This window comes from Psychrobacter sp. ASPA161_6, from assembly GCF_051970285.1.
In the GTDB taxonomy this organism is placed as follows: domain Bacteria; phylum Pseudomonadota; class Gammaproteobacteria; order Pseudomonadales; family Moraxellaceae; genus Psychrobacter; species Psychrobacter glaciei.
The window spans coordinates 173,014-230,684 of record NZ_JBEFNJ010000002.1 but is presented as its reverse complement, the minus strand read 5'-3'; the positions used below and the strand labels follow the sequence as shown (position 1 = coordinate 230,684).

Annotated in this window: 53 protein-coding genes, 2 tRNA genes and 1 riboswitch (2 of these 56 only partly in view); of the genes, 25 read left to right on the top strand and 30 right to left on the bottom strand. The window is 43.4% G+C overall.

Annotated elements, in window-relative coordinates; all coding sequences use genetic code 11:
- Both ACTQ9T_RS07080 and ACTQ9T_RS07075 read right to left on the bottom strand, forming a co-directional pair.
- Positions 1–181: the 5' end (the start) of a LytR/AlgR family response regulator transcription factor gene (locus ACTQ9T_RS07080; protein WP_010200781.1), read on the bottom strand. 557 nt of this gene lie to the left of the window's left edge; the window shows 181 of its 738 coding nt (coding positions 1–181); the start codon lies at positions 179–181; its stop codon lies off the left edge, out of view.
- A 180-nt stretch (positions 182–361) separates the two neighbouring features.
- Positions 362–1,513, bottom strand: coding sequence for a sensor histidine kinase (locus tag ACTQ9T_RS07075; protein ID WP_415195624.1), 1,152 nt, complete (start codon positions 1,511–1,513; stop codon positions 362–364).
- Positions 1,514–1,626: 113 nt separating this feature from the next.
- Between ACTQ9T_RS07075 and argH the strand changes: the two genes are divergently transcribed.
- The gene (gene argH, locus ACTQ9T_RS07070) at positions 1,627–3,000 is read left to right on the top strand and encodes an argininosuccinate lyase (RefSeq protein WP_440464864.1); all 1,374 of its coding nucleotides are present in this window, start codon (positions 1,627–1,629) and stop codon (positions 2,998–3,000) included.
- A 182-nt stretch (positions 3,001–3,182) separates the two neighbouring features.
- A complete protein-coding gene (locus tag ACTQ9T_RS07065) occupies positions 3,183–3,473 on the top strand; it encodes an oxidative damage protection protein (protein WP_010200774.1) in 291 nt (96 codons plus the stop codon).
- A gap of 240 nt (positions 3,474–3,713) precedes the next feature.
- Here the strand turns inward: ACTQ9T_RS07065 and phoU are convergent, their stop codons facing one another.
- The 5 genes from phoU to pstS all read right to left on the bottom strand — a co-directional run bounded on the left by phoU (position 3,714) and on the right by pstS (position 9,105).
- On the bottom strand, positions 3,714–4,496 hold the full coding sequence (phoU, locus tag ACTQ9T_RS07060; RefSeq protein ID WP_440464596.1) for a phosphate signaling complex protein PhoU: 783 nt from the start codon (positions 4,494–4,496) through the stop codon (positions 3,714–3,716).
- A gap of 283 nt (positions 4,497–4,779) precedes the next feature.
- Entirely contained in the window at positions 4,780–5,700 is a 921-nt protein-coding gene (gene pstB / locus ACTQ9T_RS07055; protein WP_194620605.1) for a phosphate ABC transporter ATP-binding protein PstB, read from the bottom strand.
- Between the two features lie 78 nt (positions 5,701–5,778).
- The gene (gene pstA, locus ACTQ9T_RS07050) at positions 5,779–6,687 is read right to left on the bottom strand and encodes a phosphate ABC transporter permease PstA (RefSeq protein ID WP_189583578.1); all 909 of its coding nucleotides are present in this window, start codon (positions 6,685–6,687) and stop codon (positions 5,779–5,781) included.
- An 89-nt stretch (positions 6,688–6,776) separates the two neighbouring features.
- Positions 6,777–7,730: a phosphate ABC transporter permease subunit PstC gene (gene pstC / locus ACTQ9T_RS07045; protein WP_010200767.1), complete on the bottom strand. Its 954-nt coding sequence runs from the start codon at positions 7,728–7,730 to the stop codon at positions 6,777–6,779.
- Positions 7,731–7,938: 208 nt separating this feature from the next.
- Positions 7,939–9,105: a phosphate ABC transporter substrate-binding protein PstS gene (gene pstS / locus ACTQ9T_RS07040; protein WP_440464595.1), complete on the bottom strand. Its 1,167-nt coding sequence runs from the start codon at positions 9,103–9,105 to the stop codon at positions 7,939–7,941.
- A gap of 303 nt (positions 9,106–9,408) precedes the next feature.
- Positions 9,409–9,555, top strand: a riboswitch (TPP riboswitch).
- Between the two features lie 248 nt (positions 9,556–9,803).
- On the opposite strand from pstS, the gene thiC reads away from it, so the two are divergent.
- Complete coding sequence (thiC, locus tag ACTQ9T_RS07035) at positions 9,804–11,735, top strand: phosphomethylpyrimidine synthase ThiC (RefSeq protein ID WP_440464594.1); 1,932 nt, start codon at positions 9,804–9,806, stop codon at positions 11,733–11,735.
- 62 nt (positions 11,736–11,797) lie between these two features.
- On the opposite strand, the gene ACTQ9T_RS07030 is transcribed toward thiC, so the two are convergent.
- From ACTQ9T_RS07030 to ACTQ9T_RS07015, 4 genes are all read right to left on the bottom strand, one after another.
- A complete protein-coding gene (locus ACTQ9T_RS07030; RefSeq protein WP_440464593.1) occupies positions 11,798–12,943 on the bottom strand; it encodes a hypothetical protein in 1,146 nt (381 codons plus the stop codon).
- 6 nt (positions 12,944–12,949) lie between these two features.
- Positions 12,950–14,017 (bottom strand): hypothetical protein, encoded by a 1,068-nt coding sequence (locus ACTQ9T_RS07025; RefSeq protein WP_440464592.1) that lies wholly within the window; start codon positions 14,015–14,017, stop codon positions 12,950–12,952.
- Between the two features lie 123 nt (positions 14,018–14,140).
- Complete coding sequence (locus tag ACTQ9T_RS07020) at positions 14,141–15,031, bottom strand: fructose bisphosphate aldolase (RefSeq protein ID WP_440464591.1); 891 nt, start codon at positions 15,029–15,031, stop codon at positions 14,141–14,143.
- A 195-nt stretch (positions 15,032–15,226) separates the two neighbouring features.
- Positions 15,227–16,075 (bottom strand): EamA/RhaT family transporter, encoded by an 849-nt coding sequence (locus ACTQ9T_RS07015; RefSeq protein ID WP_439292577.1) that lies wholly within the window; start codon positions 16,073–16,075, stop codon positions 15,227–15,229.
- Positions 16,076–16,432: 357 nt separating this feature from the next.
- Between ACTQ9T_RS07015 and ACTQ9T_RS07010 the strand changes: the two genes are divergently transcribed.
- Genes ACTQ9T_RS07010 through ACTQ9T_RS07000 form a run of 3 tightly spaced genes read left to right on the top strand, consistent with a single transcriptional unit; the run spans position 16,433 to position 19,905 of the window.
- Entirely contained in the window at positions 16,433–18,346 is a 1,914-nt protein-coding gene (locus tag ACTQ9T_RS07010) for an ABC transporter ATP-binding protein (RefSeq protein WP_440464863.1), read from the top strand.
- Positions 18,347–18,385: 39 nt separating this feature from the next.
- Entirely contained in the window at positions 18,386–19,276 is an 891-nt protein-coding gene (locus tag ACTQ9T_RS07005) for an alpha/beta hydrolase (protein WP_440464590.1), read from the top strand.
- 11 nt (positions 19,277–19,287) lie between these two features.
- Entirely contained in the window at positions 19,288–19,905 is a 618-nt protein-coding gene (locus ACTQ9T_RS07000) for an alpha-ketoglutarate-dependent dioxygenase AlkB family protein (protein WP_440464589.1), read from the top strand.
- Here ACTQ9T_RS07000 and ACTQ9T_RS06995 read toward each other — a convergent pair.
- The 3 genes from ACTQ9T_RS06995 to ACTQ9T_RS06985 all read right to left on the bottom strand — a co-directional run bounded on the left by ACTQ9T_RS06995 (position 19,902) and on the right by ACTQ9T_RS06985 (position 23,051).
- Positions 19,902–20,897 (bottom strand): NADP-dependent oxidoreductase, encoded by a 996-nt coding sequence (locus ACTQ9T_RS06995; RefSeq protein WP_440464588.1) that lies wholly within the window; start codon positions 20,895–20,897, stop codon positions 19,902–19,904. The genes ACTQ9T_RS07000 and ACTQ9T_RS06995 overlap by 4 nt on opposite strands.
- Positions 20,898–20,970: 73 nt before the next feature.
- The gene (locus ACTQ9T_RS06990; protein WP_010200741.1) at positions 20,971–21,726 is read right to left on the bottom strand and encodes an endonuclease/exonuclease/phosphatase family protein; all 756 of its coding nucleotides are present in this window, start codon (positions 21,724–21,726) and stop codon (positions 20,971–20,973) included.
- Positions 21,727–21,938: 212 nt separating this feature from the next.
- The gene (locus ACTQ9T_RS06985) at positions 21,939–23,051 is read right to left on the bottom strand and encodes an AOC03_06830 family ribosome hibernation factor (protein ID WP_440464587.1); all 1,113 of its coding nucleotides are present in this window, start codon (positions 23,049–23,051) and stop codon (positions 21,939–21,941) included.
- A gap of 454 nt (positions 23,052–23,505) precedes the next feature.
- Between ACTQ9T_RS06985 and ACTQ9T_RS06980 the strand changes: the two genes are divergently transcribed.
- The 6 genes from ACTQ9T_RS06980 to ACTQ9T_RS06955 all read left to right on the top strand — a co-directional run bounded on the left by ACTQ9T_RS06980 (position 23,506) and on the right by ACTQ9T_RS06955 (position 29,223).
- Positions 23,506–25,728, top strand: coding sequence for a M3 family metallopeptidase (locus ACTQ9T_RS06980; protein ID WP_440464586.1), 2,223 nt, complete (start codon positions 23,506–23,508; stop codon positions 25,726–25,728).
- The gene (locus ACTQ9T_RS06975) at positions 25,729–25,986 is read left to right on the top strand and encodes a YheV family putative metal-binding protein (RefSeq protein WP_010200725.1); all 258 of its coding nucleotides are present in this window, start codon (positions 25,729–25,731) and stop codon (positions 25,984–25,986) included. It abuts the gene before it with no gap.
- A gap of 170 nt (positions 25,987–26,156) precedes the next feature.
- Complete coding sequence (locus ACTQ9T_RS06970) at positions 26,157–26,726, top strand: hypothetical protein (protein ID WP_440464585.1); 570 nt, start codon at positions 26,157–26,159, stop codon at positions 26,724–26,726.
- 27 nt (positions 26,727–26,753) lie between these two features.
- Positions 26,754–27,326 carry a hypothetical protein gene (locus ACTQ9T_RS06965; protein WP_440464584.1) on the top strand — a complete coding sequence of 191 codons (573 nt, stop codon included), beginning with the start codon at positions 26,754–26,756 and terminating at the stop codon, positions 27,324–27,326.
- A 143-nt stretch (positions 27,327–27,469) separates the two neighbouring features.
- Complete coding sequence (locus tag ACTQ9T_RS06960; protein ID WP_440464583.1) at positions 27,470–28,390, top strand: haloalkane dehalogenase; 921 nt, start codon at positions 27,470–27,472, stop codon at positions 28,388–28,390.
- A 206-nt stretch (positions 28,391–28,596) separates the two neighbouring features.
- Positions 28,597–29,223, top strand: a complete 627-nt coding sequence (locus tag ACTQ9T_RS06955; protein WP_440464582.1) for a hypothetical protein — start codon at positions 28,597–28,599, stop codon at positions 29,221–29,223.
- 364 nt (positions 29,224–29,587) lie between these two features.
- Here ACTQ9T_RS06955 and pnp read toward each other — a convergent pair whose 3' ends face one another.
- The 14 genes from pnp to tpiA all read right to left on the bottom strand — a co-directional run bounded on the left by pnp (position 29,588) and on the right by tpiA (position 43,418).
- Positions 29,588–31,702 (bottom strand): polyribonucleotide nucleotidyltransferase, encoded by a 2,115-nt coding sequence (pnp, locus tag ACTQ9T_RS06950; RefSeq protein ID WP_440464862.1) that lies wholly within the window; start codon positions 31,700–31,702, stop codon positions 29,588–29,590.
- A gap of 670 nt (positions 31,703–32,372) precedes the next feature.
- On the bottom strand, positions 32,373–32,639 hold the full coding sequence (gene rpsO / locus ACTQ9T_RS06945) for a 30S ribosomal protein S15 (protein ID WP_010197757.1): 267 nt from the start codon (positions 32,637–32,639) through the stop codon (positions 32,373–32,375).
- Between the two features lie 404 nt (positions 32,640–33,043).
- Complete coding sequence (locus tag ACTQ9T_RS06940; RefSeq protein WP_201589250.1) at positions 33,044–33,220, bottom strand: hypothetical protein; 177 nt, start codon at positions 33,218–33,220, stop codon at positions 33,044–33,046.
- A 108-nt stretch (positions 33,221–33,328) separates the two neighbouring features.
- The gene (locus tag ACTQ9T_RS06935) at positions 33,329–33,490 is read right to left on the bottom strand and encodes a hypothetical protein (RefSeq protein ID WP_201589247.1); all 162 of its coding nucleotides are present in this window, start codon (positions 33,488–33,490) and stop codon (positions 33,329–33,331) included.
- Between the two features lie 81 nt (positions 33,491–33,571).
- Complete coding sequence (locus ACTQ9T_RS06930; RefSeq protein WP_440464581.1) at positions 33,572–34,096, bottom strand: type 1 glutamine amidotransferase domain-containing protein; 525 nt, start codon at positions 34,094–34,096, stop codon at positions 33,572–33,574.
- 436 nt (positions 34,097–34,532) lie between these two features.
- The gene (gene truB, locus ACTQ9T_RS06925) at positions 34,533–35,588 is read right to left on the bottom strand and encodes a tRNA pseudouridine(55) synthase TruB (RefSeq protein ID WP_440464580.1); all 1,056 of its coding nucleotides are present in this window, start codon (positions 35,586–35,588) and stop codon (positions 34,533–34,535) included.
- Positions 35,588–35,998: a ribosome-binding factor A gene (locus ACTQ9T_RS06920; protein WP_010197749.1), complete on the bottom strand. Its 411-nt coding sequence runs from the start codon at positions 35,996–35,998 to the stop codon at positions 35,588–35,590. Before ACTQ9T_RS06920 ends, truB begins: the two co-directional genes overlap by 1 nt.
- Positions 35,999–36,201: 203 nt before the next feature.
- The gene (gene infB / locus ACTQ9T_RS06915; protein WP_010197746.1) at positions 36,202–38,925 is read right to left on the bottom strand and encodes a translation initiation factor IF-2; all 2,724 of its coding nucleotides are present in this window, start codon (positions 38,923–38,925) and stop codon (positions 36,202–36,204) included.
- Positions 38,926–39,089: 164 nt separating this feature from the next.
- Positions 39,090–40,574 carry a transcription termination factor NusA gene (gene nusA, locus ACTQ9T_RS06910; RefSeq protein ID WP_010197744.1) on the bottom strand — a complete coding sequence of 495 codons (1,485 nt, stop codon included), beginning with the start codon at positions 40,572–40,574 and terminating at the stop codon, positions 39,090–39,092.
- 141 nt (positions 40,575–40,715) lie between these two features.
- Entirely contained in the window at positions 40,716–41,216 is a 501-nt protein-coding gene (gene rimP / locus ACTQ9T_RS06905; protein ID WP_010197742.1) for a ribosome maturation factor RimP, read from the bottom strand.
- Positions 41,217–41,665: 449 nt separating this feature from the next.
- Positions 41,666–41,742: transfer RNA gene (locus tag ACTQ9T_RS06900), tRNA-Met, on the bottom strand.
- A 126-nt stretch (positions 41,743–41,868) separates the two neighbouring features.
- Positions 41,869–41,952, bottom strand: a tRNA-Leu gene (locus tag ACTQ9T_RS06895).
- A 142-nt stretch (positions 41,953–42,094) separates the two neighbouring features.
- Positions 42,095–42,403, bottom strand: coding sequence for a preprotein translocase subunit SecG (gene secG, locus ACTQ9T_RS06890; RefSeq protein ID WP_010197739.1), 309 nt, complete (start codon positions 42,401–42,403; stop codon positions 42,095–42,097).
- A gap of 214 nt (positions 42,404–42,617) precedes the next feature.
- Positions 42,618–43,418: a triose-phosphate isomerase gene (gene tpiA, locus ACTQ9T_RS06885; protein WP_440464579.1), complete on the bottom strand. Its 801-nt coding sequence runs from the start codon at positions 43,416–43,418 to the stop codon at positions 42,618–42,620.
- Positions 43,419–43,881: 463 nt separating this feature from the next.
- On the opposite strand from tpiA, the gene pilB reads away from it, so the two are divergent.
- The 4 genes from pilB (at position 43,882) to coaE (ending at position 48,787) form a co-directional block, all read left to right on the top strand.
- Positions 43,882–45,588 carry a type IV-A pilus assembly ATPase PilB gene (gene pilB, locus ACTQ9T_RS06880; RefSeq protein WP_440464578.1) on the top strand — a complete coding sequence of 569 codons (1,707 nt, stop codon included), beginning with the start codon at positions 43,882–43,884 and terminating at the stop codon, positions 45,586–45,588.
- 236 nt (positions 45,589–45,824) lie between these two features.
- A complete protein-coding gene (locus ACTQ9T_RS06875) occupies positions 45,825–47,048 on the top strand; it encodes a type II secretion system F family protein (protein WP_440464577.1) in 1,224 nt (407 codons plus the stop codon).
- 25 nt (positions 47,049–47,073) lie between these two features.
- On the top strand, positions 47,074–47,976 hold the full coding sequence (locus ACTQ9T_RS06870) for a prepilin peptidase (protein WP_440464576.1): 903 nt from the start codon (positions 47,074–47,076) through the stop codon (positions 47,974–47,976).
- A 124-nt stretch (positions 47,977–48,100) separates the two neighbouring features.
- A complete protein-coding gene (gene coaE / locus ACTQ9T_RS06865; protein ID WP_440464575.1) occupies positions 48,101–48,787 on the top strand; it encodes a dephospho-CoA kinase in 687 nt (228 codons plus the stop codon).
- On the opposite strand, the gene rlmB is transcribed toward coaE, so the two are convergent.
- Positions 48,750–49,520, bottom strand: coding sequence for a 23S rRNA (guanosine(2251)-2'-O)-methyltransferase RlmB (gene rlmB / locus ACTQ9T_RS06860; RefSeq protein ID WP_010197727.1), 771 nt, complete (start codon positions 49,518–49,520; stop codon positions 48,750–48,752). The two genes, coaE and rlmB, sit on opposite strands and share 38 nt — an antisense overlap.
- 198 nt (positions 49,521–49,718) lie before the next feature.
- Positions 49,719–50,054 (bottom strand): pyrimidine/purine nucleoside phosphorylase, encoded by a 336-nt coding sequence (locus tag ACTQ9T_RS06855; RefSeq protein WP_010197725.1) that lies wholly within the window; start codon positions 50,052–50,054, stop codon positions 49,719–49,721.
- A 639-nt stretch (positions 50,055–50,693) separates the two neighbouring features.
- Between ACTQ9T_RS06855 and recN the strand changes: the two genes are divergently transcribed.
- From recN to ACTQ9T_RS06810, 9 genes are all read left to right on the top strand, one after another.
- Positions 50,694–52,373, top strand: coding sequence for a DNA repair protein RecN (gene recN / locus ACTQ9T_RS06850; RefSeq protein ID WP_440464574.1), 1,680 nt, complete (start codon positions 50,694–50,696; stop codon positions 52,371–52,373).
- 167 nt (positions 52,374–52,540) lie between these two features.
- A complete protein-coding gene (locus ACTQ9T_RS06845) occupies positions 52,541–53,104 on the top strand; it encodes a YqgE/AlgH family protein (RefSeq protein ID WP_010197721.1) in 564 nt (187 codons plus the stop codon).
- A gap of 172 nt (positions 53,105–53,276) precedes the next feature.
- On the top strand, positions 53,277–53,807 hold the full coding sequence (ruvX, locus tag ACTQ9T_RS06840; protein WP_439292856.1) for a Holliday junction resolvase RuvX: 531 nt from the start codon (positions 53,277–53,279) through the stop codon (positions 53,805–53,807).
- Positions 53,808–53,885: 78 nt separating this feature from the next.
- On the top strand, positions 53,886–54,365 hold the full coding sequence (locus ACTQ9T_RS06835; RefSeq protein ID WP_439292564.1) for a hypothetical protein: 480 nt from the start codon (positions 53,886–53,888) through the stop codon (positions 54,363–54,365).
- Positions 54,366–54,425: 60 nt separating this feature from the next.
- Positions 54,426–54,752, top strand: a complete 327-nt coding sequence (gene tusA, locus ACTQ9T_RS06830) for a sulfurtransferase TusA (protein WP_439292563.1) — start codon at positions 54,426–54,428, stop codon at positions 54,750–54,752.
- Positions 54,753–54,879: 127 nt separating this feature from the next.
- On the top strand, positions 54,880–56,094 hold the full coding sequence (locus ACTQ9T_RS06825) for a methyltransferase (protein WP_440464573.1): 1,215 nt from the start codon (positions 54,880–54,882) through the stop codon (positions 56,092–56,094).
- 38 nt (positions 56,095–56,132) lie between these two features.
- Positions 56,133–57,071 carry a site-specific tyrosine recombinase XerD gene (xerD, locus tag ACTQ9T_RS06820; protein ID WP_440464572.1) on the top strand — a complete coding sequence of 313 codons (939 nt, stop codon included), beginning with the start codon at positions 56,133–56,135 and terminating at the stop codon, positions 57,069–57,071.
- Between the two features lie 44 nt (positions 57,072–57,115).
- Positions 57,116–57,454, top strand: coding sequence for a DUF3817 domain-containing protein (locus ACTQ9T_RS06815; protein WP_440464571.1), 339 nt, complete (start codon positions 57,116–57,118; stop codon positions 57,452–57,454).
- Between the two features lie 62 nt (positions 57,455–57,516).
- Positions 57,517–57,671, top strand: the start of a protein-coding gene (locus ACTQ9T_RS06810; protein WP_440464570.1) for a YecA family protein. The gene runs 985 nt beyond the window's last position; 155 of the gene's 1,140 nt are visible here — the first part of the coding sequence; the start codon lies at positions 57,517–57,519; its stop codon lies beyond the right edge, outside the window.

Below are 57,671 nucleotides of genomic sequence, written 5' to 3'. Positions count from 1 at the left end.
CCCCATCCATTTCAGGCATGCGAATATCTAATAAAATGATGTCCGGTTGTTGAGTTTTCACTGCCACGATGGCTTCTGCGCCTGTCGTTGCTTGCGCAACCACTTGATGACCCGACTCCTGCACAATCCTAACCAAACGCTCACGTGCTAACGGCTCATCATCACAAACTACAATCCGCATGGAAACTCCTTTCTTACGGCGTACCTAGTATATTTCTTTAATCGTATCAGTAACATAATAACATTTATCCTTAAGCTGTTATCGCCATCCTTTAAAACTAATAACGAAAATAATAATAGTATAAATGCTGCAATAAATATGCCACGGTCAGTTACTAAAGAGAATATAACCAGATAAAAATCATAGACTGACGTCTTGAAGAGGGTAATCTATGACAGTAACGATTTGCTTACTAGTGACGGTACTTTGAATGTCGGCACTTTGGCCAAAGTAGGCGCGTAAACGTTCGGCTTGAATATAAAAATTCATGTGCTGACGTAAATCATAGTGAACCATTAAGGTTTTTTTGGGCAGTTGCACACTGATGGTAATCGTCACGCGATGCTGTTGCCACGTTACTTCAATATCGATATAAATGGTTTCGGTGGTCATTTCAACCACATTGAGTAGCATCTTTTCAATCACGCTTTGGAGCATCAAAGCAGTGATGACCATGTCATACATGACATCCTCGTCAGGTAGCCGCCAATTGATGATGAGCTTGTCCGCCAAACGAATAGATTCAATGGCAAGATAATGCTCGCAAAGCGCGATTTCTTCTTCAAAACTAATCTCTCGGGCACCTTCAAAACTGGCACGGAATAACGCGGAAACGTGTTGTAGTAAATCAGCTGCCCGAGGAGGGTTGGACTCAATAAGGGATACTAAAGTATTAATGGTATTAAAGAAGAAATGCGGGGCAAGGCGTGCTTTAATCACATCGTTTTGTGCAGTCAATTTATACTCAAACGATTTTTTGAGCGCACTAACCTCACGATAGCGACGTAAAAAATACAGTAGAAACACCAAGGTAAAGCCGCCACCAATGATGGTATCAAACAGAACATTGATAATAAAAGCTTGCAGATCGTATTCAAGCCAGCCCACATTGATCATAATAAGCATGACTAATGTCATTGATATTGCAGAAGCTAGCATGAGTAGCGCAAGAATATAAATGCTGACTTTGACGATGCTCATGCGTGTAAAGACAGGGCGTAAATAATCTACTAGGTATAATGATGGTATGATACTTACTGTGTTTTGTAAAAATCGGCTCATGAATTTAATCACAAATTCTGACCAAGTTGCCAAGTCATGACGATCAATCACCGTCACGAACAGCGACCAAAAAAAGATGTAAAGCAGCCACTGCCAAGGTCTCATGACGTCCATGAGCTTGGGAATAAAAAACTCTAAGCGCGCAGCTAGTAAGGCAACCTCATCATTTGCTATACTTGGGCTCTTATTCTCTTGATTTGTCTTAGACCGATATGAACGCCAATTCTTCACACCCTAGTAATCCTGATTCAAATAAAAATTCATCTGTCGCTGATTTTAGCACAGATGCTTCTATAACAAACGCTGCGGTACAAAACAGCCCGACCAGCAGTCAAGGTCAGCAGATGTGGGGCGGGCGCTTTAGTGAAGCAACCGATAGCTTCGTCGCTGCCTTTACTGCCTCCGTGGGCTTCGATCAACGCTTCGCGCGGCACGATATTCAAGGCTCGATTGCACACGCAACCATGCTTAAAGAATGTGACATCTTAAGTGCTGATGATGTTGCCACTATTATTGACGGTCTACAACAAGTGCTGCAAGAGATTGAAGCTGGTGAATTTAACTGGTCGATTGCGCTTGAAGACGTGCATATGAACGTTGAATCACGCCTGACAGATATCGTCGGTGCGGTGGGCAAAAAGCTACACACTGGTCGTAGCCGTAATGATCAGGTCGCCACCGATATCCGTTTATGGCTGCGCGAAGAGACTGATAATATCATTGCCTTGTTAGTGCGCTTGCAAAGTGGCTTATTAGATTTGGCTGAGCAGCATACTGATACCATCATGCCTGGTTTCACCCATTTGCAAACCGCGCAGCCAGTCAGCTTTGGTCATCACGTGATGGCATGGTTTGAGATGTTATATCGCGATACTGAACGTCTAGTCGATGCGCGTCGCCGTATCAATCAGATGCCGCTTGGTAGTGCCGCGCTTGCTGGCACGACGTTCCCAATCGATCGTACGATTACCGCTGAACTGTTGGGCTTTGAAGGCATTTGCCAAAACTCGCTTGATGCTGTCTCAGATCGCGACTTCGCTATTGAGTTCACATCAGCTGCTTCTATCTTGATGATGCACATGTCACGCATGAGCGAAGAGATTATCCTGTGGATGTCAGCGCAGTTTAACTTTGTGCAGATACCAGATCGCTTCTGTACCGGCTCATCTATCATGCCGCAAAAGAAAAACCCTGATGTGCCTGAATTGGTACGCGGTAAAGCAGCACGCGTCTTTGGTCAACTCATGACCTTGCTCAGCCTGATGAAGAGCCAACCCCTCGCCTACAATAAAGACAACCAAGAAGACAAAGAGCCACTCTTTGATTGCGTCGATACGCTTACCGGCTGTTTATTGGCCTTTGGTGACATGCTACCAAACATCACCCCAAATAAAGAAAACATGCGCGCTGCTACCATGAAAGGCTATGCGACAGCGACTGATTTGGCAGACTATTTAGTGCGTAACGGTGTCGCTTTCCGTGATGCCCATGAAGTGGTTGGTCATGCCGTCGCTTTAGGTATCAAAGAAGGCGTCGATTTGAGTGATTTATCCTTGGCACAGCTACAGCAGTTTAGCGATGCTATTGGTGACGATGTTTTTGACTTTTTAACACTAGAAGGCTCATTGGCAGCTCGTGATCATTTAGGTGGCACAGCACCCAATCAAGTGAAGCAAGCCGTCGTTAATGGTCGCGCGCGTTTAAAAGTATTTGCGTAAAACCTTTAATAAAACTAGCATCTATTAATAAAAAACCCGCTCTCTAGGCGGGTTTTTTATTAGCGTTAAAAACAAATGGATGGTTACCTTCTATACACCTGATAGGCTTGGCTAAATCCACCAAGACCGTTATCATAGGTGGATACTAATATTCGATTTAATAATACAATAAGGACTGCCTCATGACTGAGAGTTTTAATCCACAAGCCAATACGGTATTTTGCCGCAAATATCAGCAAGAATTGCCAAAAATGCCACATCCACCTTTTCCTAATAAAAAAGGTCAAGAGCTGCAAGAAACGGTCTCTGACAAAGCATGGAAAGAATGGATTGAGCACCAAACCATGCTGATTAACGAAAACCATCTAAGCATGATGGATCCTAAAGCCAAGCAGTTTTTAACCGAGCAACGTGATAAGTTTTTAGACAATGAAGATTATGAGCGCGCGCAAGGTTGGACGCCAGAAAGCTAATTATTTTTAATTTTCTGCTATAAAAAAACGCGCTATATAAATAATATAGCGCGTTTTTTATTTATATATTATAGTCAGTTGAAAATAAAACTGTTATATAAATTTAAACGTGCTACTGGGATAAATTTGACTTGCGTGCTGCGTTCTCAGAGGCTGCGCACCCTACATTTGAAGACAGCACCCCAGTAGCGCTATGTTCTTTTTAGAGTACATCGACTATGAAGCGTGTTAAATACCCTATCAATCCTCAGTCTTTTTTGCTGCACCAGCATCGGTAACGGATGTTGCGCTTGCTTGGCGTGCAGCCATTCGATCGTTAGCTTCTTGCACCGCTTTTTCGACCTCAGCATAGTCTGAATGACGCACGTCCTGACCGCTGATGTAGTTAATAACCAGCTCTGCCACGTTCTGCGCATGATCACCGATACGCTCAAGTGCACGCAGCACCCACATAATATTCATGACTTTTGAGACATAGCGCGAGTCCTCCATGATATAAGTCATCAAGGCGCGAATGGCCGACTGATACTCATCATTGACCACTTTATCATTACGCATGACTTCAAAGGCTTGCTCAGCGTTCGATTGGCTAAAAGCTTCCAGCGCATTATGTACCATCAGCCGAACTTGGTTACTCAAATGCTGAACTTCCGCATACCCATATTCAGTCTTACCTTGCGCGATAATTTTGATTGCCATCTGGGCAATTTTCACCGCTTCATCACCGATGCGCTCTAAATCGACCACGCCTTTGCTGATGGCCATGACCAAACGCAAATCACTGGCAGCTGGCTGACGTTTGGCAACCAATAATAAAATATGTTCGTCCAAATCGACTTCCATACGATTGATATCAAAATCCATATCAATCACTTCTTGTGCCAGCGCTTGGTTTTTATCAGTTAATGCATGGATTGCCTTGGCGACTTGATTGGCCGCGCTATCACCCATATGCAGAAACAGTCGAATCGCTTCATCAAGATCTTGGTCAAAACTTTTGGAGATATGCTTGTCATTTTGCATAGAACGTATTCCCTGAAATCTGGGTTTCGATGACACTGTGTGCCTATTAAAGGGCACATTGTTTGAGTGCTCAAAACCGATCTGCCGATATACCTCGGTCAATGTCAAAAACTTCGAATGATTGCTCACAATAAGTGCTCATCCTATTTGCTTGTTATCAGCGTCTTATTATCAGTGCTTGATGGTCAGTACATAACCATCAGCGTAATGACTGACATTATCACTCAATGAAAAGCGACTGACGGCTGACGCTAAGCGTCGCCCAACTTAATCATCAATGCGCTTAGCCATAACGACCCGTAATATAATCTTCCGTCGCTTTTTGCGCCGGTTTGGTAAATATCTGATCCGTCTCACCCATCTCGATCATATCACCCAAATACATATAGACCGTATAGTCCGACACCCTTGCCGCTTGCTGCATATTATGCGTCACAATAGCGATGGTATAGTCGTTTTTGAGATCTTCAATCAGCGCTTCAATAGCACCGGTAGAGATAGGATCAAGCGCGGAAGTTGGCTCATCAAGCAACAATACCTCTGGCTTGGTGGCGACACTACGCGCTATACATAAGCGTTGCTGCTGTCCACCGGATAATGACAGTCCAGAGGCTTTCAGTTTGTCTTTAACCTCAGGCCATAATGCTGATTTTTTCAGTGCCCATTCCACTCGATTATCCAGCTCAGCTTTGCTTAATTTTTCATAAAGACGCACACCAAACGCCACATTGTCGTAAATCGACATTGGGAATGGCGTCGGTTTTTGAAAAACCATACCGACTCGTGCGCGTAGCAAATTAACATCGACGTCTTTGTCTAAAATATTTGCACCGTCAATATTGATATTACCTTCTGCCCGCATGCCTGGATACAGATCATACATACGATTAAAGGTACGCAGCAGCGTTGATTTTCCGCAACCTGATGGGCCAATAAACGCGGTCACTTTTTTATCAGGGATATCAATATTGATATTTTTTAATGCTTGGAAATCATCGTAATAAAAATTCAGATCTCGAACTTCCAATTTTGCAGGCGGCATATTTTGTGGAATATCATGCAGTGTTTGCTTGTTAAAGCTTGCGGCATCTGGCTGAGCCATTTGTGCACTGGTCGATAAAGGGTTGGTTAATAGATTGTCTTCGGTGATATGAGACTTTTTAACCGCCGTTTTTTTAGGCGCTTTATTGATGACATCATTCATAATATTATCCAACCTAACTCAATGAAAAGTGATATAAATTTAAGTAAAAATCGACGAGGCCTGATTTTTTAGTAGCTGTTATTTGCTGTGACCACGGTTGCCAATAAACCGCGCCAAAATATTCAGTATCAATACAGACAAGGTAATCAGTAATGCCGCTGACCATGCCAAGGTATGCCAATTGTCATAAGGACTCATGGCAAACTGATAAATGGTGTTGGGCAAGTTGGCAATGGGCTTACCCATATCGGTACTGAAGTATTGGTTATTCAGCGCAGTGAATAGTAACGGTGCAGTCTCACCAGTGATTCTGGCAAAGGCTAACAATACGCCTGTGGTCAGTCCGGCTTTGGCAGCTTTGATCGTGACTTTGGTTACCAGTTGCCACTTTGGTGTGCCCAAGGCATAGGCCGCTTCACGAATGCTATTGGGCACTAAGTTGAGCATATTTTCTGTGGTACGTACGACGACAGGAATAACGATTAACGCCAACGCCAACGCGCCTGCCCAACCAGAAAAGTTATTGCCTTTGACCATCAATGCATAAATAAAGAGACCTATCACAATCGAGGGTGCTGATAGCAAAATATCGTTTAAAAAACGAGTTACCTTGCCTAGCATACTGCCTTGAGAAAATTCTGACAAATAAATACCGGTCATCAGCCCAATCGGTGCCCCGATAAACAAGCCTGAAAACGCCAACATGATTGAGCCGACAATGGCGTTGCGTAGGCCACCTGCGCTCATCGGTGGCGGGGTATCAGCCGTAAATACTGGCAACTGTACCAATCCTTGAAAACCTTCAACGAACAGGGTCAGTAAAATCCATAATAGCCAAAATAAACCAAACGCCATCGCCGACAACGCAAAGCCCAATCCAAGCTTATTCAGACGACGACGCTTGTTATAAAGGCTTTTGTTATAACGTGCCTCAAAGCTTGTCTTCGTCGGTAATGCGGTAGTAGCTCTGATAGCTTGATTAGGCATAACATTCGTTTCCCGTATCTTTTTAGATAGCCTTTTTAGATAATCTTTTTAGACAACATTAATCTCTATCGTGCTGATACAACGTTGGCTTAGCGATTGCCTGCTTTATGATCCATGCGCATGAGCATGAGCTTCGCTATGGACAGCACAATGAAAGTAATCACAAATAAGATTAAGCCTAAATGTAATAAAGATGCCAGATGCAGCTCACTAGACGCTTCGGCAAACTCATTGGCCAGCGCTGAGGTAATCGTAACCCCAGAGGTAAACAGGCTTGGACTGATATTAAAGGCATTACCAATCAAGAAAGTCACCGCCATGGTCTCGCCCAATGCGCGACCCAGCCCTAAAATAACACCACCAACCACACCAGCTTTGGTATACGGCAAAATAATCTTGAACATGACTTCCCAAGTCGTCGCGCCCATGCCATAGGCTGATTCTTTTAATAAGTCTGGCACGACGGAAAAAACATCGCGCATGGTGGCAGCGATAAAGGGAATAATCATGATGGCAAGCACCAAGGAAGCGGTAAACATCCCTAGTCCCATCGGTGCGCCTTCAAACAGCTTACCAATAATCGGTAAAGGCCCGACGTGTTCAATAAACCATGGCTGGATGTGATCGCCAAAAAACGGCGCGAAGACGAACAAGCCCCACATACCATAAATGATAGAGGGGATACCAGCCAATAGCTCAATGGCGATACCAAGCGGTTTTTTTAGAAAAGCAGGACACATTTCGGTCAAAAATATGGCAATGCCAAAGCTCACTGGCACGGCTATCAGAATGGCGATAAAGGAGGTCACTAAGGTGCCATAGATGGGTGCAAGTGCGCCGTATTCATTGGCGACCGTATCCCAGTTATTGCTGGTATAAAAACCTAGACCAAACTCTTGAATACTTGGCCAAGCCCCGACAATTAACGACACTAAAATACCACCTAGAGACATCAATACCAGTATGGCAAATGCTTTGGTGGAGTTAACGAATAAAGCATCGTAACGTTTTTGTTTAGCCAGTTGGGACCTTAAGTCTGTCATAAGTGTCTCAGCATTCAATAGAATAAGATTAAAAAATGAGCGTGTTTATCAAGTTTTATCACAACAAACTCAGCAGATATGAGTATCAGAAGCTATAAATATCATTGGCTTTGCGATTAAATTCGCTGTGATAAAACCTTTCAAACAACTACCGGAGAATAGTTGTTTGAAAGGGTAATTCGATCGTTATTAAATAATGACTATCGAATTACTGAGCAGGTTTATAGACAGGCTGTCCATCGCTACCTTTTACGTCGTTCCATTTTGCTTTGAACAAGGCCACTGCCGTGTCAGAGAATGGTACGTAGTCTAGTGCCATAGCGTCATCATCACCTTGGCTATAAGCCCAGTCAAAGAAGTTCAACACGCCAGCGACTTGCTGAGGATTCTCTGGTTGCTTATGGACTAAGATAAAGGTGGCAGCAGCGATAGGCCATGCTTGGTCAGTCTCAGAGTTGGTGATGACTTTATAAAAGCCTTCTTGTTGTGACCAATCAATATCACCTGCCGCAGCAAAGGTCTCAGCTGATGGTTGCACGATGTTGCCAGCTGCATTTTTCAATGCTGTATGTGACATCTTGTTTTGCTTAGCGTAAGCATACTCAACATAGCCGATAGAGTTTTTCATACGGTTAACGTAACTTGAAACCCCTTCATTACCTTTACCGCCTGCACCAGTCGCAGAGGTCGGCCATTTGACTGTTTTATCAACACCAACCGTGTCTTTCCAATCTGGTGATACTTTGGCCAGATAGTCCGTAAAGTTAAAAGTCGTACCTGAACCATCTGAGCGGAATACCGTCGTGATTGCCGCGTCTGGCAAGGTCAAATCTGGGTTCATGGCTTTGATAGCTGGGTCATTCCATTTACTGATTTTACCCAAATAAATATCTGCTAAGGTTGTACCGTCTAGCTTCAATGCGCCCGGCTCTATACCGTCGATGTTAACGATTGGCACGACGCCACCGATAACTGTCGGAAACTGAATAAGGCCAGACTCTTCAAGCTCTTCAGGCGTCATCGGTGCATCAGAGGCACCAAAATCAACGGTTTTTGACTGAATTTGTTTGATACCACCAGATGAGCCAATCGATTGATAGTTGACTTGGCCACCAGTTGCCCCATTGTAGTCATAAGACCATTTGGCATAGATAGGCTGCGGGAATGACGCACCTGCACCCGTGATATTCATGGCGATATTTTCAGCAGATTTAAAACCTGTGGTAGCAGAAGAGGCTGTTTGAGAGGTTGACTCAGCCGTGGTAACAGCGCTACTGCTAGTATCAGCAGTGGGCTCTGCCGGGTCGGTTGATTTATTACATGCCGTGAGCATTAATGTACAACTAACGGCTACTGCTAATAACGAATAACGCATGTAGGACTCCTGAAGTTTAACAACGATATGAAAAAGCATTGTTTGTGATATGCGTGCTATCTTGCCAAATCTTTATGACAGTTTGATGACAGTTGTCACAATCTTTCATTCGCTTTACATAATATTCAGGCAGCACTGCTATATTTTCAATAAATACAAATGATATCAATAATTTATAGATAACAACCTGATACAACCATACTCATAGAAAGCATCAGACGCCATCTTAAGTTGTTATATGATTAGCCAAATACTATTAGCCGTTGGTGCAGAATTTTGTTAGTATGAATAAGATTCACAACACTGACAGACTCGGGGTGCGGTGTATTAAAGATTGGCTTTATTAAATTCGCTTTATTAAAGTAACCGCCTTTTAATACATTCGCTGAGAGATCACCCGCCGAACCTGATGCGGTTAGTACCGACGCAGGGAAGTCTTAAGCCTATGTTATACAAGTACAAAGGGCGTGCAGAAATGCCTTTTTATTATCGCCAACCTCTACCAGTATTTTTTGTGCTGATGGATAGCGTTAATAATCAGTTCCGTCCCTCAATCAGCGAAAGATCACTGACTACGTTTAGGTTTGATAGCGCTAGCAGGTTTTTTTACGATTGAATTTGTCCGTATCATGTATGCTTACCCCCGCAGATTCTGGCGGTGTTGCCTATACTATTAGACCAACACGCTAGGACAGCATATGACTATTTCAGACATTACCTCGAACACAAAAGCTGCTCAAACTCATATCCCAGCCGATGCTTCGCTCAATGCGACTGCCAGCAAAGCGGATAAAAAAGCAGATGCCCTAAAAACCCCTGCCCATCGCCATCAAACAGACGCGCGCTTTGAAGAAGATGCCCGCGACTTACACCGTATTTTGCCCGCCTCTCGTAAAATTTATATCGAAGGCTCAAGACCCGATATTCAAGTACCGATGCGCGAAATAACGCTTGATCCTACCCCTGTGCAAGGCGTTTCTGAGAACGAATGGGAACAGAACCCACCGTTTTATGTCTATGACACCTCAGGTGTTTATACTGACCCCAATGCCACCATTGACCTCACCAAAGGTCTGCCAAAACTACGTGAAGGCTGGATAAACGAGCGCGGAGATACCGAGCAGTTAACAGGTCTATCAAGTCAGTATGGACAAACGCGCGCGCGTGATATCAGCACTGCCAACTTACGATTTGCTCACATTGATAAACCGCGCCGTGCCAAAGATGTTGATGGTAAAACAGGCAATGTCACCCAAATGTACTACGCACGTCGCGGCATTATTACGCCTGAAATGGAATATATCGCCATTCGCGAAACCCAAAAGCAGCATGACTTGACGGACATACGCCAACATGACGGAGAGAGCTTTGGTGCTAATACGCCGACGGTTATCACGCCTGAATTTGTGCGTAGTGAAGTGGCTGCTGGACGTGCCATCATTCCCAACAACATCAATCACCCTGAATCTGAGCCGATGATTATCGGGCGCAATTTTTTGGTCAAAATCAACGCCAATATCGGTAACTCAGCGCTCGGCTCCTCTATCGATGAAGAAGTCTCAAAAATGACGTGGGCCACACGTTGGGGCGCGGATAACATCATGGATTTGTCCACCGGCAATCATATTCACGAAACCCGCGAGTGGCTGATTCGTAACTCACCAGTGCCGATTGGTACGGTCCCTATTTATCAAGCGCTAGAAAAAGTCGATGGCGTGGCTGAAGATTTAACGTGGGAGATATTCCGCGACACCCTAATTGAACAAGCAGAGCAAGGCGTTGATTACTTCACCATTCACGCAGGTGTACTGCTGGATTATGTGCCAATGACTGCCGGACGCCTGACGGGCATTGTCTCGCGCGGCGGCTCTATCATGGCGCAGTGGTGCATGGTGCACCAACAAGAGAGCTTTTTATACACGCACTTTGAAGATATCTGCGAGATTATGAAAGCCTATGATGTCGCCTTTAGTTTGGGTGATGGCCTACGTCCGGGTTGTTTACAAGATGCCAATGACGAAGCGCAATTTAGCGAACTCAAAACCTTGGGTGAGCTGACCAAAGTGGCATGGGAGCATGATGTGCAGGTGATGGTTGAAGGACCGGGTCACGTCGCGATGAACCGTATTAAAGAAAATATGGATTTGCAGCTTGAGCTGTGTGCGGACGCGCCATTTTATACTTTAGGGCCATTAACGACTGATATTGCACCGGGTTATGACCATATTACTAGTGCCATAGGGGCGGCGATGATTGGTTGGTTCGGCACCGCCATGCTTTGTTATGTCACGCCAAAAGAACACTTGGGTCTACCAAACAAAAAAGATGTTAAAGATGGCATCATTACTTACAAAATTGCTGCCCATGCTGCTGATTTGGCCAAAGGTCATCCAGGTGCACAAGCACGTGACAATGCGTTATCTAAAGCGCGTTTTGAATTCCGCTGGGATGATCAGTTCAATCTAGCACTCGATCCAGATACAGCGCGTGAATATCACGACGAAACGCTGCCGAAAGACGCGCATAAGACAGCGCACTTTTGCTCGATGTGTGGGCCAAAATTCTGTTCGATGAAAATCACTCAGAACGTGCGAGATTATGCGGCAGGACTTAAGAGTAAAGAGGCATAGGCTGAGTTAATTAGCTCACCTTTATTTTTGCATAAAAAAGCTTGAACTCAGTTATTCTGGGTTTAAGCTTTTTTTGTACCTACTCGTGAGGATTGTAAAAAAACCCGTTTCAAATAAGAATCACATATTTTCATTATTAACATATAAAAAGGCAAAACCAATGGATAGCCGAAGACAACAATCAAAAGTGTATATCCATGATACCCGCTGGCATGCTCGCCTAGTAACCAGTCTATAAAGTAAATTTTATAGAAAACTATCATTAATGCTATGAGAGGCACAATGAACACTCCCGACCAAAGGATTGCTTTTGCTTGTTTAGAGTGCTTTTTGTGACTCGAACGCAACGATCTATAATGCATAAAACCAAATAACATTATTGATACTAAAAACACTACTCTTCCATCTAAATCAATCAGCCATTGAGCCAAAGAACTTGGTGGCTGTCGGTAAGATATTTCTAAAACATCGTTAGGAATATGATCAAAGACCCACTTCGAATCAGCTTGTAGTGCTCCACCTAAAGGCTTACCAAGATTAGTCTTTAAGTATTGCGACTCATCAGCAATCTTTAGAGTAACGGTTAAATTACCAAAGCTTTTCCAAGTTTTGGCAGGTTTTAATGAATAGTTATAAATATACTGATTGGTCCAATTACTACGGTCTATTGTAGGATGAGCAGAATATTTAACATTAATGACATGATTGCCTTCGCTTAAGTTTATCTCAAAGTATTTAGCGTCATTATTGAACTGTACAGCCGTATCCGTTTCTGGATCATGATAAGCAGGCAATGATTTTGACTGACTTTCATAATCATAATTGATAAGTACTGGTACCGCTTGCCCATCGACTTCGACTATAAAGCTTTTGTCTGTATCATTACCTATGTTATCGAACACCTCAAAAACCAAAGGTATTCGATCGCCTTCTTTAGCGCTATAAATTTCGTAAGTGACATCATAGTCAGCTTGATTAAAACCTTCAGCAATATTGATATCTATGTTTTCAGACAATATATCGATATCTTTGCTTGAATATGCCGTACTGGCATTAGTACCTTCGATAATGGGAGACGCCATATTGGCATAGCTAAACATGCTAGTACTTAATAAAAGCAATCCTAAAATGATCCTACGCATTAATATTCTCTCAAATGGCTCGTCAGCTAGCTGTTCGCGAATCACAAAGCTATTTACAGCCTTCAACTATAATTACTTTACTGTTTTAGTAACCGTCTGTTTAACCATCATAAAAGCCACAAAACTGATGACCAGATAAACGGGTGTCAATACTATATAGCCTAACGGCAAAACCCATATAAAGAACAAATCACGACTCTCTCCTGTTGCGCCTTGACCAATGATCATATCCGTCATCAGTAGATAGAGGTAATAAATTATCAGGCTAAGCAGAGGTACTAGGAAACCACCCACGAGCATGACTGTCCAAAGGGTTTCGGGCTGGGATTGCTGTCTACGTTTCATCATACGTAAATGCAGTCCACCCAATACAAATAGCGCGAAACTTATAGTTATGAATGGCGAAACAGCCGTCAAAACTTTTGCCACAGGATTCAGAGGTGCTTGAATAATAAAATCAATCTCTTTTGTTAGATTATCTTTGAAATGCCATTGGTTATTAGAAGTTAAAGTATTCTTCGTGCCATCGATACCCATACTGATATAGTCTAAACTACCATTGAAATTTAGCTTAACAAATGACCCTTTAAACTGCTTATCATCACTGACGCTCTCCTTCATCGGTACTAACGAATAAGAGTAAGTGCTTATCCCAGTCCAATCACTGCCATAATAATGCGGCTGGACGTCATAAGTAGCTGTAATAGTATGCAACCCTGACGACAAATCCAGATTGATATACTTTGAATCTGCTCTGAATTGCTCTAAATCAGTATTGGCTGGTATATAGAAGTCAGAGGTCTCAAGCCCGTTATTATCTTCAGTAACCGTTACAACAGGCACCGATTGACCATCAACAGTAATTTCGAACTCATCACTTTGTTCAAATTCATCAAATACTTCAAAAACTAATGGGTATTGCAGCCCTTCACGATTGCTATACAGCTTATAGCTCACTCTATAGCTATCACTATTAGCATCATCTGTAATATCGATATCAACTGTCTCTGATATAACATCGATGGCATTATTAAAATAAGCAGCACTTGCCCAAGTGCCTGAATAGCCTACAGGCTCCATAGCCTGAACGACTGCACTACAGCTTAGTATTAGTAAACTTAAAACCACAAAACGAGGCACAACTGCTCCAATAACTTTATGACAAACATAAGTTTAATTTTTTTCTATTGTAAATGCTATAAAAAAATCCCAGCAAACATAAAGTTTACTGGGATTATAAATTTTATTTTGAATAGCTATTGCTTAAACTTTCGACGCCTCAAAGATATCTTCAATTGAGTTGTTAATGGTTTCAGAAAATTCCTCATCGCTTTGTTGCTTACTTAAACCTTCAGTAAAGGCACGTGAGAAGCTCGCAATCATACCTGGGTTTTGTTTTAGCTTAGCACAAGCATCGCTCCGGCTATAGCCACCAGATAAAGCCACCACTTTTAGCACTTTTGGATGATTAATCAGTTCTTGATAAAAACCCGCTTCCTCTGGCAAAGTCAATTTTAGCATGACTTGATGATCACCACTTAAACGATCCAGATTATGCAATAGACTGGTTTTAAGTATCAGCTCACAGTCATGTTTTTTAGTGCCATCAATATTTACTTCTGGCTCGACGATTGGCATCAGGCCTTTTGAGATGATTTGCTTGGCGACATCAAATTGCTGCTGCACGACTAGCTCGATACCATCGACATTGGGCTCATAAATCACTGAACGCATCTTGGTACCAAATACTGGATAGTTTTTGGCTTTGTCCAATAACGCATCTAAATCAGGTATCGGGCGCATGACTTGCACGCCGTTCATTTGTTCAGCCAGACCTTTATCAACCTTAAGAAATGGCACGATATTTTTGTTTTCCCACAGGTAGTTAGCCGTCGACTTACCCTCAACCTCACGCTCCATAGTATCTTCGAATAAAATCGCCCCAAGCACGCGCTCATTATCAAAAGACTCACACGTGATGATACGCGCACGCATCTCATGTACGAGATCGAACATGGTGTCATCATTGTCATAATCGTCGCTGCTCACGCCATAATTTTCGAGTGCTTTTGGCGTACTGCCCCCACTTTGGTCAAGCGCCGCGATGAAGCCTGAACCATTTTTTATACGCTGTAATTGCTTCTGGTATTCCATTGAGTGTACATCCTATTGTTATTCATTGAGGTCAAGTGTCTCAAAGCAAATCGCTTTTTGTCAGCTTATATCAGTCTTGCTGTTTTTAAGCAACCTTATCATAGGATGCCCTGCGTGCCTATATCTGATAAGTTACCGATTTTATAAATCGTAACGACGTTGATGGATTTGGGCTAAACGGTTATGCTAAATAATTTATGCTAAAAACAGTACTGCCACACAGCCAACTGCCAATAACAGCCCTACTATATTAATACGATTGAGGCGCTCTTTAAATACCCCAACGCCGATGATAGTTGCCACTGCGATGACACCTACATTCATACCAGTAAACACAATGCTTGGTGACTCAGACAATACTTGATGCGCTCGTACATAAGCGTAAATATTGCCCATATTCAGCGCACCCAGCAGTACTCCTGCCATGAGGGCATTGCCCTGCCAGCGCACACGAGTGATTAGCAAATAAATAAACAGTAACAGCCCTGCCAGCCCGAAACTTATAAATAAGGTTAGCGGAAAGGCGGACCCTTGCTTGGCAACTTGCTTGAATAGAATATCAATAATGCCATAGCCTGCCCAGACGCCAAATAACCAAAGCGGCGTTTGGCGCGCCTGTTTGTCCATGCCGCCCTGCTGTGGACGATAAACCAAAGCACCGAGAGCTAAAAACCCTAATACCAAACCAAATATACGAGTACCCGTCAGCATCTCACCGAATAATAAAAAAGCAGCAACGATAGGAATGATGAGTGATAAACGTTGGGCAGCATCGGTTGCCACCATGCCGACCGCTGCAATCGCGCGCCCAAGAATGATAAATACGGCAGGCAGCAATACGCCAAGCGCTATGATAATCCCCCACGCGCTTCCTAACAGACTAAGTCCGCTGATGTCTGGCTTCAATAAAAACCAAGTGAGTAAGAACGCTACTGGGTAACCGGCGACGATAGTCTGACGGATATCGATATTTCGTTGACGTAATATTTTTAAAAGTACTGACACAGCGACACTACATAGTACCGCGATGGTTAAATACATCATGAACGTCTACCTTTTAAGCTGCAATTTTGTGTATTTATTATTCGTTTACTCAAACACGCCCTAAACGGAAGCGACTAAATTAGCCAAAAATGAGAACAGTCCCTAAGCCATGTTTTCTGCTCAACAAAACCATAGAATGTAACAAAATATGTTTTATACAGCAATCTATTTATAGTGCTTTTGCTAACAGGTAGTAAACATAGGCAGCTATTGATTGTCAATTTACAATTAGCATGCAGGCGTGATTACGAAGTTTTGTTAAAATAGCGTAACTTCCTATTCACACAAATAAATGTTCAAGACAATGCTTGCCAGCGTTTGTCTTGGCGTATTGCTATTGATGTTCTCCCCTTGCCTATGAATGCTCTATTTCGCTTTTTTGAAAACCGTCTACCCGCGTTTCCTGATACGCCTATGCCATTGCCCTCACCTCGTGACGGGCTGATGAAGTTTTTATGGGCGTGTACTAAAGGTTTGCGTGGCTGGCTACTCTTTTTTATGATTTTGTCGGCGGGTATCGGCATTTATGAAGCGATGCTGTTTGCTTGGATTGGTAATATCGTCGACTGGTTGGGTATCTATACACCGCAAACGCTGTGGGCTGAAAAAGGTGATATGCTCCTTTTGATGCTAGCGGTCATGCTATTGAGTCCCTTTTGGATTGCCTTATCTTCGTTTATTCATTTTCAGTCGATTCAAGGCGTGTTTCCGATGCAAATGCGCTGGCGTTTTCATCAGCACATGCTCGGACAGTCGATGCAGTTTTATCAAGATGAGTTCTCTGGTCGCGTTTCTGCTAAGGTGATGCAGACGGCTCTAGCCGTACGCGATACGGTGATGACGGTCACTGACATGTTCATGTACGTGATCGTGTATTTTATTACGACTGGTGTTATCTTATTTAACTTAGACAGCTTATTGCTCATCCCATTTGTTATTTGGTTTGTCCTAGTTGGCATTGCGTTGCGCTTCTTTATTCCCAAGCTTAAACGGACGGCTATCGTCCAAGCTGATGCCCGTGCGTTGATGGTTGGCCGAATCACTGACGCTTACGCTAATATCATGACTGTCAAATTGTTCAGTCATTCACGCCGTGAGCTGGGTTATGCCAAGAACGCCATGGGTCAGTTCTTAGGAACGGTTCATGCACAAATGCGCTGGGTCAGCTATTTAGAGGTCTCAACCCATCTGATCAGTGTCATTTTAGTGAGTAGTACGGCTGGGATTGGCATCTATTTATGGCAGCAAGGCGACATCGGCGTTGGTGCTGTTGCCGCAGCCACAGCGATGGCCTTGCGACTCAATGGTCTAACGCAGTGGATTATGTGGCAAACAGCCAGCTTATTTGAAAGCATTGGTACCGCTCAGGACGGTATGCGTACACTATCTGCACCGCAGACTATCGTTGATACACCTAACGCTGCTACGCTAAAAGTGACTAATGGCCATATCGTCTTTGATCATGTTGACTTTAGTTATGAAAGTGAAAACGATGATATCGAAGGCGAGCGCATTGACGAGGTTAATACTGCCGGAGCAGCCCTTACCCATTCACAAGTCAAACTACTTGATGGCTTCCATCTAGATATCAAACCGGGTGAAAAGATTGGTTTGGTGGGCCGATCAGGTGCTGGTAAATCAACCTTAGTGAATTTATTATTGCGCTTTTTTGATGTGGATAAAGGTAAAATCTACATTGATGGACAAGCGATTGACGAAGTCACTCAAGAGTCCTTGCGTCAACAAATCGGCATGGTCACGCAAGATACCTCGCTGCTCCATCGCACTGTCCGTGAAAACATCGCCTATGGTCGCCCTGATGCCAGCGATGAAGAAATCATCCTTGCCACTGAGCAAGCACAGGCTTGGGAATTTATCAAAGATTTATATGATGATAAAGGCAATACTGGTCTGGATACACAAGTGGGCGAGCGTGGGGTTAAACTATCTGGCGGCCAGCGTCAGCGTATCGCCATCTCACGTGTCATGCTAAAAAATGCGCCGATTTTACTCTTAGATGAAGCGACCAGTGCGCTCGACTCCGAGATTGAATTTGCCATTACTGAAAGTTTGAATGATATTATGACGGGCAAAACAGTTATTGCCATTGCCCATCGTCTCTCTACGATTGCCGCACTCGATAGACTGGTGGTCATGGATAAAGGTCAGATTATCGAGCAAGGCAGCCACGATGAACTATTGGCATTAAATGGGGTGTATGCTGGCTTATGGCAGCGTCAAAGTGGCGGCTTCTTAGGCGAAAACAATTAATTATTGATGAATAATAAATCATAAGGCAGTGTTACTTTTATGGAAGCATTCACAAACAGTATCGATATCGGTGGTCAAAAGGCACGCTATTATGATTTAAGCTCATTGAATCCATCGGCTGATAATAAAACCAAACGCCCTAGAGCGCATTTTTATGGTGGCAATGGTTTTACAGTAGGTAACTACAAGCCCCTGTTGACAGAGCTTTCTGCTGGTTTTGACATCAGCTCTCTCGCGATGCGCGGCTATTGGTATGACGAGCCAAAAGCCCGTGTATTAACGCGTGAGCAAGATGCCGATCTGCTTATTCAGTTTTTAGAGCAGACTCAAGATGGTCCTGTTATAGGCATTGGACATTCACAAGGCGCTACCGCTACTGCTATGGCAGCGGCCAAACGCCCTGATCTATTCTCTGAGTTGTATTTGATTGAGCCGGTAACTTTTACCAAATCGCAAGCGCTGTTGTATAAGCTGATACCTCGTTCCGTTAAGCTTAAACGTCAACCTTTTAAAAGCGCTTTAACCAAGCAAAAGGTTTGGGCAAATATAGATAAGTTCTATAAAAACCTACGAGAAAAAAGCGCTTATCGACGCATCTCTGATGAGCACTTGTACCTGTTTGCCGAACAAAGTTTAATACAGCAAGACGATGGACGTTATGCATTTATATTCACTCCCGAACAAGAGATAGCGAATTATTTTGGCATCCCTTATATCGACGGTGCATTAAAGAAGCTGGCGAAAACCAAGGTGCCTTACCAACTCATCATTGGCAAGCCGACTATTTTTATTAACGATAAAGTTCGTAATAATTGGCAAAAATTTGTGCCCGCTAACCAGCTTAATATCATGCCTGAGAACGGACATCTATTGCCTATAGAAGCACCGAAGCAATGCGCCACTTTTATCCTACAGAATTTTAATCGTTAAAATTTTAGCTTATGACTGATTTATTTGCCCCTAGTCCTGTAGATAACCTATTGCCTTATGAAGGGATACTCAATGATCTGGGCATCGTTGTTGAGAATAGCCGTGAGCTTTACGACATCTTATTAAGCGAACTGCCTTGGCATGCTGACATTGTCACTTTGTTTGGCAAGACCCATGTCACCACGCGTCAAATCGTTTGGATGGGTGGAAACAATAGCAGCTATCACTACTCTGGACACGCCCGCCAAAGTATTCCATGGTCAGAGACAGTGTTTCATGTGAAACAGTATGTCGAACAACAACTAGCAAATATTGGAATTGTCGCTAACTTTAATTCTTGTCTGTTGAATTATTACCCCTCAGGTAGCGATGGCATGGGCTATCATGCAGATGACGAGAAAGAGTTAGGCTGTCAGCCAATTATCGCTGCCCTATCGCTCGGTGCCACGCGAAAATTTGTCTTTAAGCATAAAAAAACCCAAGATAAAGTCGAGCTTTATCTTGATTCTGGTCAGCTTATTGTCATGCATGGCGATACACAAGCCTACTGGAAGCACACCATCACCAAGACAAAATCAGTCGCTGATGGGCGCATTAGTCTTACGTTTCGGCAAATGCTGCCCGATTAGTCTGCCTTTAGAACAATCTTACCAAAGGTATCGCCTTTTTGTAGCTCGCGATGTGCTGCCACGGCTTCAGATAACGGATACGTCTGCTGAATCTGTAATTTGAGCTTACCAGTGCCCACTTGTTCTAACACTCTTGCCATATCTTGCCCACTCCGCTGCGCTTTATAACCAGCCACGTTTAGGCTTTTTTGACTACCAGCATCGACGAGCTTATCAACCCAAATCGTTGGTAGTACGTTAACGCGGCCGCCAGATTTGAGTACATCAAGCGCGCGTACCCCTGCATCCCCACCAACCAAGTCAAGCAGCACATCGGCTTGCAAGTCAGGAAATGCCTCCTCTTTAGTGTAGTCAATCCAGCTCGTCAGCTTGGATTTGTCTATTAATTCATCAAGCTTGGCGTACTTTTCTGGCGAGCAAATTACCGTCACCTTAATGTTATCTTGCGCCACTTTATTCATGAGCAACTGGATCAACAAATGACCGACGCCGCCTGCTGGTGCATTTATGACGACATGCTCACATTTTTTGATATCAGCAAACTCTACAAATTGTAGCGCCGTTTGTCCGATACAAGGCAGCGCACCTGCTTGCTCTAATGTGACTGACTCTGGCACTTTGGCGAGCAATTTGGCATCGACTGCCACATACTCAGCATAGCAGCCACCATTGAAAGTCAAGGCGGCGACTTTATCACCAACAGCAAACTCATCGCTATTGCTACTGACCACCTCTCCTGACATATCAAAGCCTAAAATCGCTGGCTGATCATGATCAAATTTATCTTTACGAATATTATCAGCGCCCCACCCTTTGCCTTGACGGGTTTTGTAATCCACAGGGTTGATGCCAGCGTAGGCAATTTTTATTAATACTTGGTCGTCAGTCAGTTCTGGTACTGCCACACCACTTTGATATTGCATCACTTCAGGTTCACCAAACTCGCGTATGAGCACCGCATGTTGAGTGCTTGGTATTTGATTATTAGACATGGTTCATCATCCTTGTGGGTTTCTATTATTTTATTTTTTAGTCAATTGTTTGCGTTTCAGTAGATGGTTTGCGCTATGGCAACATCAGTTCAGCACTGATGGGCAAATGATCAGATAGCGTTGACCACGGTTTTCCAGTGTGTACCCATGCATCCTTAATCCTTAGATTACGTACATAAATACGGTCTAAGCTGAGGACGGGTAGCTTGGCTGGAAAGGTGGGCGACAGCTTGCCGTGACAATGCTTGAAAGCTTCGGTCATGCCGAGACTGGACGCTAGCTTGTCACAAGACAGTTTTTTCCAATCGTTAAAATCGCCTGCCAAAATAAGCGGTTGGTCAGGCGCAATCTCATTGCGCACATAGTTGGCAATGGCTTCATATTGCTTGAGACGATCGCGCTCAAACAAATTCAAGTGCGCACACAATACCACGACAGGTCGCTCCCAACCGATAGGCTGTACCTCACAGTGCAACACGCCGCGTTGCTCTAGTTTATTAACGGTAATATTCACGTTGTGCTTGGGATCTAGCGGAAATCGGCTGAGCACGGCATTGCCATGATGACCGTTTTCATATTCTGAGTTTTTGCCATAGCTATTTTGCAGCTGCAGATACTCACCAAACCATTCATGCTGTGATTGGTCAGGATATTCGTTGTATTGCATATTGCGCTTGAGGTTTTGACCTTGCACCTCTTGCAAACACAGCACATCGGACTCTATGACTTCAAGCGCATGGGCAATACCTTGCATTTTCACTTGGCGATTCATAGGCGACATGCCTTTGTGAATGTTATAGCTGGTTAGAACAAAAGAGGTGGTAGTCATAGATTCAGTCATAAACTCAGTATTTAGATAGTAAAAGTTGATAGCACTGCATAAAAACTTATCATCAAAAACGAGTGGTCAATTAGTAATGTAGAAGTGCATCAATGTAAAAGGAGCATTGATTCTTATCGAACCAATGCTCTCATATTATACCTATATGCTATCAATGGCGAATTCGTCGATGAACATCATCGATAGCCAGTTTTTTTAAATCAGTAGCGAGTCACCAGAGCAATCGGTTGATCTTCACCCATGATGTCTTGTGGCATAAACACAGCCTCGCCACCATTATGAATGACGTGCTCGATAATTTCGCCAACGGCATCATCAGTCACCCCCTCTGCGGTAGCATCATTAGCAATACTTAGAGTCTGCGCTTTTTCATCAATTTTGGCAGATTGTATATAGCCACGGCGAACATAGAGGGTCTCGCCCGCCCCTTGAAAAGCACTGCGATAGACTTCTTGTAAATCCGTCTGCAACATATTGGCACCGCGAGCTTTATCAATCTCGCCCAAAGCAGCATGATGTAATGACGTACGATATTCTTCTACCGCTTCTTGTACACTATCGACGATATGCTGTGCACTGCCATCTTCTAGATTGGTGGCGTTTGATACCGTGGCAATAATGTTTTCTGGACGATCACAGACTTCTTTGTAGTAACCGATATTTTTGGCATCGCCAACGATGACAAGAGGCATTTTATGCTCGCCCCACAGCTCTTGTACGCTTTTATCGACTTGGTTAAAGTATTCTTTTAAATGGCTACTTTCATTACTTGCAGAACGATCAGAGCCACCATCGCTTGTCGTATGCAGACCATTATTTTCGACAGGGAATGCGATGCTTTCCATATTGTTTTGTGCATCGTCATCTTTATCAAACTCTCTGATGACACGATCATTTGATGCTTCGATCAGGCGAGCCTTATCACGGGTCAGCACGACTGTATAGTAGTGAACGGCACTTGCCATATCACGAACTAGGTCACGAGTGGCAAAACTGTCTGAAATCACAACCCGCTCTGTGGTATCGATGGGCATACGGATCACTTGTACATCGTCAGTACTGGCAAATATGGCTAAGGTATCAAGATTATAATTGTGGTTTAACTCACTGGTCTTAGCGTGAATCTTATCTAAGATAGTTGTCGACGTACTCTTGTCGTATTCTTTGGTTAAGCGATCTTCTACGACTTTTAGCTGGTTTTTTAGAGCGATTGGATCTTGCTCATTGGCTGGATGCGCTCGATGTGTCTTAACAAAGATACTGACCGCTGGATTGGCTTTAGTTTCACGTAAACTTTTAAGAGTCGCTTTCATATACTGCTCCTTGTTTTATTATCATTTACTTTCAACGTTGTTAATTTTTCTATGAGTCATTTTTTCTATAAATCGTTTATCAATAGGGCTTGATATTTTTATTCCATTCCCTTGATGCTAACAGTCAAACCTCACTTGCTGTAGGGTCAATTTGCAAGCAAATGATAGCGCTTTGTAAGTAGAACAATCTATGTTGTTATAAAAGGCAGGTTTATCTCATTTAAACATATTTAATATCGACCCTCTCGTCGCTTTACTTTCTGTATTGTCAGTGAGTAGGTTGCATTTTCATTAAATGAACCCATCTTTTATATAATATAGGTATAAGACCGCAAAATAAAAAAGTAACTGACAGCCTTTTATACTCTGTGTGTGACATCACGCAAATCACTTATACCAAACCCTATTTAACCAATAATAATTTATTCACTAATATCAGATATCGGATACCTTTATGACACCCATTTCTCCAGATTTACGCCTTGTCGATTTTGCCAATGTTTCACCAAGTGCATTACAAAGCCAAGTCATTAGCGCGATAGACGATGCCAATGCTTTTTTAGATGAAATGACAGCCCATACTGACAGCAACCACAGTCCTGCTGATGTCACTGCTGAGCAAGCTCTGAGCGATGTGATGAATTTTGATCATATCAATCTGGCATTAGATCGCAGTTGGGGTATCTTGTCGCATCTCAATAGCGTGATGAGCAACGATGAGATTCGTCATGTGCATCATGAGCTGTTGCCTAAGCTGTCTGCTTACGGCACTCGTGTGGGGCAGCATCAGCCATTATTTAGTCGTTATCAAGCTATCGTGAATGATAAAGCGTTCTTTGCAGCGCTTGAGCCTGCGCGCGCTCGTGCCATTGAGCTTGCGCTTAGAAGCTTTGAGATGTCAGGTGTGGCGTTACCTAGAGCTGAGCAAGAACAATTCGCCGCTATTCAAAGTGAACTCTCAACCTTATCAGCGACGTTCTCAGACAATATATTGGATGCTACCCAAGCCTACTTCTTACCACTTAAGCAAGAGCAACTAACAGGGTTGACCGAAAGTGGTTTGGCACTATTGGCAGACGCAGGGGAACAGTATAAAGCCCGTGAGCTTGCCAGCGGCGCCCTCACGCAAGCAGATATCGATGCGTTGCCGACGCCTTACTATGTGGCAAGTTTAAATATCCCCGTTTACCTTGCGGTCATGACTCATGCTGACGACCGCAGTCTACGTGAGACGTTGTACCATGCTTACGTCACGCGTGCCTCAGAATTTGATGGTCATACAAATAAAAAAGGCGAGTCACTGAATAACGCCGATATCATGGGTCAGATCCTACAATTACGTGAGCAAAAAGCCACGCTATTAGGTTTTGACAATTATGCAGAAGTCTCACTATCGACTAAAATGGCAGATAACGTGGCAGAAGTAGAAACCTTTTTACGCGATTTGGCCACGCAAGCCACTCCAGCTGCTAAGCAGGATTTAGCGCAACTGCAAAAATATGCGCAAGATTATGGCATTGATGATTTGCAGCCTTGGGACAGTGCTTATATCGCTGAAAAAGTAAAACAAAGCGAATTTAGTCTTTCACAAGAAGAGATACGCCCATACTTCCCATTACCAAAAGTCATTAGCGGCTTGTTCGCCATTGTTGAGCGTTTATACGGTATCAAAGTACAAGAGCAAAGTAGTGATGAGACAGCTAGTGGTAAGACAGATAGTGAAAGCACATCTGTCTCGCGCTGGCACAACGAGGTAAGCTTCTATCAATTGTTTGATGCTGACGATAACTTGCTTGGCGGCTTTTATTTTGACTTGTTTGCTCGCAGTGGTAAGCGCGGCGGTGCTTGGATGAGTGGTTTTCAGTCGCGTTACACTTATGACGAGCAAGACCATCAGCAGCTACCGGTTTGCTTTATGGTCGGTAACTTCACGCCTGCCCTCGATGGCAAACCAAGCTTATTAACCCATGATGAAGTACTGACCTTGTTCCATGAGTTTGGTCATGGGCTACATCATCTTTTAACGCAAGTGACAGTCGGTGATGTCGCAGGTGTTAATGGTGTTGAGTGGGATGCAGTCGAGCTGCCCAGTCAATTTATGGAAAACTGGGCATGGGATGCTGAGGGTATTGCGCTGATTAGTAGTCATGTCGAGACTGGCGAGCCCTTGCCTAAAGACAAACTTGCAGCCTTACTGGCAGTAAAAAACTTCCAAAGCGGCATGCAAACCCTGCGTCAAATCGAGTTCTCACTGTTTGATTTATTGATTCATGCACACACGCCAGCACTTGATTATGATGGTATCTTGGCGACCTTAAATACGGTTCGTAACGACATTGCCATCATGCAAACGCCTGACTATAACCGCTTTGCCAATGGTTTTAGTCATATCTTTGCAGGTGGCTATGCGGCAGGTTATTACTCGTATAAATGGGCAGAGCTATTGTCTGCAGATGCTTTTAGTAGGTTTGAAGAAGAAGGTATTTTTAATCCAGTGACCGGTAAAGCTTTCCGTGAGAGTATTTTATCGGTTGGCGGTAGCTTCCCTGCCAAGACTAACTTTGAGAATTTCCGTGGTCGTAGCGCAAGTATTGATGCCTTATTGCGTCACAGTGGCTTTAGCAATGTTAAAAACATCGATGCCGCCAATGCCAAAAGCAATCGCGAGGTCATTTAGATGCGTTATCAATCGTCACGCCCAAAGCGCCGATTTTTGGCGGGCGTCCGCTGTCCCAAATGTCAGGCGATGGACGCGGTGGTACAGGTAAATATTACGACGCCTGTGCCTGATGAGTATATTGAATGTACTAAATGTAGCCATGCAGAACATCGACCTGACCCTGATGCCATCAGTGCCAAAAATCATGCGGAAGACCAACTCGCTCGTGATGCGATGGCGACAGGCACCAGTGGTACGGTAAAATTTAAAACTTAAGCAAACAAATAATACTGATACTGATACTGATACTGATACTGATACTTAAAAGTTTTTTAAGTGCTTTATTATTTAACAGTACTTTAAGCCTATCTAGCAATAGATAGGCTTTTTATTTTGAGTTTGCTATAGTATGGCTACTTATATCTTTGACATAAATTGACCGTAGTATGAAAAATAAAAAAAAGCATCTTTTGTTGAGCAAACGTGAAAAAGCAAAAGCCGCTAAATCGCGCCGTAGAATCTGGATAGCGATTATATTGGCACTGCTATTCATTGTTATCGGCTATTTAGTTTGGGCGCAATCTGTACCTGAGACTAGCAAAACTGGCAGCAGCTCACCATCAATCGCTGAGCAAAACGAGGCTGCACAGTCTGCTGCTATGCCAGCAGAAAATGTCCTCAGTGAAGTCAATAGTGATGACGCTATAACGAGTGAAGCGACTGCCCTTGATCAGAATGCGACCACCACTGATACAGCTGACAACTCAAATAGTCAAGTACCAAAACCTGCTACCATCTTAAGTGCTCCTTTACCAAAAACGGATAGTCTGGCCAAAGAAGAAATTGATCGCTTAGAAGATGAGCGTAAACGCTGGGCTGCCCAAGAAAAGCTGGCATCTGAACAATTAGCGATGAATAAAAAATTGACGGATATGAAGGAAGATCAAATTGCCTTGCTCGAACAACAAATCGCACAATTAGAAGCAGAAAGTACAGTACAAGCCAAAGTAGAATAAACATACTATTTTTTGAAGGGGCTGACGATGGCGAATCTACAATTGACGCATGCCCCTATTTTAAATAGCAGTGCCCAGTTACTTATCTTACCAGTTAATACTGCTGGCATCCTGCTCGACCCTATCCTCTCACGAACCAAGACGCTATTCGCTGATAACTACCATCACTATCGTCGCGCGTGCCGTGACGGCAGTCTAAACGCTGGTAGCTGTTTATTACACAAACGCACACGAGAACAGGCTGGCCTTGGCGTCAGCAGCAATGGCAATCAACCCAGTTGTATTGCCAATCTTGTTATCTCAGACCACCCTTATCATCCGACGCGGTCGCGCTGGCTCACTGACGCTTTAACAGACTTGCACCATCAGCTTATTCCTCTTATTCGCCATCAAGGCATCCGCAGAATTGCCCTATTTGCCCGCCCACTTATCGATAGTCATTTACACAGTACTGTAAGCAGTTCGCCTCCTGAATCCAACGTAGCCACCTCACTGCCATTAAACTGGTATCTCGATATCTTGCCTTTACTAATTCAGCAACTACAAGACCTTCCTAAGCTGCGTATTGATGTGCACGTACCCAAAAGTATCGAGATTTAAGAACAAATAGGATGTTTGTTGGTGCATAGCACAATCTTTAACATTCAAAAAACATGACACCGATAATGGCTTGAATGCTATGCTAAATGAGTGTTTACTGTTTGAGAAAGCACGGTTATTTATTATCAGGATAAGGATACCCTATGAAAATACTTAGAACCCCCGATTCATGCTTTGAAAACCTAGCCGATTACGGTTTTTCGCCGCATTATATGATGGTCGATGATGGCGAAGGCGGTGAGCTGCGTGTACATTATCTCGATGAAGGTCCCAAGGGTGCCGATCCGATTTTACTACTGCATGGCGAGCCTTCATGGTGTTATCTATATCGTAAAGTAATACCGATACTGACAGCGGCTGGACATCGTGTCATCGCGCCAGATCTCCCTGGTTTTGGCCGCTCAGATAAACCTGCCGCCCGTACGGATTATACCTACCAGCGCCATGTCGACTGGATGCAATCCGTACTTGATCAGTTAGATTTAACAAATATCACATTATTTTGTCAAGATTGGGGTGGCCTAATTGGTCTACGTCTCGTGGCAGAAAATCCAGACAGATTTGCTCGAGTAGCAGCTGGCAATACCATGCTCCCCACAGGAGAGCACGATCCAGGAGAAAGCTTCCGCAAGTGGCAGCAATTCTCACAAGATACTCCGAAGTTTCATGTCGGCAGCATCATTAATAGTGGCACTACGACCGAACTATCACAGGCAGTAATCGATGCTTATAATGCACCCTTCCCTGATGAATCCTATAAAGAAGGTGCAAGACAGTTCCCCATACTAGTACCGACCACACCGGACGATCCTGCTTCAACAAAAAACCGTGCCGCCTGGGGCGAGCTTGGCAAGTTTAATAAACCTTTCATTACCCTGTTTAGCGATTCTGACCCTGTCACTGGTGGTGGTGATCGAATCATGCAAAAACTTATCCCTGGAACTAAAGGTCAAAACCATAGCACTATTATTAACGGTGGTCATTTCTTACAAGAAGACCAAGGCGAAAAACTGGCTGAGCTACTGGCTCAGTTTATTGCTGACAACCCTATTAATAATGATTAAGAAAATTTGATATTTTCTTCGTTATTACATGCAGCTCAATTGTTACCGTTTAATGCTTTAAATCATGGCATGTATCTTCCTGTAGGCATTAAACGGTATATTTATATCCATATATTGATAAAAAAATGCGCTTAGCTTAGTATCCATTTTATAGGCAAATACTATAAAAACTTATTACATTCAAATTTAAATAAGGATAACAAGCTATGTCAAACAACAATGCAAAAAACACTAATGCTGAGAATTCAAAAAAATCTACCAACAATAAAGCAGTGACTGGCGTAGAAGTGGTCAGAGAGGATACCGTGGTATTTGAGGACGGCGACTTTGAAGAATACAACGCTGAGCATGACTACGAGGAAGCTATAGACGACAGCACTGCTAAAAATGATACATCAGAGCAATTAAGTAGAAATAAAGAATCTGATAAAAATCAGAAATCTCGTAAAGATGACAAATCTAATAGCGACGATCAGTCTGAAAAAGATACTAAAGATAGCAAGTCTCATAAGAAAGACAATACCGGTAAAAAAGATAATGCCGACCAAGAAGATAAGTCTAGTATTACCATGGCAGGTATTTATCAGTGGGCATCAAAGCTGAAAGACGACTTTAAATCTGATGCTAGTGGTATGACTCAGGATGTCTCTGAAAAAGCGACGGCTATGATGCTTGGCAAACTATTGGATGCGGTAGATCTTGAATTAGCGGCCTTTGATAAGAGCTTAGACGTCGCCAAAAATTTGGTCACGACGGCTGAAGAAAGACGCAAAAAGATCGCTGCTAAAAAAGAAAAATATCAGGGTATGATCGACAAGTTAGATCAAGAATAGTTACTCTGGTTAATTAGACAATTATTCTAGAGTTTTGTCAATCCAATGTTGAACGTCTACTATGAGCGTTTGGCGTTGGATTTTTTATTGTCAGTGCTTAGGTACGATTTTATTAAAATAAAATGTCATTGAATAGATTGGAGGAAGACAGCAACATTCAACCTGATATAGTTGAATTCAAATAATTTCGATACAAGAAAACCGAGCGCAAGTTATACATTAGTATGCTTAGCGAGGATGACGATGTAGCGGTATTATTTTTCACTGACTATATAAATGTAAATGCTTATTTAGCCATAAAAAAACCGCCTTGAGTGCTATTAACTAACAGCCCAAAGCGGTTTTTTATATCCAGCGAAAGTACTTATTCAGCAGTTGGGGTTGAACCCTGCTCAACGCCTTTCATAGTCAACTTAATGCGACCACGGTTATCAACGTCTTGTACGAGTACCTTAACGGTTTGACCTTCTTTTAAATAATCTGATACATTCTCAACGCGCTCTTCTGCGATTTGTGAGATATGCACTAGACCATCAGTGTTTGGCAAGACGTTAACGAACGCACCGAAGTCAACGATACGAGCGACCGTACCTTCGTAAGTTTTGCCCACTTCAACTTCAGCAGTCAATGCTTCGATTTTACCGATAGCTGCTTTGGTTGCTGCTTTGTTTTCACCAAAGATACGAATCGTGCCACCATCGTCGATATCGATAACTGCGCCAGTTTCTTCCGTTAGCTGACGAATCATCGCGCCGCCTTTACCGATTACGTCACGGATTTTGTCCGGATTAATTTCGATAACGGCATAGTTAGGGGCATGCGCGTTGATTTCAGTACGGCTCTCAGGCAATACTTTATTCATCGCATCTAGGATATGGATACGACCGGCATGGGCTTGCTTAAGCGCTTGCTCCATAATGTCAGGGGTAATCCCTTCGATTTTGATATCCATCTGAAGCGCAGTAATACCGTCTTTAGAACCAGCAACTTTAAAGTCCATATCGCCAAGATGATCTTCATCACCTAAGATGTCTGATAGTACAGCGAAACGCTCGCCTTCTTTAACCAGACCCATCGCGATACCAGCAACTGGGGCTTTAATTGGTACGCCTGCATCCATCAATGCCAAACTTGCACCACAAACAGACGCCATAGAAGATGAACCATTTGATTCAGTAATCTCTGACACCACACGGATGACATACGGGAAGCGTTCGCTATCTGGAAGCATTGCTTGTACACCGCGACGTGCTAAACGGCCATGACCGATTTCACGACGTTTTGGAATACCTTCACGACCCGTTTCACCGACTGAGAAATGCGGGAAGTTATAATGCAGCATGAAATGATCACGGATAGTGCCACCTAGTGAGTCAATCATGTTGACGTCACGGCTGTTGCCAAGAGTAGTTGTAACCAATGCTTGCGTCTCACCACGTGTGAACAGTGCTGAACCATGCGTATATGGCAATACACCAACTTGCACATCAAGCGCACGAACGGTTTCAGGGTCACGACCATCAATACGCGGCTTACCTGACAAGATATTGTCACGAACCGTACGATACTTAAGATCGTTATAGATTTCTTTGAGCTCAGATACCGTATCAGCATAGGCTTCTGACTCAGCATCACCAGCAAGCGTATCAATAATTGATTGCTTAATTTCGTCAAGCTTAGTGTAGCGCGCTTGTTTATCAGTAATCGTATAAGCGTCAGCAACTTGCTCGCCAAACTGCTCTTTCATGCTGCTGGTAAGCGCTTGATCACGCTCAGGGACGCTATACTGCTGCTTAGCAGTACCGATTTCTTCAGCCATTGATGCAATGTTATCAATAACGATTTGCTGCTGTTGATGACCGTAAAGTACTGCACCTAGCATCTGATCTTCTGAAAGCTCTGCTGCTTCTGATTCAACCATCAATACGGCAGACTTAGTACCAGCCACAACCAAATCAAGATCGCTCTCTTTGAGCTGCTCGATTGTTGGGTTCAGTACGTACTCACCATTGATGAAGCCAACACGGGCAGCTGCGACTGGACCATTGAATGGCGCGTCAGAGATAGCCAGTGCCGCTGAAGCACCAATTAATGCAGCGATATCTGCTGATTGAGTCTTATCTGACGATACAACCGTCGCAGTAATCTGAATTTCATTCACATAACCTTCAGGGAATAGCGGACGAATCGGACGGTCAATCAAGCGCGACGTTAATGTTTCAAACTCGCTCGCACGGCCTTCACGTTTGCCATAAGCACCTGGGATTTTACCCGCTGCGTACATTTTTTCTTGATAGTTGACGGTCAATGGAAAGAAGTTTTGGCCTTCTTTCGCATCAGACTTAACAACGGCAGCCACTAGGACAGTAACACCACCCATGTGAACTAAAATAGAGTTGGCTTGACGAGCGATACGCCCTGTCTCGATAACAACCTGCTGGCTGCCATATTGGAATTCACGTTTAACAGTATTGAACATTGTCGGATTTGTCATATAATTTTCCTAATGTTGACTGACGAAAATAATATCAACGTCATAAGCGCGCTGATATTTGTCATTAAAATTCTTTGTCTCTAGCTCCTGAGGAACAAGTCTCTTATCTGCAAGTCCTATCGATGAGACTGATAGTGTCACCTGCCTATCTTATGCATTTGTCTACAGTAGACATCATACTATTACATATTTTTAGTCGTTCAAATTCGTTTTTTCATCAATATAGTCAAAGCTTATGCCAAGCAGCAACCATACATATACGATGTTTTTTCTATCTTTGCTAAGGTACTACAACAGATAGTAGCAATGGCATAAAACTGACCAAGCATTATTTTACAGTGATTTCTAGCCATTGACCAATTAATTGCAAAACAGGGCTGTTGTTTATAGTCTTCCCTAGATATGACTCAAATCAGCATTGAGTCAACCCTTAGTTTTACAAAAAATTCTAAAACTATAGCGTGAAAATATTTGAGATTAATCATCTATATTAACAAGCATAAAAAAACGGTGTGAAACTATTCCACACCGTTTTAGAAAAATCTATTTTATCGATAGCAACAAGCAAGTTCCAAGCGATTTAGCAAAAAATTCAAAATAGCGCCACAGGATGGCATTTGTTATTTTAGCGATCGCTCGTACTATTGTCGTTAAATTAACGACGTAGACCCAACTGGCTAATAAGAGTGGTATAGCGACCAAGATCTTTACCTTTTAGGTAATCAAGCAATTTACGACGCGTGTTAACCATACGGATAAGACCACGACGGCTATGATTATCAGCTTTATGCGCTTTAAAATGGTTCTGCAAATCGTTAATACGTGCACTTAGCAAAGCTACTTGAACTTCTGGAGAACCAGTGTCGTTTTCGCCGCGCTGGTATTGAGAAATGATTTGTTCGCGATCAGTATTAGTTAGCATAAATATCTCCGGCAATGCTAAAAGCATCCAAGATGCACTCAAATTTAAGCCATCTTAAAAGCTATAGAATAGTAAATAAAGTAACTTGTACGCCATTCAGGACAACCCTGCATTACTAGAGTTGACCTAGTGTACGACAAGCTCAATGTGTTATAAAAAACCACTTAAAAATAAGCCAGATATTAGCGGAATATTGCCCAACTCAATCATCTGCTTTGAACAGTGAGCTCAGCAACCTGCTTTATCTAAAATCTTAATTCAAATGTGACGGTTATTATACCAAAAAACTGCTGAACTAGCAGCAGTTTTTCATAATAGTTTCATGGCAAGACGAATTGCCAATATAACAATCTAAGGTACATTCACAGCCACTACAAGCATAGCCATTACAAAATTCTAGCATATTACTTTTTCACATCGCTCTCAGTAGCATTACCACCTAGCTCATCATCAGCAAGAGGTGCTGCCGTAGTGACTTCCGCTAAACTATCTGGAGTGGCATGTTCGCTAGGGTCTATGTCTTCTGCAAGCTTTTCAATCTCTTTTTCTTGCTCGTCCATATTATTCGGTGAATTACTCATATTAGCTCCTAAGTTATTATTTTCTGAACTATTTAGTTTTATAATTATTGATACCAAGCTAAAAAAATGTAATAGCGTCACCCAGCTATGAGTGACACTTTAAATACTCTACTTGTCTTCTTTAGCATTTTCTAAATTGTCCGCAACGCGATCTGCCGCTGCTTCTGACTCTTCAGTATGGTTATTTTCGGTTTGGCTTTTAAGAGCTGCAGTTGCTGATTCAGAACGTTGTTGCTCAAGCTTGGTATCGTTTGGATTAGAGTTTGACATAATATGTTCCTCGATCATGGTTGGTTATAGTTATTGGTAGATTAATGCTGTATGTTCATTGTTAATATCTTACAAGGCCAGTTAAGACAAGGCTTTATCGATAGCATCAACGAAATTTTCGATATCATCTGGATTACGCGAAGTAATTAAGTTACCGTCAATTTGTACGGTTTTATCAACGAAGTTTGCTCCCGCATTTTCCAAATCTGTTTGCAATGAGTGGTACGCCGTTAAGGTCTTACCTTTTGCGATACCCGTGTTAATAAGTACCCAAGGTGCATGGCAGATAACCGCCAACGGTTTACTTGCTTCATTAATTGCATTGATTATACTGTGAGCTTCTTTATTGCCTCGAATGGTATCCGCATTTACAGTACCACCTGGCACTACTAGCGCGTCATAGTCATCAACCTTAGCCTCACTTGCAAAGATGTCAGCGGTGAAAGTGTCACCTTTATTGACATCCTGATTCATCGCTTGAACTTTTTTGTCTTCGTTAGTAGTAATAAGCAATGTGTTATAACCTTTTGCTTTCAGTTGGTTATTAACATCTTCATACTCTGCTTGTTCAAAATTATTGTGTAGTAAGAAAGCGATCGTTTTCATGATATTCCTTGTCTTTATATTTGTGATTCTATATATAAATTTTATTATTGATTTATCTATTTTTTTTGTTATGAGTACTTCTTGTTTTTATAGTACTTCTTTGTTGTTATTTAGTGTTGAGACTTCAGCAGTAAAACTTTCCTTGTTAAAGCCATTCCCTAAGCATTTTTTATTATTTTAAATTTTTCTTATTAGTGTATTTTTTATTTTTATTACATTGATTATCTCTTCTAGCCTTCCCTAGCTGACTTATCTAATGTACAAAAAAAACAGGCTTCACCATAGGTGAAACCTGCAATAAAATGTGAGGATATGTGATTAGTGTAAACTGTTAGTAAGTTTAAAGAAGATTAATTGGCTCATAGCCACATGAAGCATACGAAACATACGAAACATACGAAACATACGAACCATGAAAAGCTTAGAAAATATAACCCTACCGCTGGATTAATTTCTTAGGTTGTAGTCGGCCATTAAGACTAACAGCTCCCAATCCAATAAACTCCCCTTGCTCATCTAGCAGGCGTATATCTACCGCTATCTCGTGGAGCAATGGTTGTTCATCATCACTACTGACGATATCGCTATCTAGTGGGGTGTCATTGCTTTCTGAAACAGAAGACTGATGGCTAATACTGGTTGAAATATAATCGCGCAAATCATCAGTAAGCTGCTCAAAAACATTCAATCGCTGCCCCATATGGACACGGGTATACTGTTCAGCAGTCAATGTAAGCTCAGCCTCGATATTAACACATGCATCAATAGCAAGGAGCTGTGCCTGTCTCTCATCTAACGATAGCGCCTCTAACGCTGATAAAGAAATCGATTCCACTATGCTAAACTTTCCGACCTGCGTACGGCGCAATGCGATTAAATGCCCTAATGTGCCCATTATCTTGGCAATATCCTCTGCCAATACGCGCACATAAGTACCTTTGGTACAAGTCACCGTCAATTGAATCTGCTCGTTATCAATAGCTTTTAAATCAATGGCCTTAATCACGATATCTCTTGGCGCTCGTTCTACTTCGATACCAGCACGGGCATACTCATAAAGCTTTTTACCGTCCTTTTTTAAAGCAGAATACATCGGTGGTATCTGCTGCTGAGCCCCTAAAAACTGTTGAGCAACCTTGTCCAATATTGATTGATCAAAAGTTGGAATAGACACCTGTCCAACGATTTGACCATCAGCATCACCAGTATCTGTCTGGCTACCAAGCAATATCGTCGCTTGGTAAGATTTGTCGGCATCAAGTTGATAATGGCTAAACTTCGTGGCCTCACCCATACAAATAGGCAATAGACCAGTGGCCATGGGATCAAGCGTACCTGTATGACCAGCTTTTTTGCTGTCATGTGCAGGAGACTTAAACAAATACTTCACCTTTGAGACCACTTGCTGTGATGTCATACCTTGCGGCTTATCAACTAAGATAACGCCGGAGACCTTTTGTTTATCCGTTGTCTTTTGACTAGTCATTGTCATTAATCATCATTTTCTTTGCTGTCGACTTCATCTTCATTCTGCTCAGTTTTGATGACCGCTTGACTGATCAAGTCCATCATATAGTTGCCACGAGCCGTTACTTCATCATAATGAAAGCGCAGACGTGGTGTCGTACGCGTTTTGAGACTATGGCTCAATTCGGTACGCAAAAAACCTGCCGCTTTATTCAGCACTTTGATGCTTTCTTCGTGGTTGGTTTTGGTCATCGCGTCATTAAGCTCTGGCTCCATGATGGTGACATAAACGTCCGCATACCCTAAGTCTGGGCTGACCTTGACACTAGAGATAGTGACAAAACCAGTCAGCCGCGGGTCATTGACTGCGTCACGAATAAGAACAGCAAGCTCACGCTGAATTTGATCGGATAAGCGCTGTAAACGTTGGTTCATATTGTTACCTTAATTTGATATGGCCTATTTTTATGGATTAGCCCGTTTGCTTATTAATACATTTAAGGGCTGATATTTGTTAAAAAAGGCCTAGCAGGATGTACCTGCTAGGCCTAAGTACAGCTAGATATGAAGGAGATACTAATATGCTCAGCTGATTAAGCGTCTTGCATGATTAGAGACCTTACTATCGAGCGGTGACTTTAGATAGTACGTTCGAACTCTTGAATTTCAAAGACTTCGATCTTATCACCAGCTTCGACATCATAACCACGAACGGCTAGGCCACACTCCATCCCAGTACGTACTTCATTAACGTCTTCTTTATAGCGACGTAATGATTGCAGCTGACCAGTAAAGATAACTTGGTCATCACGCAGTACACGGATAGGCTTATTGCGATAGATTGTACCTTCAACCACCATACAACCGGCAGCTGCACCGAACTTACTAGAACGGAATACTTCTCGAACATCAGCAACACCCAGGATTTTCTCACGATGTTCAGGCGCAAGCATTCCACTCATGGCTGCTTTTACATCATCAATCAAGCCATAGATAACACTGTAATAGCGAATATCCATGTTGGCTGCATCTGCTTTACGACGTGCGGTCGCATCTGCACGAACGTTAAAGCCTAACAATACCGCTTCGCTAGATTCTGCAAGCGTTACATCAGACTCAGAGATAGGACCAACACCTGAACTGATGACGCGAACTTTTACTTCATCAGTTGACAGCTCATTCAGTGCCGATAGTAATGCTTCGAGCGAACCACGCACATCAGTTTTAAGAACAATATTCAAGAATGACACATTGCCTTGTTCCATCTGATCGAACATGCTCTCTAAACGCATGGCATTCTGACGTTCAAGTTGACGTTCACGCTCGCGATTGGTTCTGAAATCAGCCACTTCACGGGCTTTTTTCTCATCTGTAACGACTAAGAATTCGCTACCAGCTGCAGGTGTTTCAGGTAAGCCTAAAATCTCTACAGGGATAGAAGGACCCGCTGACTGAATACGCTGACCATGTTCATCAGTCATCGCACGGACTTTACCGTAATGCTCGCCCGCTAGAACCAAGTCGCCTTGTTTTAGTGTGCCTTTTTTGACTAGAACACTAACAACAGGACCACGACCTTTTTCAAGTCTTGACTCAATCACCACCCCTTGCGCAGCACCATCTAACGGCGCTTCTAACTCCATCAGCTCCGCTTGGATGCTGATATATTCTAATAGCTCATCAATACCTTCGCCTGTTTTGGCTGAGATACGCGCCATTGGCGTATCACCACCCCACTCTTCTGAGACGACTTCTTTGGCAGTCAACTCATTGAGTACGCGATCAGGATCAGCGCCCGGCTTATCCATTTTGTTGATGGCAACGATAAGCGGCGTACCAGCAGCACGTGCATGGTCGATAGCTTCTTCCGTTTGCGGCATCATGCCATCATCAGCTGCGACAACCAGTACAACGATATCAGTCGCTTGCGCACCACGTGAACGCATAGCACTAAAGGCTGCGTGACCTGGGGTATCTAAGAAAGTAATCACACCGCGACCGGTTTTTACATGATAAGCACCGATATGCTGAGTGATACCACCTGCTTCGCCATTCGCTACTTTCGTTTCACGAATTTTATCTAGCAATGAAGTCTTACCATGGTCGACATGACCCATAATAGTTACGACTGGTGGACGTGTTTGCACGTTACTGCTGCGTTCATTGACTGCAGATTGTAGATCGTCTTCAACCTTAGTATCACTAACTGGTACTGGGTTATGACCCATTTCTTCAACAATCAGACTGGCTGTCGCTTGATCAATCGTATCTGACTCACGAGCCATCTCACCCATTTTCATGAGTAATTTAGTGACTTCACGGGCTTTAACTGCCATACGCTGGGCAAGATCTGCGACAGTGATTTGCTCACTGATCTCGACATCATAGACAATTTTTTCAACAGGTTTTTCAAACTTATGCTGTGACGCTTGCGTTGAACGTAAACCATTTTTACGGTTTTTGATCTCACGCTCATCTTGATTTTTACGACGACGACCACGAGCACCAGTGCTACTTGCACCGCGCTTGATTTCACGACGTTCTTTTTCAAATGATTCTTCTAATGCGTCACCGACTAGACCTTCAGCCAATGGCTCATCTTTGCGAACTTCAGCAGCAGGCTGATCCGTATATTTACCAGCCATTTTACGCATTTGCTCAAGTGTGCGCTTTTGCGCTTCTTCAGCTTGAACACGGCGTGTTTCTGTCTCAATTTCGCGTAGACGGTTTTCTTCTTTTTCACGTACTTCACGAGCTTTACGCTCAGCTGCTGTTTCAACTTTAGGTTTCGTAGCAGCAACTTTTTTCTTCGGCTGTTCTTTAGGCTTGACTTCAATAGTAGTCTTGCCGCCCTTTTTCACAACAACTGAAGTAGAAATGTCGTCATTCTTATCGTCTGATTTTTTGCTAGAGCCTAAGCTGGCACGCATCGCAGCTAAGGTTGCTGCTTGACGCTCTTCAGATTTTTTCTTAGTAGCAGCACGCTCTTCAGCGTCCTTAGCAGCACGTTCTTGCGACTCAATCATCGCTTGCTCACGCGCAGCCAACTCTTCAGCCATTTTTTCTGGATCAGGCTTTTCGAATACTTTCTTTTTACGCACTTCCACATTGACACTCTTAGATTTACCTGAAGAGCCGGTCACACGCGCGGTGCTCGTTGTTTTAGACTTGAGACTAATACGACGCTTATCTTGCTGACCATGACTTTGCTTTAAATACGTCACCAACTTCTCTTGCTCAAGCTCGGTGACTAGGTCATCCTCTGCGCGAGCAGGCAGTCCAGCATCTACCAGTTGCTGTTTTACAGCACTTGCGGTTTTGCCTACCATATCTGCCAGTTCTTTGACGGTCTTATCTGCCATTTATTATCACCTACTGTCTATTATTTGCTATATGTTCAATTCAGTTGTTGGCTACAAATGATTGGGTTAAGGCTGGTGGTTAGGTTGCATGTATTATGCGACTTTATACCAGCACTTTATTATCGATAGCATATCACTAAAAGACAGCGATATGCAGTTACCGCTTATTCATTGAACCAAGATTCCCGAGCTTTCATGATGAGTTTTCCTGCGGTTTCAGTATCTAATCCTTCGATATCTTCTAAATCGAAGACGGCTTGTTCTGCCAAGTCATCAACAGTAATGATGTCTTTTTGAGCCATTTTATAAGCCCAACTAACGGTCATTCCTTCAAGATCTTGTAACTCTTGACTTGGCTCTTTCATGTTTTGTTGTTTGACTAGCTCATCAGCGATGACGACTTCTTTAGCACGTTCTTGAATCATGTCGATCGCTTCGTCGTCTAAACCTTCGATGTCATAGAAAGTCTCAACTGGCACATAAGCCACTTCTTCGATACTGGTAAAGCCAATATCGACAAGCGCTTGAGCTAAATCTTTATCGACTTCTAAACGTTCATAGAATAATTCAATGAACGCTTTCGATTCGTTTTGTTGACGCTGCTGATACTCTTCTTCGAGCATCATATTAAGCTTATAGCCCGTTAGTTCAGAAGCTAAACGGACGTTTTGACCTTGTGAACCAATCGCACGCGCTAACTGATCGTTGGTGCTAAAAATGATATCAGCGGTCTGCATGTCTTCATCTAGGATGATACTACTAACATCTGCTGGCTCTAAAGAGCTAATGATAAATTGGGCCGGATCATCTGACCAAACCACCACATCAATACGCTCACCATCTAACTCTTGCTGAACCGCTTGAATACGCGTACCACGCATACCGATACAAGCGCCAACCGGATCAATGCGATGATCGTTGGTTTTGACGGCTATTTTAGCACGAGTACCTGGCAGACGAGCAACGTTACGGATTTCAATGATTTGTTCTGCAATCTCAGGCACTTCTTTTTGCATCAATGCCGAGAGCATTTCAGGATGAGTGCGCGACAATAATAACTGGGCACCACGATTTTCACGGTTTACATGATATAAAATGGCGTTGATACGAGATTTCGCTCGTAATTGCTCACGTGGTAGCATCTGATCACGTGATAAGTAGCCTTCGGCGTTATCACCCAAATCAATAATATAGCCATCGCGTGTTTGTTTTTTTACTTCGCCATACATCATTTCACCAACACGTGGTTCAAAAGCGTCTGCTACTAGCGCACGCTCAGCTTCACGTATTTTTTGAATGATAACTTGCTTGGCTTGCGTGGCAGCAATACGACCAAACTCAATGGATTCAATCTGTTCTTCTTTAATATCACCAATTGACCATTCTTCTTGATCAAGGTCGGTAATAGCAAGCTGACAGGCTGGCATTTCATGGTCTTCATCGGCAACCACTGTCCAATAACGGTATGTATCATAATCGCCAGTTGCACGATCAATTGATACCCGCACCTCTACTTCTGGCTGTTCGGTATAGACTTTTTTCTTAGTTGATACCACCAAAGCGTCTTCTATGGCTTCAAAGATATCTTCAGGATTTAAGCCCTTTTCATTACTGACAGTTTCTACTACCGTTAAGATTTCACGACTCATGCTATACCTGTCCTATCATTTTATAATTGACTTAAATTTTATAATTGGCATATTGACGTTGTGTTGTCATCGTCAGTCACGCCCTATTTAGGGGTCAAAATATTGATTAATACTGAATTGCGTTACCATTGAATATTGAAATTAGACATCTTCATAAATCAAGTTGGCTTTATCAATGTTACTCAAAGCAATCTCAAACTGTTCACCATCGGTAGACGTCAATTTTAAAGACGTTGCATCGATACTGTCTAAAGTACCTGTTGCTTTGCGGCGTTTTTTATCGCCTTCACCAATGGCTTGTATCAAGCGCAAGCTCACAGTCTGACCGACGTAATCATACATTTGGTCATCTGAAAAGAACGCCCGGTCAAAACCAGGTGAGGAGACTTCTAAAATGAACTCACCAGCAATAGGATCATGCACTTCTAGGATGCCGCTTACCTGATGGTTAACCGCCGCACAGTTTTCGATACTTACCTGCTTATCCTGTGCTTTTTCTTCAGGTAAAGCCTCAATGTAAATACGCAATAACGAGCGATTGCCTTGTGGGGTAAACTCTACGCCCCACAGCGCCACATCACATGCAGCTACCGCAGGGGCAATAATAGTAGTTAGTTCTGCAACTTTAGTCGAAAGCTTCATAATTTATTTATATCTTCCTATTTACTTATCTGTCGTACTTAATGAACCACATTATTTATTACTTTTTTATTTGCGCGGCTCACAGCAATCGTTAGGTGTTTTATCTATTATATAATAGCACTAGCTCAGTATTATATTCGGTTGACATCTACTATATATAAGGACATTACCTAGGAACATCAAGCTCAGCTCATGAATGTGCTTATTATGTATAAAGCAAAATGATCAATAAAAGAGTATGAAGTAAAAGGCAGCGTCGCTTGCGAATAGTCACGCAAGTAGCGGTAAGTAGATGAATAGTAAGTATCGTACTCTATAGGCATAGAGCTTAGCATAAGTAGGGCAGATACCGCGACAACCCTGACTCACAGATACAAAAAAACCCACAAACATAATGGTGGGCTAATCGGCACTGACAAATTTAGTGTACAAAACATCAGTATAAAAAGTGGTAGCGGGGGCTGGATTTGAACCAACGACCTTCGGGTTATGAGCCCGACGAGCTACCAGACTGCTCCACCCCGCATCAATCTAGAACGCATATTATAGGGAGGTTTTGTAGAAGTGTCAATACTTTTTTTAAATAAATTCTAAATTAAGTATTCTCTACTAAAAAATCCAACCTGACGCTATATGCTACGTCTATAAAACTTGGTGCGATTGGGGGGACTTGAACCCCCACAGCTTTCGCCACCACCCCCTCAAGATGGCGTGTCTACCATTCCACCACAATCGCATTTTGCTACTCTGTTCTCTAGCGTTTAATCTACTGTAAATGATGCTTAAGGTAGGCATCAATAGATAAGGTCTTGCGAAAACAGAAAGGCATTGTAAATCTAACGTGCCAAAATAGCAAGCACTGCCTACTTAAAAGACACTTACTCAGGATTTTGCGTTAATGGGCGCGGCGTTTGCGGAGCTGAAACAGGAACATCTAAACGAAACTGATCTTCTGCCTGCTTACGTGCATGAACAGCAAGGGTCATACTGGTGATAAAAAATATGACTGTCAATACTGCAGTCGCACGTGTTAAAAAGTTGGCAGTTCCTGCGGCACCAAATACCGTACCTGACGAGCCAGCACCAAAAGAAGCCCCAGCATCTGCCCCTTTACCATGCTGTATCAAGATCAAGCCGATCATGGCAATCGCCACGATAATATGCAGGGCTAATATAAACGTAAACATGGTGGCCTCTTTTGCCGCGTAATGACGACAGATAACGGAAAATAAATCTTAAAGTTAATAGTGGTAGCAACTAACTTGTAATGCTGCCAAATCGATTATATAAATAAGGCGCATTGTACACGATTGCAAGGGCACTGTTAAACCTACTTTTGCCAACTGATAAAGACATTTTTTAGACAAGTTAGCGATTAAATCGCTGTTTTATCACCTTACCCTAACCAAGCGCGCGACTAAAAGCGTTGGCAATCATCAAAAAACTGTCTGCTTTTAATGAAGCACCGCCAACCAATGCGCCATCTATCATGGGATCTGCCGCAAAACTATCGGCGTTATCAACATTGACGCTACCACCATATAGTACAGTCATTGCTTCTAACGACTCAGCAAAGCCTGTGACGGTTTGCTTAATATGTTGATGCGTGGTGCTAACCTCTGCTACTGTTGGCACTTTGCCCGTCCCAATCGCCCATACTGGCTCGTAGGCAATGATTAAGCGCTCAGATAATGAAGCAGCAAGCTCGGGCTGTTGCGCAAGTAAATCCTTTACAACCGATAATTGAGTATCAATGACCGCCAGTGTTTGCTTATCGTCATATTGTGCTTGGGTTTCACCAATACAAAATACTACGCCCAAATTTTGCGTCAACGCATGAGTCAGCTTTTGCAGCAAGCACTCATGAGTCTCTTGATGGTATTGACGGCGCTCAGAGTGACCAAGTATCGTCCAAGTTGCGCCAGCATCAGCAACTTGCTGCGCAGAACAATCCCCCGTATACGCACCAGTGTTCGCGCTATGCGCACTAATATCTTGCGCGGCACACAGCACTGAGGTATCTTTTAAGCGGGCGCTGACAGCAGCTAAGTGAATACAACTGGGAGCCACCATTAACCTGCAGCTATTTTTGACCACTTGCTCTTCAGTATTAACTGCAGTTAATAAGTTGTCTAGTAGCGCATTGACGTCGTGGTTCGTTGCTGGATTCTGCTTCCAATTGCCAATTACCCAAGCTTGCATACTCATCTACCTTGTCTCATGTATTCCTGCCAATTTGGCTTATATGCGCGCCAGTATAACAAATATTTCACAAGTGCTATAGTATAGTGCGACCTGCAGCAGAATGGCTTTTACGGCCATCCTGTTTTCATTGTATTTTATTCAGTTATGGCGCTCTGTAGATTAATGCCTCATGGTCTAAGTTAAGGGTGAAATACTTTAAATAGCGGTATACCTTATATATAGTTCCATATTTATATAGTGCCATATTCTATATATAGCTTTTAAAAAATATAACCGTTAAAACAATATCAATTCCACACGGTGTTATTAATACTAAAAAATGGCAGCCGCTTAAAATTATTTATCTCAAACGGTTACAACAAGCGTCAGCGATAATTAGTGATAAAAGGCTACTCATGAAAACCATCAATGCCTAGCAAGCGGATTTTAGCAAAACATTCGATATCAAAGAGAGGTTATTATGTCTATTACAGCCAATAAATACGGTGGTCTAGCCCAGCAGCTGATTAACGAAGGTGTCGTGAGCGAAGCGCATATGAAAACTGCGCAGACGGAATCACAGCAGCAGCAGATCGGACTCGTGCCTTATTTGGTAGACAATAAATTGGCCAATGCTTATCAGCTAGCACAAATGCTGTCTCAAGCTTTTGGTGACCCACTCTTTGATCTTGACGCGATCAGTTTGGATGTCATTCCAAAAGACTTGGTCGATGAAAAAATCGTGCGTAAGTTTAATGCCTTGCCTCTCTTTAAACGTGGGCAGCGCTTATTTGTCGCCTTAAGCGACCCAACCCGTATAGATGCCATTGATGCGATTGCCTTTAACTCTCGCCTCTCTATCGAAACCGTCGTCGTCGAAGAAGATAAGCTCAAAAAACGCATTGAAAATCTTTATGCCGATACCATGCAAAGTTTTGATAGCTTTTCTAGCAGTGACTTACATGTAGATTTTGATGATGGTGAAGAAGAGGGTGAAACTGAGCTTAGCGACAGTGTCGATGAAGCCCCTGTCGTAAAATTTATCAATAAAATGCTGGTCGATGCCATCCGTATGGGTGCCTCAGATTTACATTTTGAGCCGTATGAAAAAACCTTTCGTGTCCGCTTTCGTGTCGACGGTGTCATGCAAAAAATGGCCAACCCACCAGTGCAACTTGCCAGCAAAATCGCAGCACGGCTAAAAGTAATGTCACAGATGGACATCTCAGAGCGTCGCATACCCCAAGATGGACGCATCAAGCTTAAAATATCTAAAAATAAAGCCATCGATTTCCGGGTCAACTCATTACCGACCCTGTTTGGTGAAAAACTTGTGTTGCGTATTTTGGATCCGTCATCCGCCATGCTCGGCATCGAAGCCCTTGGTTATGAGCCTGACCAACAAGAAATGTTTTTGGAAGCTTTGCATAAACCACAAGGTATGCTGCTGATTACCGGACCGACGGGTTCCGGTAAGACTGTCTCACTCTATACCGGTATCAATATTTTAAACACAGGTGCAACGAATATCTCCACTGCCGAAGATCCAGTCGAGATTAACCTCGAAGGCATTAATCAGGTCAACGTGAACGCTAAGGTTGGTCTGACCTTTGCCAATGCTCTGAAGTCATTCTTACGTCAAGATCCTGATATTGTCATGGTAGGTGAGATTCGTGACCTTGAAACGGCAGAGATTGCGATTAAAGCTGCGCAAACGGGGCACATGGTGCTTTCGACTCTCCATACTAACTCAGCACCAGAGACGTTGACCCGCCTACGCAATATGGGTGTGGCTTCCTTTAACATTGCCACGTCAGTAAACCTGGTCATCGCCCAGCGCCTAGCAAGGCGCTTATGTAAAAACTGTAAAAAACCCATCAACGTCCCACGGCAAAGCTTGCTTGAGCTTGGCTTTAATGACACCGATTTAGACAACCCAGGCAATGTGATCTATGAACCGGTAGGCTGTAACGAATGCCGCGAAGGCTATAAAGGCCGTGTGGGTATCTATGAAGTGATGAAAATTAGCCCTGATATTTCCCGGATTATCATGGAAGATGGCAACGCGATAGATATCAAAGATGCCGCCCTCAAAAATGGTTTTCGAGACTTGCGCCGTTCTGGTATTTTAAAGGTATTGCAAGGCGTGACCAGTATTCAAGAAATGATGCGTGTTACCTCTGAATAATCGTAAATGCTAAAAGTGAAATAACGGTGGTAGAAATTTCAGTGTCGATAGCTTTTAGATTTAATAGATTGGCTTTTATAAATGAGCAATAATATCCACTCAGATGTACTTAAAAATAAAACAGAGTTATACTGGTTTTTTACGTTAAAATAAAGTATGCCATCTTTGTATAATAAGTCTGGCATCGTTGTACATCTTTGCAATATTTATATTAGACAAATTTTGAGGGTAGTATCATGGCAAAAGCAAAGACCGACATGCTGTTAGACTTTGTCTATGACGGGGTAAATCGACGCGGCCAAAAAGTAAAAGGTGAAACGACCAGTCGTAGCTTAGAGCTAGCAAAAGCTACTCTGCGCAAACAAGGCATCACCGTCAAAGGTATTAAGAAAAAACCGAAGCCACTTTATACCTTTAAAAAACCCATCAAACCTATCGATATTGCCATTTTTGCTCGCCAATTGGCAACCATGATGAAAGCTGGCGTGCCATTGACTCAGTCCTTTGAAATTGTCGCTGACTCCCTTGATAATCCCAGTATGAAAGAGTTGGTTTTAAAAATAAAAGCCGATATCGAAGCTGGTGGGACTTTTGCCTCTGCCCTACGTAAGCATCCTCGCTATTTTGACGATCTGTTTTGTTCGCTCGTTGAATCGGGGGAGCAGTCAGGTGCGCTTGAAACCATGCTAGAACGGGTTGCCACTTATAAAGAAAAAAGTGAGCTACTAAAAGCAAAAATTAAAAAAGCGGTGAAATATCCTATCGCAGTCATTGTGGTTGCCATCATTGTCACTATGATTTTGTTGATTAAAGTGGTCCCTGTCTTCTCCGATTTATTCGAATCTTTTGGCGCAGAGCTGCCTGCTTTTACCCAAATGGTCGTTGGCATGTCAGAGTGGATGCAAGCGTGGTGGTTTGTTTTGATTATTCTCATTGGTGGGGCGATTATTGGTTTTTCAGAAGCCAAAAAACGCTCTAAAAAATTCCGAGACTTTTTAGACCGTGCAGTCTTAAAAATACCAATATTTGGCAACATTGCTTATCAAGCCATTATCGCGCGTTTCGCTCGTACCCTATCTACTACCTTTGCGGCTGGTGTACCTCTTATTGATGCGCTAGATTCGACTGCTGGCGCCACTAATAACGTCGTTTTTTATAATGCCACGCAGCAAATTAAAAATGATGTATCTACTGGGCAACAATTGCAATTTTCGATACGCTCTACCAATTTATTCCCAAGTATGGCCATTCAAATGGTCGGTATCGGTGAAGAGTCTGGTAGTTTAGAAGAAATGCTAGATAAAGTAGCGGTCTATTACGAAAACGAAGTCGATAATGCGGTTGATGGCTTGACCAGCTTAATGGAGCCTATGATTATGGCTGTGTTGGGGGTATTGGTCGGTGGCTTGGTGATTGCGATGTACTTGCCAATCTTCCAAATGGGCTCAGTAGTAGGTTAAAGATGACGGAAAGGACAGCTACTTAATGCAATTTATAGAATTACTACAAAGTAATATGACGGTAGCGTTAGTCGTATTTGGTCTGTTGGGCCTTTGTGTGGGCAGTTTTTTAAATGTGGTGATTCACCGTATGCCGCTGATGATGGTCTATAGCTGGCGTCAAGAATGCAGTGAATTTATGTCTCAGCAAGCAGACATGCCGCAAGAGCATACCATACCATTGACCGATATCGTCGCAGCGGACACCCCTATTACGTTGAGTCGACCAGCGTCACGCTGTCCTCACTGCACGCACAAAATAAAGTGGTACGAAAACATACCCTTAATAAGCTGGCTAGTGTTACGAGGGCGCTGCTCAGACTGTAAAGCCAATATCGGCCTGCGTTACCCTGTAGTTGAGCTAGTGACTGCATTGCTGTCAATATTGGTCATCTATCAGTTTGGGGTCAGTGCCGCTGGATTATCAGCCTTAGTTTTAGTATGGACATTGGTTGCGTTAACCGGTATTGATTTTGATACCCAACTACTACCAGATCGCCTAACCTTTCCTTTAGCGGGCTTAGGGTTGGCCGTCAATTCGCAAAGCTGGTTTGTCTCGCCAACTCAGTCTATTTGGGGTTTATTGTTTGGATTTTTATCACTATGGATAGTGGTGAAGGTATTTTTCCTCATCACCAAAAAACACGGTATGGGACAAGGCGACTTTAAGCTACTAGCGGTATTGGGTGCTTGGCTTGGGCCTATGATGTTGCCATTGATTATTTTACTGTCTTCCCTACTCGGCTCAATCGTTGGGATTATCTTGATGAAGAAACAAGGTGAAAGCAAGCCGTTTGCCTTTGGCCCTTACATCGCTATCGCTGGTATTGTTGCTTTATTATATGGCTCAGATATCGTCAACTGGTATCTCGGCATGTATACTTACTAGATTGTCTTAGAAAGTGTTTTGATCGCTCCTCTTAACGTAAACATCAAACCTTAAAATAAGCATCAAAATATTGTCTCAACTTATAACCATCACTGTCATTATATCGAGCAGATAAGTCATTATTATGTCAAAACAAGCATCTTCACCTTATTCTTATGAGCCTCAGACCCCGCAGAAGAAAAGCAAGACCTTAGTCATTGGCTTGACCGGGGGCATCGGTAGTGGCAAGTCTGCTGCCAGTGATTGGTTCGCTGAACAAGGGATTAATATTATTGATGCGGATGTCATTGCTCATCAGGTCGTTGCTAAAGGCAGCTCAACCCTACGCAAAATCCAGAAGAAGTTTGGTAATTGGGTATTGAATGGCAATGGCGAAATGGATCGTGCCGCCGTGCGCACTCATGTATTTACCCACCCTGAAGCACTCATTGAGCTAGAGGCGATTACCCATCCAGCGATACGTGAAACCGCAAAATTACAGCTGGCCACCAGTACCTCACCTTATGTGGTGTTGTCAGCGCCACTACTTATTGAAGCGGCGGAGGCGGGTCTGGCTAACTTGTGCCAGCGTATTTTAGTCATGGATGCCGCGGTAGATACTCAGCTAGCCCGTGCCAGCCAACGAGATGAACAAAGCATACAAAAAATTAAAGCCATTATGGTCAATCAGCTAAGTCGCGAAGAGCGCAATCAGCACGCCGATGATGTCGTGCTTAATGATGGTAATTTGGCTGATCTCTACCTAAAATTAGAGCCGCTACATCAGAGCTATCTTACGCTTGTCCAGCAGCTAAAGTACGCTGCCGATTAACCTCATACAGCGCCATGCCCGTGGCAACACTTACATTTAGACTTTGTAAGTTGCCATGTTCATTGCCTGACATCGGAATATAAACCAGCTCATCACAGCTCTCTGTCGTCAGGCGGCGCATGCCCTCTCCTTCTGACCCCATAATCATCGCCGTCTTGCCCGTCAAATCTGCCTCATGTATCGGCTTCGCCTCTGCATTGAGTGCCGTACCGAATACAAAAACACCTGCGTTTTTGATTTGCGATAGTGTACGTGCCAAATTGGTGACGCTAATAATAGGCATCATTTCTGCCGCCCCTACCGATACCTTAGCAACCGTAGGCGTAAGGCTAGCCGCATGATGTTTCGGACAAACTACCGCATCAACACCCATCGCGACAGCAGTACGCAAGCACGCACCAAAGTTATGTGCATCAGTGATTTGATCCAAGACCAATAACAAGCACTGTTCGCGGCCGATAATAATATCAAGCAAGCCTTCATCAGCGAAACCTAACGGACGCGCATTTAGCACCACGCCTTGATGCTGCGGACTGCCACATAATTGCGTGAGCTTGTCTTTTTGCGTCGGTTGAATGCTGATGCCATTGTCTGCTGCCTGCGCCATAATCGCTCGGACATGACTGTCACTCTCGCGACCTTGCTGTACAAACAAGCTAAGGCCATCAAGAGGACGGTGTTCGAGTAACGCGTCAATAGCATGAATGCCATAAAAATAAATGGGTTTTGCCATAATAGGACTACCGATTATAAAGTGGGTATCGCACACTGCGATAGAAAGGGGAAATATGACGATAATTGTAGCAACTAATCAAGGGCTTAAAAAATAATGTTACCAAAAAAAAGAAATAAACCTTATCGCAAGATTTATTTCTTTTTGAGGGCTTAGGCGTTATAAATTGTCTTTTAAAAACTTTAACTTGGGATAGTCTCAACCTTCTAAATGACAGATATACTGCACGATTTCCTCTGTGCGTAAGTTAAAACCACTGTTGCCTTCAACGACGAATGATTGTCCCGCACGATAGTAGCTGAATTCTTCATCACCATTTATTTTGACTTCACACTCGCCACTGATGATCTCAATACGTTCGGAAGTGTTAGTACTGAAGTGATAATGCTCAACCAAGTTGTCGCAAGGTAAGATCACACCTAATGTTTTATGCCGACCATCCTCAAACATAATGGTATGGCTTGAGCAACGACCATCATACGATATCGTGGCTTGGGCGTTGACTGTTACACTGGTAAATTGCGCCGCTGTCATAGTGGCTTCCTTATCAAATAATTATTGCCAAACTAAAAAATAAGTAACGAATTTAATTGCTTACTCTACCTAGGTTGTACTATTCATTTGCGATATGGTAACAACACGTCATGACGCACAATGATTAAAAATCTAGTGGTAAGAGTTTATCATTATGTGAGATTATGCTACCACATTATATCTATAAAGTTTGTTACAGCGGCAATGAAAATTTTATTTGGTTTTTAGGTTAAAGAACGCTTGATGATTCATGCTTAGATTATCGGCTTGCGCCTATAAGACTGAAGCGTTGAGAGCTATTATTGCTGATACGCTACTATACTGACACCCTGCTATTACAGTGACTCCTAATTAGGATTATCCTCCCTAATATTGCCGTTACAAAGACCATCATTAAGATAGTAATCACTGATTTATCATAAGCTTAATGGATTTTTATGACAGTCTTTTTAGGTTGACTTACAGGATTTAATGGCTTTAAAATTTGTATTTAACTGCATTTAACATCATACTATTTGCCAACCATATTTGTCTCACTAACATTATCAACTGAACGACTTCATTCCTTTATTTATCCTATTTTAGATATGGCCTCTCATGATTTCATGCGAGGTCAATTGTCTGTCATGAGAGGCGTTGATGCTTGTATCATTAACTTTACATCAGTTTGCGTTGATCGCTCAGCATGAGTTGAGTGTGGCTGAAGGCTTTAATGTCATCACTGGTGAAACGGGCGCTGGCAAGTCGCTATTACTGGATGCGCTATCTTTATGTGCAGGCGAACGTGCAGACAGTGCGATGGTCAGACATGGCGCGGCGCACGCTGATATTTATGCCCAGTTTGATGTGGAAAATAACAGCGTCGTCGCCGATTGGTTTGCCAAAAATGACCGACTATTAGAAGAACCAGAAGTATTGATTCGTCGTCAGCTCAGCAATACCGGACGCTCAAAAGCGTGGTTAAATGGCACACCAGTCAGTTTGGCTGAACTGAAAAACCTTGGTACGTTACTGGTTAATATTCATAGCCAACATGCTCAACAAGCGCTCCTTAAGCCGCAGTTTGTGGTGCAATGGCTTGATGAGATGGCACAAATCGCGCCACTTGCTGCACAAACGACCAGCAGCTATCAAGCTTATCAGCAGCTTAAACGCCGTGCGGATGACATTGCGAGCCGTGAGGCTCAGCGCCAAGACCGTATGCAATTATTGCAGAGTCAATTAGCTGACATTGCGCCGTTATTGGCGGTTGATTATGCAGAAGTCGAAGCGGAGCACGAAGAGCTGTCTAATATCGAAGCTTTGATGATCGAGGCCAGTCATGGCTTGCACCTACTTGATAATGACACGGATGAGCCAGATGTCATGACCTTACTCGGGCAGGTGATTAAGCTTTGTGATAACCAAATGAGCGTCAGTCAAACCTTTGAGCAAGCCTCCGAGCAGCTGCATTTAGCGCAGCAGCAAATCACTGAGGTAACAGGCTTACTGTCAGATTATGCTGAACAACAACTGCCTGATCCTGAGCGCTTGCAGACATTAGACAGTCTTATCAGCTTAGGTCATCGCTTATCTCGTAAACATAGCTTGCCAGCAAGCGACTTAATCGAGGAAGCCAAAGGTTGGGAGACGCAATTAGAGCAGCTAGAAAACGAGCCAAGCAGCGATGCCATGGCAGCGCAAATTGAACAGGCTTGGAAAGATTACCTTGCGCTAGCAACGCAGCTAAATAAAGAGCGCTCAAAAGCTGCGCCCACTGTCAGTAAGCAACTGGTTAAACAGTTACAACCGCTAGCTTTGCCCAATGCGCGCTGCGAGTTTGTCTTTACCAGAAAGACCGAACCTAGCCAATATAATGCGCAAGGTTGCTATGATATTGACCTATTATTTAGCGCCAATGTCGGCATGCCGATGCAACCACTACATAAAATCGCTTCAGGCGGCGAGCTGTCACGAATGGCACTGGTGATGCAGGTATTACAAGCAACCAATGCTGACAATAATGCTGCCAAGCCCATGCTGGTATTTGATGAAGTCGATGTCGGTATCAGTGGCGGCACGGCGCAAGTGGTCGGTGAGCTGCTGCGCGCGCTTGGGCAGACGCAGCAGTTACTGGCCATTACCCACCAAGCACAAGTCGCGGCGCAAGCGCATCAGCATATCTTGGTACAAAAACACCATGACGAGCAAACCGAAAGCGAGCTATTAATACTGACCGATAGCGCGCAAATCGATGAGCTGGCACGCATGTCTGGTGGTGTGATCATCACTGACGTTACCCGCGACCACGCCCGCAGTTTATTAACGGACGTTAAGTAAAGAACCTTGTCGTCATTAGGGCGTGTCCTCATTTTAAAAATGAGGACACGCCCTAGCGTCTCATAACCGCTAAATACTTGCTTTGGTTGATTTTCACCTCAGTATCGCCATATAGTGGTGTGTCATCTCTGTTATTTTACCTTTAATACTAGGTTGCGTTTGTTTCTATGTCTAAAGCCAATTTGACCCATCATTTCTTAATCGCGGCACCAGAACTGTCAGACCCAAGGTTTGAGCAGGCGCTGATTTATATTTGCCGTCATGATAAACACGGTGCACTTGGTCTGATGGTCAATCGTCCATTAGAGCAGGCACGCGTGGGCAAACTGCTAGAAGATCTAGACATTGAAGTCACAGATGCACAAGTGATGGAAGATGTGGCATTAGAAGGCGGCCCGATGTATCCAGAGGTTGGATTTGTGCTGCATACGGGTCAACCAGAATGGGCCTCGTCTTTTGCTATATCAGAGAATGTCTGTATTACTACCAGCCAAGATATCCTCAAGCGTATCGCCGCCGGTCAAGGCGTTGGTCATTATCAGCTGTGCTTGGGTCATGCCAGCTGGGGTAAAAAACAGCTCGATCAAGAGCTTGCTAGTGGCGACTGGCTCGTCTGTCCTGCTGATCTGAATTTATTGTTTGATACGCCATTTGAAGAACGTTGGCAAATCGCCGCTGATAAGATTGGCGTTAACTTTGACTACCTTAGTAGTGATATTGGTCATGCTTAATGATTGGTTATGATTGTTAAATTATCCGTTTTAAATAAAGCCGCATTTAAATAAAGCCGCATTTAAATAAAGCCGCATTCAAATTAAAGCCGCATTCAAATTAAAGCCGTTAAGCCAAATGAATCACGCCCAACAGAAGAATCACGCCCAACAGAAACAGGAAGCGCGCATAATGATGGTAGAGTCTGATACTAGCACTGAAATCGAAACTGCTGACACTTCTGTGGTGGAACCAGTTATTAAGCCTCATCTTATTTTGGCGCTCGATTACGGGGTTAAAAAAATGGGGATGGCGCTAGGTAATACTATTACTGAGACTGCGCGTGCCTTTGATATTTTAGCCATGAATAATGGTCAACCGGACTGGGATAATCTGCTAGGTATTATCAAAGTCTGGGGTGTAACAAAAGTGGTGGTGGGGTTGCCGCTTAATATGGATGGTAGCAGCTCAATGCTGTCGAAGCGTGCGCATAAATTTGCCCGTCGCCTAGCGCATCGAGTCATGGAACAGCATCTGCCGGTTGTCGTGAGCCTCTGTGATGAGCGCCTGACCTCAGTGGCGGCGCGTGAGATCGCGTGGGATAACGGTTGGATTAAGCATGAACGCGACCCAATCGATGACATCTCTGCCTGTATTCTGATGTCGACTTACTTTGCTGACCCGAGTAGCAGTATCGCTATCGACGCCATCAAAACCGATTAACTCAGCGACAAGCCTGCTATCAAAACAGCGCCAATTTCTGACATATCGTCACTCTACACGGATAAATGCCTGATTATTATGACCACTGTCTCAGACCACTCTCTGCAAAAAAAATCGCAACATGGTTTTGCGCCGCTTGCCATCGCCCGTATCAAAGGCGCACAGCGAGCGAATCAAATAGCGATTTATCTTATTTATGCCGCCATTCTCGCCTTTATGGTCTTTGGCACCATTGCCAGTATCAAAGCCTTTCATGACAATCAGCTGCTTTATCAACTTTTCTATAACCTGCCCTATGCCTTGGTTGCGCTCACGATTCCTATTACTATTTATGATGCGCTGGTAATTTATCGTTATCGCTTAAACCAGGCGTCGATGATTGCCATGAGTATTGGTGTCTCGACCATCATATTGATTGGTGGATTATTATTCGCTGATACCGCTTGGTTAGGGTTGTCCTGTTGGCTAGGTGTGGCGTTTTTATTTAAAGTGAGTTTCAAGCGCTTTTTTAATTTTTTAGAAGTAGAAAAAGACACTGAAATCGCTGAAGAAGCGTAAAACATGCTTATAAATGCCGCAAAAACCTTTCACCTTATATTATCGATTTGAATGACTATTATGAGCACTTCTACCACGCAAACGACGATCAATCATCATTTAGATACTCAAGGGCTGATCTGCCCTGAGCCAGTCATGATGCTGCATCGAACCATCCGTAACGCCGATGCTGGCGAGGTGATTGAAATACTCGCTACCGACCCAGCCACCACTCGTGACATTCCTAATTTCTGCCGTCATTTGGGGCATGAGCTTGTCCAGCAAGAAACGCTGGCTGAAAATGTAGATCTAAGTATCGATCTTGATGAAATAACGGTCGCTGGCGATGAGGATGCGCCAATCAACGCCACGCTTTATCGTTATTTGGTTAAGAAAAAGAACATTTGAACGCATTCAATTAGCTCTATATAGGGTCTGTTTGATGATTCAAATGTGGAACTGACAGTGTCTTAATAGCATCAAGATATCTTTGCTCTGTACCAAACATACCATTCACAAATTAAAGGTAGATAACGTGTTACCAACCGAAAAACAATATGTGCAGTGGCTCGAAAACAAAGACGGAAACGACACTTTCCATAATGCCCGCTGGTTGTCGGAAAGCAATCATCTACCGCCTGCGCGTATTGTATTGGTCGATGACAAAACGACCGCAGATGAGGCTTACCGCTTGGCTTGCGAAGGCACGTCACTGCTGTGGCGTGGTGACTTTCATAATGCCAAGCAATTACTACAAGCCCTCGCTCGGCGCATCGAGCGTACCAATGAGCGCTCCGAGCAGCGCAAAATAAAGAAAGCAGCTAAGTCTACAGCAGAATCTGATTCAGCCAGCTCTAAAGAAATCCCTAACCTATTTCATCAGCAGCGCCAAATCCAAGCTCAACGCTCGCGTATATTAAGCCGTTTGCTACTAGAGCTTGATGCCAATTATGTCAGCCAGCTACGCCGCGCCCCTGATGTCAGTGCGGCCTGCACAGCAGCTTTTGGCCAGTTGGATAAAACGATAGACGAATCATGCGTGCTATCATTTCGTGATTTGCAAGGGGCGCTTGGTGCAGCGCAGTGGCGCGAAAAAGGCGTCCCAATTGAAAGCCTAGGTCTTTCGATATTCCCGCATTATGGTGTCTTTGCGCCAACACGGCATGAGTATGTACCGCTATTGCTTGATGCACCACTGCCAAAAATTCATGAGGTTGCTTATGATATCGGTACTGGCACTGGTTTACTCGCCGTTATCTTAGCGCAGCGCGGTGTCAAACAGGTGATTGCCACGGATTTGAATCCACGTGCTTTGGCCTGCGCCAGTGAAAACTTTACACGCCTACAATTAACTAACGTACAGTTGCAGCAAACGGATTTATATCCGACTGATGCACCTCTCGCCAATCTAATTGTCTGTAATCCACCTTGGTTACCTGCTAAGCCAAGCTCGCCTTTAGAGTACGCCGTCTATGATGCCAATAGCGCGATGCTGAGTGGATTTTTGCAGGGCGCGAAATCTCATTTAGCTAAGCAAGGTGAGCTCTGGTTGATTCTGTCGGATTTGGCGGAACATCTACAGCTACGTACTCGTGATGAATTACTAGACTGGTTTGTAGATAGCGGTTTGAAAGTAAAATATCGTCTCGATACCACACCTAAGCATGGTCGCAGCCAAGATGATACTGATCCTCTATATGCGGCGCGTAGTGCGGAAGTGACCTCGTTATGGTGCTTAGAACCTGCCTAATATTTAATAATTGAGCATTATTTTATGAGCCATCACTTATGAGTCGCGACCGCGCCGTACAACAGCGCCAACCCAAGGCGCTGGCAGTAGACGACGAACCAACTTATATCACTGAGTTTCGTCAAGCCATGCTGGCGCGCGGTCTCGCCACGCGGACGCGTAATGCTTATGTGCGTGACCTGCGCTCTTGCGAGTTGACCAATCCTATGGCATTGACATGCTGGCAGCCTGATGACGTGCTGCACTGCTTATCAACCCTTACCCAAGAAGGCAAAACCCCACGTACCCAAGCACGTATGCTCTCAAGCTTGCGTCAGTTTTATCTATGGATGATTGCCAGTAATCTACGCGAAGACAACCCTTGCGAGCGTATCAAAAGTCCTAAACTTGGGCGTCCACTACCAAAGGACTTAAGCGAGGGGGATGTTGATAATCTCCTCGCCGCACCTGATACCAGTACCGCACTTGGACTGCGTGATAAAGCCATGCTAGAAGTGCTCTATGCCTGCGGTCTGCGTGTCAGCGAGTTGATTAATCTGTCACTAGAACAAGTCAATTTAAACTCTGGCTGGCTACAAATCACAGGGAAAGGCAATAAAACGCGACTGGTACCATTAGGTGAATATGCTACGGACGCGTTGGAAGATTATCTGGCGCATGCTCGTGGTGATTTGATTGCGCATTTAAAATTTGGCAACTGCCAAGCGGTGTTTTTGACCGCGCAAGGCGGCTATATGACGCGGCAGAACTTTTGGTATTTGCTTAAAAAGTACGCCAAAGTTGCTAGTATCGATAAAGAGTTATCACCGCATACGCTACGCCATGCCTTTGCTACCCATCTACTCAATCATGGCGCGGACTTACGTAGCGTGCAGCTATTGCTTGGGCATAGTGATTTATCAACGACGCAGATATATACGCATGTGGCGACGGCAAGATTGCAAAAGTTGCATGCTGAGCATCATCCGAGAGGTTAGAGTCGAAATTAAAGATTTATTGATGATTGTAAAAGGAATAAAACGTGTTGCAAGCTCAGCCATCTACTCTGCCTACCCTAACAAAAGGGCAAAATTCTGCACTCAAAAACCTGACCATCATGGGTTACTTAGAAGGCACTTCTTTTTTATTATTGCTTGGTATCGCCATGCCACTAAAATACATGCTAGGTATTCCTGAAGCAGTGAAATATGTCGGTATGGCGCATGGGGCATTGTTTATTGCCTATATTTTGATGCTGTTGATTGCAACCAGCAGAATAAAAATGCCGCTATGGGCAATGCCTGCAGGTGTTCTTGGCTCATTTTTACCATTTGGCCCGTTTATATTTGATCATTTGCTTAAGAAGCGATTGGGAAAATAGGCGTTAGATAAAACAAACTGTCTATCAGAATCATCAACAAATGATTTTTTAAGAGAAGAGATATGCCGATATTTGATATTGATTACATACTTGCATTAGGTCGTAATGATAAATGTTGGTGTGGTTCAGGCTTGAAGTTTAAACGCTGTCATCTAGGTAGAGAGTTTGAACAACCTATATCGTTAGGTGAAATATTAACATTTGAGCAAAACATATC

Coding starts and splice junctions, on each gene's coding strand:
- ACTQ9T_RS06995 (WP_440464588.1), bottom strand. CDS start 20,897: ATGTCTAATAATCAAATACCAAGCACTCAACATGCGGTGCTCATACGC.
- ACTQ9T_RS07000 (WP_440464589.1), top strand. CDS start 19,288: ATGACTGATTTATTTGCCCCTAGTCCTGTAGATAACCTATTGCCTTAT.
- secG (WP_010197739.1), bottom strand. CDS start 42,403: ATGTTTACGTTTATATTAGCCCTGCATATTATCGTGGCGATTGCCATG.
- ACTQ9T_RS06835 (WP_439292564.1), top strand. CDS start 53,886: ATGACCACTGTCTCAGACCACTCTCTGCAAAAAAAATCGCAACATGGT.
- ACTQ9T_RS06855 (WP_010197725.1), bottom strand. CDS start 50,054: ATGACAGCGGCGCAATTTACCAGTGTAACAGTCAACGCCCAAGCCACG.
- nusA (WP_010197744.1), bottom strand. CDS start 40,574: ATGAGTCGTGAAATCTTAACGGTAGTAGAAACTGTCAGTAATGAAAAG.
- ACTQ9T_RS07005 (WP_440464590.1), top strand. CDS start 18,386: ATGGAAGCATTCACAAACAGTATCGATATCGGTGGTCAAAAGGCACGC.
- pnp (WP_440464862.1), bottom strand. CDS start 31,702: ATGTTCAATACTGTTAAACGTGAATTCCAATATGGCAGCCAGCAGGTT.
- tpiA (WP_440464579.1), bottom strand. CDS start 43,418: ATGCAAGCTTGGGTAATTGGCAATTGGAAGCAGAATCCAGCAACGAAC.
- ACTQ9T_RS06935 (WP_201589247.1), bottom strand. CDS start 33,490: ATGTCAAACTCTAATCCAAACGATACCAAGCTTGAGCAACAACGTTCT.
- pstS (WP_440464595.1), bottom strand. CDS start 9,105: ATGCGTTATTCGTTATTAGCAGTAGCCGTTAGTTGTACATTAATGCTC.
- ACTQ9T_RS07015 (WP_439292577.1), bottom strand. CDS start 16,075: ATGATGTATTTAACCATCGCGGTACTATGTAGTGTCGCTGTGTCAGTA.
- ACTQ9T_RS06975 (WP_010200725.1), top strand. CDS start 25,729: ATGCGTTATCAATCGTCACGCCCAAAGCGCCGATTTTTGGCGGGCGTC.
- pstA (WP_189583578.1), bottom strand. CDS start 6,687: ATGCCTAATCAAGCTATCAGAGCTACTACCGCATTACCGACGAAGACA.
- pilB (WP_440464578.1), top strand. CDS start 43,882: ATGTCTATTACAGCCAATAAATACGGTGGTCTAGCCCAGCAGCTGATT.
- xerD (WP_440464572.1), top strand. CDS start 56,133: ATGAGTCGCGACCGCGCCGTACAACAGCGCCAACCCAAGGCGCTGGCA.
- ACTQ9T_RS07065 (WP_010200774.1), top strand. CDS start 3,183: ATGACTGAGAGTTTTAATCCACAAGCCAATACGGTATTTTGCCGCAAA.
- rpsO (WP_010197757.1), bottom strand. CDS start 32,639: ATGCTAACTAATACTGATCGCGAACAAATCATTTCTCAATACCAGCGC.
- ACTQ9T_RS07020 (WP_440464591.1), bottom strand. CDS start 15,031: ATGGAATACCAGAAGCAATTACAGCGTATAAAAAATGGTTCAGGCTTC.
- infB (WP_010197746.1), bottom strand. CDS start 38,925: ATGGCAGATAAGACCGTCAAAGAACTGGCAGATATGGTAGGCAAAACC.
- rlmB (WP_010197727.1), bottom strand. CDS start 49,520: ATGGCAAAACCCATTTATTTTTATGGCATTCATGCTATTGACGCGTTA.
- ACTQ9T_RS06965 (WP_440464584.1), top strand. CDS start 26,754: ATGGCGAATCTACAATTGACGCATGCCCCTATTTTAAATAGCAGTGCC.
- pstB (WP_194620605.1), bottom strand. CDS start 5,700: ATGAATGATGTCATCAATAAAGCGCCTAAAAAAACGGCGGTTAAAAAG.
- ACTQ9T_RS06955 (WP_440464582.1), top strand. CDS start 28,597: ATGTCAAACAACAATGCAAAAAACACTAATGCTGAGAATTCAAAAAAA.
- ACTQ9T_RS06920 (WP_010197749.1), bottom strand. CDS start 35,998: ATGAACCAACGTTTACAGCGCTTATCCGATCAAATTCAGCGTGAGCTT.
- ACTQ9T_RS06985 (WP_440464587.1), bottom strand. CDS start 23,051: ATGAAAGCGACTCTTAAAAGTTTACGTGAAACTAAAGCCAATCCAGCG.
- tusA (WP_439292563.1), top strand. CDS start 54,426: ATGAGCACTTCTACCACGCAAACGACGATCAATCATCATTTAGATACT.
- coaE (WP_440464575.1), top strand. CDS start 48,101: ATGTCAAAACAAGCATCTTCACCTTATTCTTATGAGCCTCAGACCCCG.
- ACTQ9T_RS06930 (WP_440464581.1), bottom strand. CDS start 34,096: ATGAAAACGATCGCTTTCTTACTACACAATAATTTTGAACAAGCAGAG.
- rimP (WP_010197742.1), bottom strand. CDS start 41,216: ATGAAGCTTTCGACTAAAGTTGCAGAACTAACTACTATTATTGCCCCT.
- thiC (WP_440464594.1), top strand. CDS start 9,804: ATGACTATTTCAGACATTACCTCGAACACAAAAGCTGCTCAAACTCAT.
- ACTQ9T_RS06875 (WP_440464577.1), top strand. CDS start 45,825: ATGGCAAAAGCAAAGACCGACATGCTGTTAGACTTTGTCTATGACGGG.
- ACTQ9T_RS07010 (WP_440464863.1), top strand. CDS start 16,433: ATGAATGCTCTATTTCGCTTTTTTGAAAACCGTCTACCCGCGTTTCCT.
- ACTQ9T_RS06970 (WP_440464585.1), top strand. CDS start 26,157: ATGAAAAATAAAAAAAAGCATCTTTTGTTGAGCAAACGTGAAAAAGCA.
- ACTQ9T_RS06940 (WP_201589250.1), bottom strand. CDS start 33,220: ATGAGTAATTCACCGAATAATATGGACGAGCAAGAAAAAGAGATTGAA.
- recN (WP_440464574.1), top strand. CDS start 50,694: ATGCTTGTATCATTAACTTTACATCAGTTTGCGTTGATCGCTCAGCAT.
- truB (WP_440464580.1), bottom strand. CDS start 35,588: ATGACAATGACTAGTCAAAAGACAACGGATAAACAAAAGGTCTCCGGC.
- ACTQ9T_RS06870 (WP_440464576.1), top strand. CDS start 47,074: ATGCAATTTATAGAATTACTACAAAGTAATATGACGGTAGCGTTAGTC.
- ACTQ9T_RS06990 (WP_010200741.1), bottom strand. CDS start 21,726: ATGACTACCACCTCTTTTGTTCTAACCAGCTATAACATTCACAAAGGC.
- argH (WP_440464864.1), top strand. CDS start 1,627: ATGTGGGGCGGGCGCTTTAGTGAAGCAACCGATAGCTTCGTCGCTGCC.
- ACTQ9T_RS06960 (WP_440464583.1), top strand. CDS start 27,470: ATGAAAATACTTAGAACCCCCGATTCATGCTTTGAAAACCTAGCCGAT.
- ACTQ9T_RS06845 (WP_010197721.1), top strand. CDS start 52,541: ATGTCTAAAGCCAATTTGACCCATCATTTCTTAATCGCGGCACCAGAA.
- phoU (WP_440464596.1), bottom strand. CDS start 4,496: ATGCAAAATGACAAGCATATCTCCAAAAGTTTTGACCAAGATCTTGAT.
- ACTQ9T_RS06980 (WP_440464586.1), top strand. CDS start 23,506: ATGACACCCATTTCTCCAGATTTACGCCTTGTCGATTTTGCCAATGTT.
- ruvX (WP_439292856.1), top strand. CDS start 53,277: ATGATGGTAGAGTCTGATACTAGCACTGAAATCGAAACTGCTGACACT.
- pstC (WP_010200767.1), bottom strand. CDS start 7,730: ATGACAGACTTAAGGTCCCAACTGGCTAAACAAAAACGTTACGATGCT.